The 57,671-nt window shown below is 59.0% G+C and carries 50 protein-coding genes and 2 tRNA genes (1 of these 52 only partly in view); 16 read left to right on the top strand and 36 right to left on the bottom strand.

Features of this window, described 5'->3' with window-relative positions:
* Positions 1-431: the end of an AGE family epimerase/isomerase gene (locus tag EQV90_RS01800; protein WP_240877673.1), read on the top strand. 700 nt of this gene lie to the left of the window's left edge; the window shows 431 of its 1,131 coding nt (coding positions 701-1,131); the start codon falls outside the window, past its left edge; it ends in the stop codon at positions 429-431.
* 65 nt (positions 432-496) lie between these two features.
* On the opposite strand, the gene EQV90_RS01795 is transcribed toward EQV90_RS01800, so the two are convergent.
* The 9 genes from EQV90_RS01795 to EQV90_RS01755 all read right to left on the bottom strand — a co-directional run bounded on the left by EQV90_RS01795 (position 497) and on the right by EQV90_RS01755 (position 11,392).
* Positions 497-1,402 (bottom strand): cation diffusion facilitator family transporter, encoded by a 906-nt coding sequence (locus EQV90_RS01795; RefSeq protein ID WP_003439083.1) that lies wholly within the window; start codon positions 1,400-1,402, stop codon positions 497-499.
* A gap of 70 nt (positions 1,403-1,472) precedes the next feature.
* On the bottom strand, positions 1,473-2,240 hold the full coding sequence (locus EQV90_RS01790) for an SDR family oxidoreductase (RefSeq protein ID WP_003439076.1): 768 nt from the start codon (positions 2,238-2,240) through the stop codon (positions 1,473-1,475).
* Positions 2,241-3,014: 774 nt separating this feature from the next.
* The gene (locus tag EQV90_RS01785; protein WP_003439073.1) at positions 3,015-3,731 is read right to left on the bottom strand and encodes an ABC transporter ATP-binding protein; all 717 of its coding nucleotides are present in this window, start codon (positions 3,729-3,731) and stop codon (positions 3,015-3,017) included.
* Positions 3,728-4,618, bottom strand: coding sequence for an ATP-binding cassette domain-containing protein (locus EQV90_RS01780; protein WP_003439071.1), 891 nt, complete (start codon positions 4,616-4,618; stop codon positions 3,728-3,730). The genes EQV90_RS01785 and EQV90_RS01780 overlap by 4 nt, the downstream gene beginning before the upstream one ends.
* Positions 4,615-5,898 (bottom strand): high-affinity branched-chain amino acid ABC transporter permease LivM, encoded by a 1,284-nt coding sequence (livM, locus tag EQV90_RS01775; RefSeq protein WP_010656249.1) that lies wholly within the window; start codon positions 5,896-5,898, stop codon positions 4,615-4,617. Before livM ends, EQV90_RS01780 begins: the two co-directional genes overlap by 4 nt.
* 2 nt (positions 5,899-5,900) lie before the next feature.
* Positions 5,901-6,815 (bottom strand): branched-chain amino acid ABC transporter permease, encoded by a 915-nt coding sequence (locus tag EQV90_RS01770; RefSeq protein WP_003439067.1) that lies wholly within the window; start codon positions 6,813-6,815, stop codon positions 5,901-5,903.
* A 189-nt stretch (positions 6,816-7,004) separates the two neighbouring features.
* Positions 7,005-8,141 carry a branched-chain amino acid ABC transporter substrate-binding protein gene (locus EQV90_RS01765; RefSeq protein ID WP_003439065.1) on the bottom strand — a complete coding sequence of 379 codons (1,137 nt, stop codon included), beginning with the start codon at positions 8,139-8,141 and terminating at the stop codon, positions 7,005-7,007.
* A 363-nt stretch (positions 8,142-8,504) separates the two neighbouring features.
* Positions 8,505-9,788 (bottom strand): FAD-binding oxidoreductase, encoded by a 1,284-nt coding sequence (locus tag EQV90_RS01760; protein WP_240877672.1) that lies wholly within the window; start codon positions 9,786-9,788, stop codon positions 8,505-8,507.
* A gap of 113 nt (positions 9,789-9,901) precedes the next feature.
* The gene (locus tag EQV90_RS01755; protein ID WP_010656251.1) at positions 9,902-11,392 is read right to left on the bottom strand and encodes an aldehyde dehydrogenase family protein; all 1,491 of its coding nucleotides are present in this window, start codon (positions 11,390-11,392) and stop codon (positions 9,902-9,904) included.
* A 165-nt stretch (positions 11,393-11,557) separates the two neighbouring features.
* Between EQV90_RS01755 and EQV90_RS01750 the strand changes: the two genes are divergently transcribed.
* The 4 genes from EQV90_RS01750 to EQV90_RS01735 all read left to right on the top strand — a co-directional run bounded on the left by EQV90_RS01750 (position 11,558) and on the right by EQV90_RS01735 (position 15,860).
* On the top strand, positions 11,558-12,454 hold the full coding sequence (locus tag EQV90_RS01750; protein WP_240877671.1) for a LysR substrate-binding domain-containing protein: 897 nt from the start codon (positions 11,558-11,560) through the stop codon (positions 12,452-12,454).
* Between the two features lie 175 nt (positions 12,455-12,629).
* Positions 12,630-13,844, top strand: coding sequence for a nicotinate phosphoribosyltransferase (gene pncB, locus EQV90_RS01745; RefSeq protein WP_003439057.1), 1,215 nt, complete (start codon positions 12,630-12,632; stop codon positions 13,842-13,844).
* Between the two features lie 3 nt (positions 13,845-13,847).
* Positions 13,848-14,675: an ammonia-dependent NAD(+) synthetase gene (nadE, locus tag EQV90_RS01740; protein ID WP_003439055.1), complete on the top strand. Its 828-nt coding sequence runs from the start codon at positions 13,848-13,850 to the stop codon at positions 14,673-14,675.
* A 162-nt stretch (positions 14,676-14,837) separates the two neighbouring features.
* The gene (locus EQV90_RS01735) at positions 14,838-15,860 is read left to right on the top strand and encodes a DUF1338 domain-containing protein (protein WP_240877670.1); all 1,023 of its coding nucleotides are present in this window, start codon (positions 14,838-14,840) and stop codon (positions 15,858-15,860) included.
* Positions 15,861-15,918: 58 nt separating this feature from the next.
* Here EQV90_RS01735 and azu read toward each other — a convergent pair whose 3' ends face one another.
* A complete protein-coding gene (azu, locus tag EQV90_RS01730; RefSeq protein WP_003439051.1) occupies positions 15,919-16,365 on the bottom strand; it encodes an azurin in 447 nt (148 codons plus the stop codon).
* A gap of 367 nt (positions 16,366-16,732) precedes the next feature.
* On the opposite strand from azu, the gene EQV90_RS01725 reads away from it, so the two are divergent.
* Positions 16,733-16,939 carry a hypothetical protein gene (locus EQV90_RS01725; protein ID WP_003439050.1) on the top strand — a complete coding sequence of 69 codons (207 nt, stop codon included), beginning with the start codon at positions 16,733-16,735 and terminating at the stop codon, positions 16,937-16,939.
* A 268-nt stretch (positions 16,940-17,207) separates the two neighbouring features.
* Here the strand turns inward: EQV90_RS01725 and EQV90_RS01720 are convergent, their stop codons facing one another.
* From EQV90_RS01720 to rnr, 8 genes are all read right to left on the bottom strand, one after another.
* On the bottom strand, positions 17,208-19,514 hold the full coding sequence (locus EQV90_RS01720) for a YgiQ family radical SAM protein (RefSeq protein ID WP_003439049.1): 2,307 nt from the start codon (positions 19,512-19,514) through the stop codon (positions 17,208-17,210).
* Between the two features lie 200 nt (positions 19,515-19,714).
* A complete protein-coding gene (gene dnaB, locus EQV90_RS01715) occupies positions 19,715-21,109 on the bottom strand; it encodes a replicative DNA helicase (protein ID WP_003439048.1) in 1,395 nt (464 codons plus the stop codon).
* Positions 21,110-21,244: 135 nt separating this feature from the next.
* Entirely contained in the window at positions 21,245-21,691 is a 447-nt protein-coding gene (rplI, locus tag EQV90_RS01710) for a 50S ribosomal protein L9 (RefSeq protein ID WP_003439047.1), read from the bottom strand.
* A 19-nt stretch (positions 21,692-21,710) separates the two neighbouring features.
* Positions 21,711-22,607 (bottom strand): hypothetical protein, encoded by an 897-nt coding sequence (locus tag EQV90_RS01705; RefSeq protein WP_003439046.1) that lies wholly within the window; start codon positions 22,605-22,607, stop codon positions 21,711-21,713.
* Positions 22,608-22,643: 36 nt separating this feature from the next.
* Entirely contained in the window at positions 22,644-22,874 is a 231-nt protein-coding gene (gene rpsR / locus EQV90_RS01700) for a 30S ribosomal protein S18 (protein ID WP_003171373.1), read from the bottom strand.
* A gap of 28 nt (positions 22,875-22,902) precedes the next feature.
* Positions 22,903-23,328, bottom strand: coding sequence for a 30S ribosomal protein S6 (rpsF, locus tag EQV90_RS01695; RefSeq protein WP_003439045.1), 426 nt, complete (start codon positions 23,326-23,328; stop codon positions 22,903-22,905).
* Positions 23,329-23,634: 306 nt separating this feature from the next.
* On the bottom strand, positions 23,635-24,402 hold the full coding sequence (gene rlmB, locus EQV90_RS01690) for a 23S rRNA (guanosine(2251)-2'-O)-methyltransferase RlmB (RefSeq protein WP_003439044.1): 768 nt from the start codon (positions 24,400-24,402) through the stop codon (positions 23,635-23,637).
* Positions 24,399-27,056, bottom strand: a complete 2,658-nt coding sequence (gene rnr / locus EQV90_RS01685) for a ribonuclease R (RefSeq protein WP_003439043.1) — start codon at positions 27,054-27,056, stop codon at positions 24,399-24,401. The genes rlmB and rnr overlap by 4 nt, the downstream gene beginning before the upstream one ends.
* Before the next feature lie 227 nt (positions 27,057-27,283).
* Here rnr and EQV90_RS01680 point away from each other — a divergent pair.
* From EQV90_RS01680 to EQV90_RS01665, 4 genes are all read left to right on the top strand, one after another.
* Positions 27,284-27,370 (top strand) — tRNA-Leu (locus tag EQV90_RS01680).
* A 169-nt stretch (positions 27,371-27,539) separates the two neighbouring features.
* Positions 27,540-27,626 (top strand) — tRNA-Leu (locus EQV90_RS01675).
* A gap of 212 nt (positions 27,627-27,838) precedes the next feature.
* Complete coding sequence (locus EQV90_RS01670; RefSeq protein WP_240877669.1) at positions 27,839-28,864, top strand: iron ABC transporter substrate-binding protein; 1,026 nt, start codon at positions 27,839-27,841, stop codon at positions 28,862-28,864.
* Entirely contained in the window at positions 28,864-30,417 is a 1,554-nt protein-coding gene (locus EQV90_RS01665) for an iron ABC transporter permease (protein ID WP_161719804.1), read from the top strand. Before EQV90_RS01670 ends, EQV90_RS01665 begins: the two co-directional genes overlap by 1 nt.
* 40 nt (positions 30,418-30,457) lie before the next feature.
* Here EQV90_RS01665 and EQV90_RS01660 read toward each other — a convergent pair whose 3' ends face one another.
* From EQV90_RS01660 to EQV90_RS01605, 12 genes are all read right to left on the bottom strand, one after another.
* The gene (locus tag EQV90_RS01660) at positions 30,458-32,392 is read right to left on the bottom strand and encodes a methyl-accepting chemotaxis protein (RefSeq protein ID WP_003439040.1); all 1,935 of its coding nucleotides are present in this window, start codon (positions 32,390-32,392) and stop codon (positions 30,458-30,460) included.
* A gap of 133 nt (positions 32,393-32,525) precedes the next feature.
* Positions 32,526-33,821 (bottom strand): adenylosuccinate synthase, encoded by a 1,296-nt coding sequence (locus EQV90_RS01655; protein ID WP_003439037.1) that lies wholly within the window; start codon positions 33,819-33,821, stop codon positions 32,526-32,528.
* A 53-nt stretch (positions 33,822-33,874) separates the two neighbouring features.
* Complete coding sequence (locus tag EQV90_RS01650; RefSeq protein ID WP_003439034.1) at positions 33,875-35,062, bottom strand: ATP phosphoribosyltransferase regulatory subunit; 1,188 nt, start codon at positions 35,060-35,062, stop codon at positions 33,875-33,877.
* A 331-nt stretch (positions 35,063-35,393) separates the two neighbouring features.
* Positions 35,394-36,272: a protease modulator HflC gene (gene hflC / locus EQV90_RS01645; RefSeq protein ID WP_003439032.1), complete on the bottom strand. Its 879-nt coding sequence runs from the start codon at positions 36,270-36,272 to the stop codon at positions 35,394-35,396.
* Entirely contained in the window at positions 36,272-37,447 is a 1,176-nt protein-coding gene (gene hflK / locus EQV90_RS01640) for an FtsH protease activity modulator HflK (protein WP_003439030.1), read from the bottom strand. The genes hflC and hflK overlap by 1 nt, the downstream gene beginning before the upstream one ends.
* 96 nt (positions 37,448-37,543) lie before the next feature.
* Positions 37,544-38,845, bottom strand: coding sequence for a ribosome rescue GTPase HflX (gene hflX / locus EQV90_RS01635; RefSeq protein WP_003439028.1), 1,302 nt, complete (start codon positions 38,843-38,845; stop codon positions 37,544-37,546).
* A 12-nt stretch (positions 38,846-38,857) separates the two neighbouring features.
* Complete coding sequence (gene hfq, locus EQV90_RS01630) at positions 38,858-39,118, bottom strand: RNA chaperone Hfq (protein WP_003439025.1); 261 nt, start codon at positions 39,116-39,118, stop codon at positions 38,858-38,860.
* A gap of 90 nt (positions 39,119-39,208) precedes the next feature.
* The gene (miaA, locus tag EQV90_RS01625; RefSeq protein ID WP_127195737.1) at positions 39,209-40,189 is read right to left on the bottom strand and encodes a tRNA (adenosine(37)-N6)-dimethylallyltransferase MiaA; all 981 of its coding nucleotides are present in this window, start codon (positions 40,187-40,189) and stop codon (positions 39,209-39,211) included.
* Positions 40,189-42,087 (bottom strand): DNA mismatch repair endonuclease MutL, encoded by a 1,899-nt coding sequence (gene mutL / locus EQV90_RS01620; protein WP_010656253.1) that lies wholly within the window; start codon positions 42,085-42,087, stop codon positions 40,189-40,191. The genes miaA and mutL overlap by 1 nt, the downstream gene beginning before the upstream one ends.
* An 11-nt stretch (positions 42,088-42,098) precedes the next feature.
* Positions 42,099-43,523, bottom strand: a complete 1,425-nt coding sequence (locus tag EQV90_RS01615) for an N-acetylmuramoyl-L-alanine amidase (protein WP_198285235.1) — start codon at positions 43,521-43,523, stop codon at positions 42,099-42,101.
* A 2-nt stretch (positions 43,524-43,525) separates the two neighbouring features.
* Complete coding sequence (tsaE, locus tag EQV90_RS01610; RefSeq protein ID WP_240877668.1) at positions 43,526-43,996, bottom strand: tRNA (adenosine(37)-N6)-threonylcarbamoyltransferase complex ATPase subunit type 1 TsaE; 471 nt, start codon at positions 43,994-43,996, stop codon at positions 43,526-43,528.
* Positions 43,984-44,844, bottom strand: coding sequence for an NAD(P)H-hydrate dehydratase (locus tag EQV90_RS01605; RefSeq protein WP_240877667.1), 861 nt, complete (start codon positions 44,842-44,844; stop codon positions 43,984-43,986). Before EQV90_RS01605 ends, tsaE begins: the two co-directional genes overlap by 13 nt.
* A 62-nt stretch (positions 44,845-44,906) precedes the next feature.
* Between EQV90_RS01605 and queG the strand changes: the two genes are divergently transcribed.
* Positions 44,907-45,974: a tRNA epoxyqueuosine(34) reductase QueG gene (queG, locus tag EQV90_RS01600; RefSeq protein ID WP_003439019.1), complete on the top strand. Its 1,068-nt coding sequence runs from the start codon at positions 44,907-44,909 to the stop codon at positions 45,972-45,974.
* Positions 45,975-45,997: 23 nt separating this feature from the next.
* On the opposite strand, the gene EQV90_RS01595 is transcribed toward queG, so the two are convergent.
* Positions 45,998-46,609, bottom strand: coding sequence for a trimeric intracellular cation channel family protein (locus EQV90_RS01595; RefSeq protein ID WP_003439018.1), 612 nt, complete (start codon positions 46,607-46,609; stop codon positions 45,998-46,000).
* Between the two features lie 88 nt (positions 46,610-46,697).
* Positions 46,698-47,240 (bottom strand): oligoribonuclease, encoded by a 543-nt coding sequence (gene orn, locus EQV90_RS01590; protein ID WP_003439017.1) that lies wholly within the window; start codon positions 47,238-47,240, stop codon positions 46,698-46,700.
* 106 nt (positions 47,241-47,346) lie between these two features.
* Between orn and rsgA the strand changes: the two genes are divergently transcribed.
* Entirely contained in the window at positions 47,347-48,378 is a 1,032-nt protein-coding gene (gene rsgA, locus EQV90_RS01585) for a small ribosomal subunit biogenesis GTPase RsgA (RefSeq protein ID WP_003439013.1), read from the top strand.
* A gap of 45 nt (positions 48,379-48,423) precedes the next feature.
* Here the strand turns inward: rsgA and motB are convergent, their stop codons facing one another.
* On the bottom strand, positions 48,424-49,419 hold the full coding sequence (motB, locus tag EQV90_RS01580) for a flagellar motor protein MotB (RefSeq protein WP_003439010.1): 996 nt from the start codon (positions 49,417-49,419) through the stop codon (positions 48,424-48,426).
* 3 nt (positions 49,420-49,422) lie between these two features.
* Positions 49,423-50,274 (bottom strand): flagellar motor stator protein MotA, encoded by an 852-nt coding sequence (gene motA, locus EQV90_RS01575; protein ID WP_003438996.1) that lies wholly within the window; start codon positions 50,272-50,274, stop codon positions 49,423-49,425.
* 164 nt (positions 50,275-50,438) lie between these two features.
* On the opposite strand from motA, the gene EQV90_RS01570 reads away from it, so the two are divergent.
* Genes EQV90_RS01570 through asd form a run of 3 tightly spaced genes read left to right on the top strand, consistent with a single transcriptional unit; the run spans position 50,439 to position 53,722 of the window.
* Positions 50,439-51,974 (top strand): HDOD domain-containing protein, encoded by a 1,536-nt coding sequence (locus tag EQV90_RS01570; protein WP_240877666.1) that lies wholly within the window; start codon positions 50,439-50,441, stop codon positions 51,972-51,974.
* 44 nt (positions 51,975-52,018) lie between these two features.
* Positions 52,019-52,846: a rhodanese-like domain-containing protein gene (locus EQV90_RS01565; RefSeq protein ID WP_010656256.1), complete on the top strand. Its 828-nt coding sequence runs from the start codon at positions 52,019-52,021 to the stop codon at positions 52,844-52,846.
* 9 nt (positions 52,847-52,855) lie between these two features.
* Positions 52,856-53,722, top strand: coding sequence for an archaetidylserine decarboxylase (asd, locus tag EQV90_RS01560; protein WP_003438984.1), 867 nt, complete (start codon positions 52,856-52,858; stop codon positions 53,720-53,722).
* 66 nt (positions 53,723-53,788) lie between these two features.
* On the opposite strand, the gene serB is transcribed toward asd, so the two are convergent.
* Positions 53,789-55,003, bottom strand: coding sequence for a phosphoserine phosphatase SerB (gene serB, locus EQV90_RS01555; RefSeq protein WP_003438982.1), 1,215 nt, complete (start codon positions 55,001-55,003; stop codon positions 53,789-53,791).
* Positions 55,004-55,135: 132 nt separating this feature from the next.
* Between serB and EQV90_RS01550 the strand changes: the two genes are divergently transcribed.
* The gene (locus tag EQV90_RS01550) at positions 55,136-56,674 is read left to right on the top strand and encodes an AhpA/YtjB family protein (protein WP_003438981.1); all 1,539 of its coding nucleotides are present in this window, start codon (positions 55,136-55,138) and stop codon (positions 56,672-56,674) included.
* 133 nt (positions 56,675-56,807) lie between these two features.
* On the opposite strand, the gene EQV90_RS01545 is transcribed toward EQV90_RS01550, so the two are convergent.
* A complete protein-coding gene (locus EQV90_RS01545) occupies positions 56,808-57,512 on the bottom strand; it encodes an ABC-type transport auxiliary lipoprotein family protein (RefSeq protein WP_003438979.1) in 705 nt (234 codons plus the stop codon).
* Between the last annotated feature and the right edge of the window lie 159 nt (positions 57,513-57,671).

The raw sequence follows: 57,671 nt of genomic DNA, 5'->3' as shown, positions 1-57,671 counted from the left end.
CGCTGGGGGCTGTGGATAACTGGTTTGAACCCGGGCATCAGTTTGAGTGGTTCTACTTGCTGGAGTCCTCGCCACTGCTGCGTCATACAGCCCTGCACGACTCGCTTGCGCTCGCCTTCGACTTTGCCGAACAGGTTGGGGTCGACCCGCAGACCGGGGCGGTCTGCGGCATGCTGGCCCCGGATGGCACCTTGCGCGATGGCACCCAGCGCATCTGGGCCCAGGCCGAGTACCTGCGCGCCCTGACCTTGCGTCCGGCGCCCCTGCCCCGCCTGCAACGCCAGTTGCTGGCGTTGCAGCAGAACTTTTTACATGCCGGTGGCTGGTATGAATGCCGGGATGCGGCAGGCAACGTCAGCCGCCTGGACATGCCGTCGACCACGCCGTATCACCTGGCCACCTGCTACAGCGGCCTGGCGCAACTCCTGTAGGAGCGAGCTTGCCTCGCGAATATGTAAAGAGCTCGCGAGGCGAGCTCGCTCCTACAGGGGTAAGGTCAGGCAATCCACTTGCGATCGCCGGTAAAGCTGATGGTCAGCCAGCGCGCACTGTCGGCCGCGCCCAACATGCCTGATATCTCTTCACGAAACCCGTCCAGGGTCTTGATGCTGGTCAGCGGATATCCCGCCGGCAACACGATATGGATCTCGATAAAACGCGCCCTTCCGTGCTTTTGCACATAGGTTTTGTAGCCCTCAAAGCCATGGCGCGCCGACATTTCCTCGAGCACATCCCGCACCTTGTCATCGAGCTTGTCCGGGGCAATACCCAGGACGTCGCGCAAAGCCGGGCGCAGGATTTTGAACGCCGGAGCCAGCATGCTGAAAGCCAGCAAAATCAGGATCGCCGGGTCTACATAGGCGGCCCAATGGGCATAACCCTGTTGTTTCAGAATCAGCGCCGTGACAAAACTTATCAACAGCCCCACCGACAGCATGGCGTCCACCAGCCAGCTGATGTTGTCGAACTGGATCAGGCTGGACTTGAGCTTGCGGTTTTTACGCCGGACCCAGAAGTAGTAGGCAAACTCGATTACGGTAAACACCGCCGCGTAGATGATCACCAGGCCCAGCTCAATTTCGCGCCCGCCATTGATAATGCCGAACACGCCATTGAGAAAGGCATAGATCGCAATCAAAAACAGGAAACTGCCTTCGATCAGCAGCACCATGGGCTCAAGGTGCCAGAAGCCGAACTGGAAACGTTCGTTGCTTTCCTTGGCGATCAACTGTGCCGTGATCAGCATCAGTACTTTGATAAAGGTCGCGATCAAAGAGAAGAACCCATCGAACAAGATGGATTGCGAACCCGAAATAACACCCGTCACGATGCCGGCGATGGCCACCGCGAACATCAGAACGGTCGATTGTTTGAGCAGTTTCTGCTCACCACTGTTACTCACAAAAACTCCTTTTCAGCCCTGTTGAATGCGACCCCCTCAGGAGGTCGCGGGCAGGCTGCCAGGCGTGAGTTTACTCTGTGGCGTGGCGTTCGATGGCAAAACCGCTCCAGGACTGCGTGACGGGCATCAGTTCAAGGCGATTGATGTTGATGTGGGCCGGCGTATTGAGCACCCAGAAAATCGTCTCGGCGATGTCTTGCGGCTGAATCGGCTCAGCACCCTGGTAGGTGGCGTCATAGCGGGCCTTGTCGCCGCCGAAGCGCACCATCGAGAATTCGCTTTCACACAGACCCGGTTCAACGTTGCTGACCCGCACGCCCGTGCCCTGCAAGTCGCAGCGCAGGTTCAGGGAGAACTGCTTGACGAAGGCTTTGGTGCCGCCATAGACATGGCTGCCGGGGTACGGGTAGCTGCCGGCGATAGAGCCCAGGTTAACGATACCGGCACCGCGGCCGTAGGCAATCAGCCGGGGCAGCAGCAGGCGCGTGGTGTAGAGCAGCCCCTTGATGTTGGTATCGACCATGGTTTCCCAATCGTCGAGGTCGCACTTGGGCGCCGGATCGGTGCCCAGCGCCAGCCCGGCATTGTTGATAAGTCCGCGCAGCTTGCTGAACGACGGTGGCAGATTGGCAATTGCCTCTTCCATCGCCTTGCGATCACGTACATCTACTACCAGGCCATGGACTTCGGTCTGGCTGGACAGTTCTTCGCACAGGGCATCCAGACGCTCTTTACGGCGGCCGGTCAGTACCAGTTTCCAGCCTGCTTGCGCAAACTTGCGAGCGCAGGCCTCACCAAATCCGGAAGTGGCGCCCGTAATAAACAGGGTGGAAGTCATAGCGTTCTCCTTGGCTGGCGGGCATCGGCCGCCGTTGAATAAGACGGGAAGCAGCATGCCCCGGCTGCGATTTGGCGGCAACCCGGCACATGATCCCGGACAAAACCTGTACGAAAAACAACCAACTCCCTGCAGGCCTTGCCAGACAAGGGCTGGAGCCATATGCACTCACGTTATCCACAGGCCCGTCCACAGTCTTTGGGGGCAACTCCAAAATGGCCAAAGCCTCTGGCCACAAGGGGTTGAGCGCTGATTGAAGAGTTTTTAGCTTGACCTGGACGCAGGCAACATGCAGACGCCCCAAAAAGGTGCAACCCGGTAAAACCTCTGAGATAGCCAGAGGCCAGTAATTCCGCCGCTCAGGGCATTCCTTCCAGAGTTTAACCACAGACTTATCCACAGGTTGGTTATCGACTAATGACTATGTTTATAACTGAACAAATCTGTTGACAAATCCTGCAGGAAGCCAGGTAAAAACCGCTGATCAAAAAACAACCACACCCGTGCAAGCCACGTAAACAAAGGCCTGCAGCCAACTACTCCCACGTTACCCACAGCCACCTCCACAGCAAACGGGGACAAGTCAAAATGATGTTAAAACAGGTATTTAGAGCGGCTTTATGTCGCGCTTTCGCGGGTCTGGAATATTGTTTTCCACAATTTCAAAAGTGCGCTGTTGAAAAACAAAAAGCCCCTGGAAAGGGGCTGCGAAAATTGCAGGAGCGAACTGGCTCGCGAGATTTGCAAAGCGCTCGCTCCTGCAGGGTGAACCCTTTAGTGCCCGCCTAAATACGCGTTGCGTACTTCTTCGTTGCTCAACAGTTCCTTGCCGGTTCCGGTCAGGCGGATTTCACCGTTGACCATCACGTAGGCCCGGTCCGACAGGCGCAGGGCGTGGTTGGCGTTTTGCTCGACCAGAAAGATGGTCATGCCGGTGGTAGCCAGTTCACGCAAGGTCGCAAAAATCTGCTTCACCACGATCGGCGCCAGCCCCAGGCTGGGTTCGTCCAGCAACAGCAACTTGGGACGGCTCATCAGGGCGCGGGCGATGGCGAGCATTTGCTGCTCACCGCCCGACATGGTCATTGCCCGCTGATTACGCCGCTCCTTGAGCCTGGGGAAGAGTTCGAACATGCGCTGCATGTCTTCGTCGACATGCTTGTCGCCGATGGGGATGGTGCCCATCAACAGGTTTTCTTCCACCGTCATGTCCGGAAATACGCGACGGCCTTCCGGCGACTGGGCGATGCCATGGGAGGCAATGTAGTGCGAGGACTTCTGAGTGATGTCCACGCCCTGGTAGAAGATCTGCCCGCCACTGGCTCTGGGCTGGCCGAAGATCGACATCAGCAACGTGGACTTGCCCGCACCGTTGGAGCCGATCAGGCTCACGGTTTCGCCTTCCTCGATGTGCATCGAGACTTTTTTCAGGGCCTGGATCGGCCCGTAGTGAACGTCCAGTTCCTTGAGTTCGAGGATAGTGCCCGTCATATCAGCTCCTCTTCGTCGGCGCCAAGGTAGGCCGCGATCACTTTCGGGTCGTTGCGAATGGCTTCCGGCCCGCCCTGTGCGATCACGTTGCCGTGGTCGAGCACCACTATGTGATCGGAAATACTCATGACCATCCCCATGTCGTGTTCGATCAATACCACGGTCAAGTCGTGGTCGTCCCGCAGCAGGCGAATCATCGCACTGAGCGCTTCGGTTTCCTGCGGGTTAAGCCCGGCCGCCGGTTCGTCCAGACAGATGATTTGCGGCCGCGTGCACATGGCCCGGGCAATTTCCAGGCGCCGCTGCTGGCCGTAAGACAACTCCCCGGCCAGGCGGTTGGCACAGTTCACCAGGTCGACGACTTCCAGCCAGTAAAACGCATGGTCCAGCGCATCGCTTTCGGCCTTGCGGTAGCCCTTGGTGTTGAGGATGCCCGCCAGCATGTTGCGGTTGACCCACATGTGCTGCGCCACCAGCAGGTTTTCCAGCACCGACATTTCCTTGAACAGACGAATGTTCTGAAACGTGCGCGCCAGCCCTGCACGGTTAACCAGATGGGTGCCGCCGAACATTTTGTAGTACAGGCGGCTGGCAAAGGCTTTGGGCGAGACAAAGTCCGTCAGCCTGAATGGCTCCCCCAGCAGCTTGATGACATTGGTCCGCGCACCACGGGCATTGAGTTCGATTCTGCCGCCACTGGCTTTGTAAAACCCGGTCAGGCAGTTGAACACGGTGGTTTTCCCCGCCCCGTTAGGCCCGATCAGGGCAAAGATTGAATTGCGTTTGACCTTGAGACTGACATCGCTCAGAGCCTTGATCCCGCCAAAGTGCATCATCAGCTTGTCGACCGAGAGCACTACTTCGTCGTTGCTGGAGAGGTCTTTCATGGCGCGACTCCCTTACGTGGCGTGACCCCGACACGGCTGACCCGGATCAGGCCCCGTGGGCGCCAGATCATCATCAGCACCATCAATACGCCAAACAGCAGCACCCGGTACTCGGCAAAACTGCGCAACAGTTCCGGCGCCACGGTCAGGACAAATGCAGCAATCACTACCCCCACGGTCGAGCCCATACCACCGAGCACCACAATGGCGAGGATCAGCGCCGACTCGAAGAAGGTGAACGACGACGGGTTGACAAACCCTTGGTAGCTGGCAAAAAACACACCGGCCAGACCTGCCGTAGAAGCGCCGAGGGTGAAGGCTGAAAGTTTGACCAGAACGTGATTCAGGCCCATGGCGCGGCAGGCGATTTCGTCTTCACGCAACGCTTCCCAGGCCCGGCCAATCGGCATGCGAGTCAGGCGGTGCTTGATATACAGCACCAGCAGCACCACCAGAAACAGCACGATGTAGATAAACAGGAATTTGATATTGGGGTTGTAGTCCAGACCGAAGAACTGATGGAACGGTACCCCGCCGTCCTTGGCCACGCGACCGAACTCCAGGCCGAAAAACGTCGGCGATGGTACCGGCATGCCGTTGGGGCCGCCGGTAAATGACAGCCAGTTGTTGAGCACCAGGCGAATGATTTCACCAAAGCCCAGGGTCACGATGGCCAGATAGTCACCGTGCATTCGCAACACCGGGAACCCGAGAATGCATCCAGCCATCGCTGCCGCAATCGCCGCCAGCGGCAGCACCGACCAGAAACCCAGCCCCAGATACTGATAACCCAGTGCCAGCCCATAAGCGCCGATGGCATAGAAGGCCACGTAGCCCAGGTCGAGCAGCCCCGCCAGGCCCACCACTATGTTCAGCCCCAGACCGAGCAACACGTAGATCAGGCCGAGAATGACCACCGTCAGAATGTATTTGTTGGCGAAAAACGGAAAAACGATGGCAATCACGATCAGCAACGGCACGATCCAGCGCAGCCGCGATTTGTAATCCGGGGGCAGTACGTGCACGCCGGAGCCGGTGGACTCGAACCCCTGAAGGATTTTCAGGCCCCTGGCCGTTTGCAGGAACAGGCTCAGAACAAAGCGCCCCACCATCACAATCGCAACCAGCCAGCCGACGCGCGCCGGTTGCAGGTTAAAGCTGTAGCCGTCGAGCACCACCCCCACGATAGGTCCGAACACAATCAATGAAATCAACCCGGCAAGGATCGAATCAACGACGCTTTTTTTGATATCAATCGGTTTGTTAATGGCTGCAGACATACTTACACCTTCGCCACGAGAGGACGACCCAGCAGGCCCTGGGGACGGAAAATCAGGATCAGCACCAGCAATGAGAAACTGAACACGTCCTTGTAATCCGAGTTAACCAGGCCGGCAAATAGTGATTCGGAAATGCCCAGGATGATTCCGCCGAGCATGGCCCCGGGCAGGGATCCGATCCCGCCGAGTACCGCAGCCGTGAACGCCTTGATCCCGATAATGAAGCCGGCGTAAAAGTCGAACGTGCCGTAGTTCATGGTAATCAGCACCCCAGCCAACGCGGCCATGGCGGCACCTATTACAAACACGTAGGAGATCACCCGGTCGGTGTTGATGCCCAGGATCGACGCCATCTTGCGGTCTTGCTGGGTAGCACGGCACATGCGCCCCAGCTTGGTGTACTTGATGATGTAGGTCAGCAGGCCCATGCCTGCAAAGGCCGCGATCAGAATGAAGACTTTGGTGTAGGTCAGTTGTACAAAACCGGTGCCGATATCGACGCGCCAGGAACCACTGAGCAGTGTCGGGACGCCTTGTTGCCGCGAGCCCTGGGCAATTTGCACATAGTTTTGCAGGATCAGGGAAATACCAATGGCGCTGATCAGTGGCGCCAGCCGTGTGGAATTTCGCAGAGGTTTGTAAGCCACACGTTCAATCACCCAGCCATACACGCCAGTGACGATGACGGTGAATACCAGGGTGCCCAACATCAGCAGCGGGAAGGATTCAACGCCGAAGTATGCCAACAGAGCCAGACTGATAGCCGCGAGGTAAGCGGAGATCATGTACACCTCGCCGTGGGCGAAGTTGATCATGCCGATGATGCCGTAGACCATTGTGTAGCCGATGGCAATCAGGCCGTAAACAGACCCGAGGGTCAGGCCGTTCAGCAGTTGCTGTAGGAATATACCGTCCATAACGCAATCTCACGCACTTGAGCCATTGCGCAAACCCGCCCGCAGGGCAAGGTTTGCGCCGCTCATGGAAAAGAAGACAGGTGATGCAGACATGCCTGATGCCCTTTCTCCGTAGGACCGAGCTTGCTCGCGATCTTTAACAGCTCGCGAGCAAGCTCGCTCCTACAGGAGAAGGCAGAGCGGCTTATCTCACTTCTGTTTTTCCAGCTGGTGATATTTGCCGTCCTTGTCCCACTGGTAAACCACGTAGTCAGAGACTTTGAGATCGCCTTTGGCGTCCCATTCCTTCTTGCCCATTACGGTTTCAACCGGGTTGGCCTTGAGCCACTTGGCAGCGTCTTCGCCCTTGTTGGACTTGGCGCCATTGAAAGCGTCAGCCAGGGCCTGAACCGAGGCGTAGGCATACAGGGTGTAGCCTTCCGGTTCGGTGCCGGCTTTACGGAACTGCTCAACCACCGCTTTGCTGTCCGGCAGCAGGCGCGGGTCGGCGCCGAAAGTCATGTACACGCCATCGACGTACTGCGGGCCGCCAGCAGTGGCGACCAGTTCGTCGGTTACAACACCATCATCGGACATGAACTTCACATCCTTGAGGCCAGCCTCACGCAGTTGACGCACCAGCGGGCCCGCCTCTGGGTGCAAGCCGCCGAAGTACACCACATCGGCGCCCAGCGAGCGGATTTTGGTGACCAGGGCACTGAAGTCCTTTTCACCACGGGTAAGGCCTTCTTCCAGGACCGGTTTGACTCCGCGCTTGGTCAGTTGCGCACTGGTGGCATCGGCAAGACCTTTACCGTAGGTGTCCTTGTCGTTGATAACCGCGACTTTCTTGCCTTTGAGCACGTCGACAATGTAGTCACCCGCCACGATGCCCTGCTGGTCATCACGCCCGCACATACGGAACACCGCGTCCAGCTTGCGCTCGGTAACCTGCGGATTGGTCGAGCCCGGCGTAATCATGATCACACCCGCATCGGCATACACATCCGACGCCGGAATGGTGTTCGAAGAGCAGAAGTGACCTACAACCCCGATTACTTTGTCCTGATCCACCAGGCGGTTGGCAACGGCTACAGCCTGCTTCGGCTCACAGGCATCGTCGCCCGCCACCAGTTTGATCTGCTCACCGTTAATTCCGCCCGCCTTGTTGATTGCATCCGCAGCCGCCTGCGCGCCCTTCATGTACTGCTCGCCAAATGCCGCGTTGGCACCGGTCATCGGGCCCGCCACACCGATTTTCACATCAGCCTGAACAAACGAAGAAACACCCAACGCTGTTGCTACCGCGAGGGCCAGAAAACCTTTCTTGTAGAACGTCTGCGACATGAGGTGGTGCTCCTGAGGTTTTGTTAGATGGCACTTCGACTTCAGGTGAAGCTCAGAGCAAGCCGCGTGCCATTGGTTTTTTATTCTTAAAAAAGCCGCTGTCTTGTTGTTATATCGGCTGTTTCGAGTCCATTTTCATTGGACGTGCAACCGTCTAGACCAAGGAAGGTAAAACTGTTTTTGATGGGTTGGTGTTACCTCAAACGACAAGGGTTGCAACCGGGTTGCCCGGCTCCGGGCAACCACTCTGTAACCACTTACGTCACCTAACTGCACACTCCCGGTGCGCGACTGCTACAGGCCGCACCATTTGAGGCTAGTCGATGCCGGGGCAGATGCGTTCGGGAGCCTGCAAAAGCTTTGTCAGATGACAATCCGCAAGCATTGACCGGCGTGGTACAGCGAAAAACCGGCTTCGTACAGACAGCTGCGCAGCCCCGTGCCAGACAGTGGCCGCATCGGCGCAAAGGGTATCGGCAGGGCTTTGGCATCGCCGTTACACAGGTAATCGGCGAATGCTTTGCCCACCACAGTGCCCGTGGTCACGCCCCGGCCGTTGTAACCGGTGACTGCCACCAAACCGGGCGCGGGCTCGAACAGACGCATCAAATGATCGGGGGTGAAGGCGATGCAGCCGGTCCAGGTGCATTCCCATTCCACCCCTTTGAGGTACGGGAAGTAGTGCTGCTGCACGCGATCGGCCCAGGCTTTGAGAAACCAGGCCGGTTTTTGATTGCCGTTGCCCAGGCTGCCCAACAGCAAACGGCCTTCGGCATCACGGCGAATACTGCTCAACACCTGGCGGGTGTCCCATGAGCCCTGCCCGCCGGGCAAGATGCGGCTGGCGCTGTCATCGGTCAGCGGCTTTGAGGCAACCTGGTAGTAATAACCGGGGAAAAAGTTACGTCGCAAGTCAGTCCATTCGCCTTCGGTGTAGGCATTGGACGCCAGCACCACTTGCTCTGCACTCACCGCGCCCTGAGCGGTTTGCACCGACCAGCGCTGGCCTTGACGATCCAGGCCGGTCACTGCGCTGTGATCAAACAAACGCCCGCCCAAGTCACTGGCGGCTTTGGCCAGGCCCGAGGTATAGGCCATTGGATTGAGGGTTCCGGCACGCCTGTCGAGCAGGGCGGCGGCAATTTTCGGGGTTCCGGTCGCTTCGGTGCAGGCAGCGCCGGTGAGCAGTTCCACAGGGGCGCCCCGACGCTTCCATTGTTGCTCGCGACTGCGCAGGTCAGCTTCGCCCCGGGCATTGTGAGCCATGTGCAAGGTGCCTTCGCGGCGCAGCTGGCAGTCGATGCGGTACTTGTCGACAAGGCTGAACACCAGTGCCGGGGCAGCACCCAGCATGCGATTGAGCTGGCTGCCCACTGCTTCGCCGAAACCGGCTTCGATCTCGTCCGGGGCAATCCACATCCCGGCATTGACCAGCCCCACATTGCGCCCCGAACCGCCGTGCCCGGTGCGATGGGCTTCGAGCACACAGACGCTTTTACCCTGTTCCAGCAAGTGAATGGCGGCAGACAAACCGGTGATGCCAGCACCAATCACACACACATCAACGCTCAGTTCGCCCTGTAAGGCAGACGATTGCGGACGTTGAGGCGTCAGGTTTTCCCACAAACATTGTTCGAGTAAAGGCATTGCCAAGCTCCAGAGATGAAACCCAACGGTGATGCGTTTTTATCCACAAACAGTGGGAGCCGGGTTGACCCGGCTTCCACAGTGGCCCTTCACATGAGCTCCGGGGGGGTGCCTCAATCGAACGTAATACCCTGCGCCAGCGGCAGTTCCAGCGAGTAGTTGACGGTATTGGTCTGGCGCCGCATATAGCCGCGCCAGGCATCGGAGCCGGACTCACGGCCGCCACCGGTTTCTTTTTCACCGCCAAAGGCGCCGCCAATTTCTGCACCGCTGGGCCCGATGTTGACGTTGGCGATACCGCAGTCACTGCCGGTGGCCGACATGAACTGCTCGGCCTCACGTACATCAGTGGTGAAGATGCACGACGACAGGCCCTGGGGTACGGCATTGTTCAGGCGCAGGGCCTCGCTGAAGTCGCTGTAACCCACCACGTACAGGATCGGGGCGAAGGTTTCGCTGCACACCACATCGCTCTGCTCGGGCATTTCAACGATGGCCGGGGCCACGTAGTACGCATTCGGGTACTGCCCGGCCAGCTGGCGTTCACCGCCAAACACCCGGCCGCCTTCGCTCAGGGCTTGCTCAAGGGCGTCCTGCATGTTTTCAAAACTGTGTTTGTCGATCAGCGGGCCAACCAGATTGCCTTCCAGCGGGTGACCGATGCGCACCCGGGAATAGGCCGCCTTGAGCCGGGTGACGATTTCTTCCTTGACCGAGTCATGGGCGATCAGGCGACGCAGGCTGGTGCAGCGCTGGCCTGCGGTACCGACGGCGCTGAACAGGATGGCGCGCACGGCCATATCCAGATCGGCGCTCGGAGCAAGGATCATCGCGTTGTTGCCACCCAGCTCCAGAATGCTGCGGGCAAAGCGCGCGGCAATCTTTGGTGCCACTTCGCGCCCCATGCGGGTGCTGCCGGTGGCGCTGATCAGGGCGACGCGCGGGTCATCGACCAGGGCTTCGCCGGCGTCCCGGCCACCGATAATCACTTGGGCCAGGTACTTGGGGGCATCGCTGAACGTGCTCAGCACCCGATCGAACAGTGCCTGACAGGCCAGTGCCGTGAGCGGGGTTTTCTCCGAGGGCTTCCAGATCACCGCGTTGCCGCAGACCAGTGCCAGGGTGGTGTTCCAGGCCCAGACGGCCACCGGAAAGTTGAACGCGCTGATCACCCCCACCACGCCCAGCGGGTGCCAGGTTTCACGCATGTGGTGGCCCGGGCGCTCGGAAGCAATGGTCAGGCCGTAAAGCTGACGCGACAGGCCGACGGCGAAGTCGCAGATGTCGATCATTTCCTGGACTTCGCCCAGGCCTTCCTGGGTGATCTTGCCCGCTTCCCAGGACACCAGTTCGCCCAGATCCGCCTTGTACTCACGCAGCAGGTCGCCAAACTGACGCACCAGTTCGCCGCGGCGCGGCGCCGGAACCTTGCGCCAGGCTTCGAATGCATGTTCGGCGCGGGTCACGTGCTGCTCGACCTCGGCAGCCCCTTCCCAATGCACGGCACCGATCCGGCTGCCATCAATGGGCGTATGTACCGGTTGCCGGCCCTGCTGGTACAGCGCGGGGTCAACACCAAGACGATCCAGTAATGCAGCAAGCATGGGACACTCCTTCAGCTCAAAAAACGGGTTTTCAGGCCATTAGTTGTAGCTGGCCCGCATCGCGGCAACAAACGACCTTTAAGCGAGATATCATTCCGAAAATTCATGCTGCGCTGGTAACGTTGCCTGACAACAAGAATGAGGGGCTTTTTATGCTCAGCGCTGATGCTAAATAAACGCCATCTGCCATCGATCACTGCACTCCAGTGTTTTGAGGCTGTGACCCGCCACTTGAGCTTCACCCGCGCCGCCGAAGAGCTGAACCTGACCCAAAGCGCGGTCAGCAAGCAGGTCGCGCAGCTGGAGGAACTGTTACAGCACTTGCTGTTTCGCCGCGTGCGTCGGCGCCTGCAATTGACCCCGGCGGGTGATTTGTACCTGGTAGAAGTCCGAAAAATCCTGACCCAGGTCGAGATGTCGACCCACACCCTGCGCTCCTACGGCGGCGAAACAGAAGTGTTACGCGTATCTACGCCGTCGACCTTCGGTGCCCGCTGGCTGGTGCCGCGCCTCAAGGGCTGGCGCCTGCAGCACCCGCATATCCATCTGGACCTGTGCAATGAACAGCAGGCCGATGACTTGCTGCAAGGCCGCAGCGATCTGGCGTTCTATTTCGGCCAGGGCTCACGCCCCGGTACCGAATGCCTGAAGCTGTTTGGCGAAGAGTTGGTGGCGGTGTGTGCGCCAGCGAGCTTGCCTGACAAGCCCTATACCGATCCTACGCAACTGACCGATTTGGTCCTGCTGCAAAACGCCTCCCGTCCACAAGCCTGGCATGACTGGTTTGAAAGCCAGGGGCATCGCACCGATCACAGTTATCACGGCCCGCGCTTCGATACGTTTTATATGTGCATCCGGGCGGCACAAGTGGGCTGTGGCGTGGCGCTGCTGCCCAGGTTTCTGGTGGCAGAAGAATTGGCTGACGGCAAACTGGTCGTTGCCTGGCCGCACTCCATGCCCAGTCCCGACGCCTATTACCTGGCCTACCCTGAACATTCGGCGGGGGTGCCCAAGGTGCAGGCATTTGTGACGTGGATAATGGAACACATTGAGGACCTGTAGGCGCGAGCTTGCTCGCGATCTTTTGATCTTTAAAAAGGTCCCCAGGCTTGCTCGCCCCTGCAGACAAGAGAAAAACCGCTGGCAAAACCGCCCGCGGATATGCGCCACTAGCGCCATTCATTGAAAGAGCTGAACGTCGTGATTATCTGGCACGGCCAGCATGGAGATTGCCGCTATGAGCGAGAGTGTGTTTGCCGATCGCATCGTGCAGAACTTGCTCGACACCGACTTCTACAAATTGACCATGATGCAGGCGGTGCTGCACAACTATCCCAACGTTGAAGTCGAGTGGGAGTTCCGCTGCCGTAACAGCGAGGACTTGCGCCCGTACCTGAATGAAATTCGCCACCAGATCGAGCGTCTGGGCGAGCTGAGCATGACTCAGGATCAACTTGGGTTTCTGGAACGAATCACCTTTATGAAGCCTGATTTCATACGCTTCCTGGGGCTGTTTCGCTTCAACTTGCGCTATGTGCACACCGGCATCGAAAACGGCGAGCTGTTTATCCGCCTGCGCGGGCCGTGGCTGCACGTCATTCTGTTTGAAGTACCGTTACTGGCGATCGTCAGTGAAGTACGCAACCGCTCGCGCTATGCCGACACGGTGCTGTCCCAGGCCCGCGAGCAGCTATACCGCAAGTTTGACTGGCTGCAGGCCAACGCCAGCGCCGATGAACTGGCCGACTTGCAGGTGGCCGATTTCGGTACACGCCGACGCTTTTCGTACCGGGTACAGGAAGAAGTGGTCAGTGTGCTCAAGCACGACTTCCCGGGGCGCTTCGTCGGTACCAGTAACGTCAACCTGTCCCGCGAACTGGACATGAAACCTCTGGGCACCATGGCCCATGAATGGATCATGGCCCATCAGCAACTGGGCCCGCGATTGATCGACAGCCAGAGTGCCGCGCTCGATTGCTGGGTGCGCGAATACCGCGGGCTGCTGGGGATTGCCCTGACTGACTGCATCACCACCGATGCGTTTCTGGCCGATTTCGATCTGTACTTTGCCAAGCTGTTCGACGGTTTGCGCCACGATTCGGGGGATCCGGTGGTATGGGCCGAAAAATGCATCGCGCACTACCACAAGCTGGGCATTGACCCGATGAGCAAGACCCTGGTGTTCTCCGACAGCCTGACCCTGCCCCGCTCCCTGGAGATTTTCCGGGCACTGCGCGGGCGGATCAACGTCAGCTTCGGCATCGGCACCAACCTGACCTGCGACATTCCGGGTGTCGAGCCAATGAGCATCGTGCTTAAAATGACCGCCTGTAATGGCTCACCCGTGGCCAAGATTTCGGATGAGCCGGGCAAGACCCATTGCTCGGACCCGAACTTTGCCGCCTACTTGCGCCATGTTTTCCATGTTCCTGAACTACCTCCAAAGGAGTGAATCATGCAGGCCGTACAGCGTCAGATTGCTGAAGAGCTCAAGGTCCAACCGCCGTTTAGCGACACTGCAGCCCTTGAGGCCGAAGTGGCACGACGCATTACCTTTATCCAGTGCTGCCTGCACAACTCCGGGCTCAAGACCCTGGTGCTGGGCATCAGCGGCGGGGTCGATTCGCTGACTGCTGGCTTGATGGCCCAGCGCGCAGTCAAGCAACTGCGCGAGCAGAGCGGCGATCAGGCCTACCGTTTTATTGCCGTGCGCCTGCCATACGGCGTGCAGCACGACGAAGTCGACGCCACTGCCGCCGTCGACTTTATTGACCCGGACCAACGTCAAACCGTGAATATAGGCCCGGCGGTCAAAGCGCTGGCCGCTGAGGTGTCGGCTTTTGAAGGCAAGCCCCACGCCACGGTGGATTTTGTCCTCGGCAATACCAAGGCGCGGATGCGCATGGTGGCGCAATACACCATCGCCGGAGCCACCGGTGGCCTGGTGATCGGCACTGACCACGCTGCCGAAGCGGTGATGGGCTTTTTCACCAAGTTCGGTGACGGTTCCTGCGACCTGGCCCCCCTCAGCGGCCTGGTGAAGAATCAGGTGCGGGCGATTGCACGACACTTTGGTGCGCCAGAATCCCTGGTGGAGAAAGTCCCGACTGCCGACCTTGAAGATCTGGAGCCCGGCAAACCTGATGAAGCCTCCCATGGCGTGACCTACGCCGAGATTGATGCATTTTTGCATGGCGAGCCGGTGAGTCAGGAAGCGTTCGGGATCATCTGCCGAACCTATGAAAAGACCCAGCACAAGCGTGAAATGCCGCTGGCACCTTGAAGCAAGCCCGGCACCTGGGGGAGCTGGCTGCCAGCTCCCCCAGGCCTGGCAAAGACTGGGCATGTACGAAAAAACGGAATGAACCCCACGTTTTTTTTCGCTTGCCGCCTCTGCATTCAAAGGCTTTGATAGGCGTCTATTTGGTCGCCAGAGCCCTGCCCCATGTCTTCTTTCGATGGTTTGTTCTCTCTTGTCGAGTCTGTGCTCGGTCAATCTGCAGCCCATTGGCTGCGCGAGCATGTCGAGGTGCCCCGGGGGCTGCTGGCTTTCAGCTGGAATCAACAGGCCGTGCACCGGGCCTGGCTGGCCGAAGGGTTGAACCTGTGCCTGCTGCACAAGCTGGTAGACGCCGTGCCGGATGGCCGACGCTACGTTGAGGAGCAGGCGCAGCAAGGGCGCAAAGTGGTGTTTGACCACGGCGCGATCCGCACCGTCGACTGGCCCGCCAACGGCGAACTGCCCCGCGGCCGCCAGGCCTTTGCGCGGCTGCTGGAGCCACTGGGCTTTACCGATGTACGAACCTATCCGCTGACCAAGCTGAACATGACCGGCTGGGGCTATCGGCAGATGGACCTGCCTGAAGACATTGCGCAGTTTTTTGTCTCGGAATTACATCCGGGGCGTTTTAGCCAGACGTTTCAGCAGGCGGTTACCCGGGTTGTCAGCTCCAGTCTCGATCCGCTGCAAGCCGAACACACCAGCATTCTCGAGCGCCTGAGCCTCACCCGTCATTGCAGCCTCGGCGAGGCGCGCACCCTGCTGCCGGCGCTGTACCGGGCATTCGGCCGTCAACACGGCGTGGTGCTCGAGGCCGATTACCAATCTCTGCTCGATGAAAGTGCAGAGATGGCCTGGATTGCCACCGAGGGCAACAGCTTCAACCATCTGACCGATCGCGTGCAGGATCTCAACGCCTGCGTGGCCCAACAGCGAGACTTGCAGCGGCCGATGAAGGACAGCATCGAGGTCTCTGCCTCAGGCCGGGTGATGCAGACTGCCTATCGTGCCTGCACGGTGACCCGGGGACTGATCGATGCCACCGGTCATTATCGCGAGCATCAGGTGCCGGGCTCGTTTGTCGAATTTATTCAGCGCAAGGTCGACCCGGAAAACGGGCGGATCGATCTGAATTTCGACAGCAGCAATGCCCAGGGCATTTTCAAGATGACCGATTCAAAAGCCTGAATGCAAACAGCCCTGAGCGCACAAGGCGCGTCAGGGCTGTTGATTGGCAGGCCGGGGCTTATTTGAGGACCACGGCGCCTTTCATCATCGAGTTGTGGCCAGGGAATGTGCAGAAGAACTCGTACGATTCAGCCGGATTCAATTTCGACACGTCGAAGGTCACCGAGTCTTTCTCACCGGCACCAATGATCTTGGTGTGGGCAATGATGCGGGTGTCACCGTCTTTCAGGTAGTTTTTATCCAGCCCGGCGGCCATGCCGTCAGTCGCTACACCTGCCATGTCTGCAGTTTTGCTCAACACCCAGTTATGACCCATGACGTTTTTCGGCAAGCTGCCGGAGTGCGTCAGGTTAACGGTGAAGGTCTTGCAGGACTTGTCGATGACGATCTCTTTGGTGTTGTAAGACATTTGGTCAGTCGAATCGACAGTCACAGCGCATTCAGCCGCCAGCAAATGGCCGCTGGCCAGGGTCAAAAGGGATACCGCAAGAACTTTGGCAAACATGGTGTATCTCCAAGGCAGGGTATGAAAAAAATCTGTATACAGATTGCCCGAAAATTGTCTCGATTCCAATGATCTGAATCATGGTCCTGGCATTGTTCGAAACAATTCGCCCATCAGAGGAACGCCGGGCTTATCACCTTAGGTCATCAACAGGGTATTCGGAGGAATAAGTGACGGGACTTTCTGCGCTGATCAGCCGCTGCTATCAGCTTCGTTCAGAGATTTAATCCACAACCGGCTTTTTCGGCAGTGTAGAGTCGTGTTTTCAGCGCAAAATAGCGACTTGCTAAAACCCAGCTAACGGCTAAGCACTAATACAGGGCAGAATACGCGCCGCTCAACCCCTTCGACCCCCAGAGGATCGCCCATGGCCAAACCAAATTACAACTTCGCTAAGCGTCAAAGAGACTTGGCTAAAGAGCAGAAGAAAGAAGAAAAGCTTGCCCGCAAGAAAGCGGCTGCTGAGGAAGGTACTGTAGAGCTGGACCCGAATGCCGACGTTGACGTCGATGCAGAAGCTGAGGTTGTTGCTGAAAACACCGACGCCGTAGAACAAAAAGCACCCGACGCGTAATACCCTCGGCCCGGTTATCCACAACCCGGCCCACAGGATCTGTGATCAGGATCAGCAGCCCGGCTGTTGATCCTCGCAGTCCACCTGATTGCCTGTGCTGCATCCTCAGACGCTCCAGACCACCCTCCCTCGCATCCCTTGCACCAATCAGTCGATTCACGCCTGACGGGCTTGTGCGCGCGCAGAATGCACAACGCCAGCCCGAAGGCTGGCGTTGTGTTTGGCCAAAGCGCTTTTGCAGGAGCCGGCTAACCGGCCCCGGCAGACGTTAGCGCGGTACCACCGGCTTACGGGTCGGCTTCTGGCTCTTGCCGCCCTTGGCCGCTTCATGGCGCTCTTTGGCAGCCTGCTTATTACGGGCAAATGCAGCGGCCTTGGCCTGCTCGCGCTTGTCCCACGGGTTACCACCATCGCTGGCACGCGGCGGCAGGCCGGTGTGCTGGGTCAGGATCTTGGTGGTTTTTTCGCCGGCGACCTTGTGGCTGCCTGCAGGCGTCGAGTTTTTGCGACGGGCACTCTGGTAGCTGTCAGTGGCTGGCTGATGCAATGGAATCAGCTGGTCTTTACCCGAACCAATCAGGTCGGCACGGCCCATGCGGGTCAGGGCCTCACGCAGCATTGGCCAGCCCTTGGGGTCGTGGTAGCGCAAGAACGCCTTGTGCAGCCGCCGCTGTTCTTCGCTCTTGACGATAACCACCGAGTCGCTTTTGTATGTGACCTTGCGCAGCGGGTTCTTGCCCGAGTGGTACATCGCGGTGGCAGTGGCCATCGGCGACGGGTAGAACGCCTGCACCTGGTCAGCACGGAAGCCATTGCCCTTGAGCCACAGCGCAAGGTTCATCATGTCTTCATCTTTGGTGCCGGGGTGAGCGGCGATGAAGTACGGGATCAGGTACTGCTCTTTGCCTGCTTCCTTGGTGTACTTCTCGAACATGCGCTTGAACTTGTCATAGCTGCCAATGCCCGGCTTCATCATCTGGTTGAGCGGACCTTCCTCGGTGTGTTCCGGGGCGATCTTCAGGTAACCACCTACGTGGTGCGTCACCAGCTCTTTAACGTATTCCGGCGACTCGACCGCGAGGTCGTAGCGCAGACCGGAAGCAATCAGGATTTTCTTCACCCCCGGCAAGGCACGGGCGCTGCGATACAGCTGAATCAACGACGAGTGGTCGGTGTTCAGGTTCGGGCAAATACCCGGGAACACGCAGGATGGCTTGCGGCACGCGGATTCGATTTCCGGCGTTTTGCAGGCGATGCGGTACATGTTCGCGGTCGGGCCACCGAGGTCGGAAATGACGCCGGTAAAGCCTGGCACCTTGTCACGGATCTCTTCGATTTCGCGAATGATCGACTCTTCGGAACGGTTCTGGATGATCCGGCCTTCGTGCTCGGTAATGGAGCAGAAGGTGCAGCCGCCAAAGCAGCCACGCATGATGTTCACCGAGAAGCGGATCATGTCGTAGGCCGGGATTTTTTCCTTGCCGTACGCAGGATGCGGAACACGTGCGTAAGGCATGCCAAACACGTAGTCCATTTCTTCGGTGGTCATAGGGATCGGCGGCGGGTTGAACCACACATCCACTTCGCCATGCTTCTGCACCAGCGCACGGGCGTTACCCGGGTTGGTTTCAAGGTGCAGCACGCGGTTGGCGTGGGCGTACAGAATCGAGTCGCCACGCACTTTCTCTACCGATGGCAGACGGATTACCGTCTTGTCACGGGTCATGCGCGGGCTGGCCAGAAGTTGCACGACCTTGGCTTCGTTCGGGTCTTCAACCGGACCTTTTTCCTGCTCGATGGCGCAGGCCTGGGTGTCCTGGGTGTTCACGTACGGGTTGATGATCTTGTCGATCTTGCCCGGACGGTCGATACGCGTGGAGTCGACTTCGTACCAGTCTTTGGGCGTATCGCGACGAATGAACGCGGTGCCGCGAACATCGGTAATGTCTTCGATCTTGTGGCCATACGACAAACGCTGGGCAACTTCGACAATGGCACGTTCGGCGTTGCCGTACAGCAGGATGTCGGCGCAGGCGTCGATCAGGATCGAGTTGCGCACGCGGTCCTGCCAGTAGTCGTAATGGGCGATACGGCGCAGAGATGCCTCGATGCCACCGAGTACGATCGGTACATTTTTATAGGCTTCCTTGCAGCGCTGGCTATACACCAGGCTCGCGCGATCCGGACGTTTGCCAGCCATGCCACCGGGGGTGTAGGCGTCATCGGAACGGATTTTTTTGTCGGCGGTGTAGCGGTTGATCATCGAGTCCATGTTGCCGGCCGCGACGCCAAAGAACAGGTTCGGCTCGCCCAGCTTCATGAAGTCGTCTTTGGACTGCCAGTTCGGCTGCGCAATGATGCCCACACGGAAGCCCTGGGACTCCAGCAAGCGACCGATGATGGCCATGCCGAACGACGGGTGGTCGACATAGGCATCACCGGTGACGATGATGATGTCGCATGAATCCCAGCCAAGCTGATCCATCTCCTCCCTGCTCATTGGCAGGAATGGCGCTGGACCGAAACATTCGGCCCAGTACTTGGGATAGTCAAATAGAGGCTTGGCTGATTGCATGTCGATGACCGGTGTTGAGTACAGAAAATTGGGCGCGTCATTTACGAAGAAATTCGCGGGCGCGGAATATAGCACAAAAAATGATCAATTCCGACGGTAATGGTCGGAATTGATTGGAGCCTGTGATTGCGATCCCTCACATGCCCGCCTTGCCGGCAATAACCTAAGCGTGACCGCCAGGGCAACCACGCAGCGGGCCGTTAATCGTCGTCGAAGTTGTAGCTGCCCGGCGCCAGGTTTTCGAAGCGCGTGTATTTGCCGATAAACGCCAGGCGCGTGGTACCGATAGGGCCGTTACGCTGCTTGCCGATGATGATTTCGGCAATGCCCTTGTGCTCGGTTTCGGGGTGATAAACCTCGTCCCGGTACACGAACATGATGACGTCGGCATCCTGCTCGATGGCTCCGGATTCACGCAAGTCAGAGTTGATCGGGCGCTTGTTGGGCCGCTGCTCAAGAGAACGGTTGAGCTGTGACAGCGCCACCACCGGGCAATTGAATTCTTTGGCCAGGGCTTTCAGGGAGCGGGAAATCTCGGAGATTTCGTTGGTGCGGTTGTCACCGCCCGAACCGGGGATCTGCATCAGTTGCAGGTAGTCGATCATGATCAGACCGATCTCACCGTGTTCACGTACCAGACGCCGGGTACGGGCGCGCATTTCCGACGGGCTTATACCGGCCGTATCATCGATGAACAGCTTGCGGTCGTTGAGCAGGTTGACCGCCGAGGTCAGGCGCGGCCAGTCATCGTCTTCCAGTCGACCGGCACGGACCTTGGTCTGGTCGATGCGCCCCAGAGACGACAGCATACGCATGATCAGCGATTCGCCTGGCATCTCGAGGGAGTACACCAGTACCGCTTTTTCGCTGCGCAATACCGCGTTTTCCACCAGGTTCATCGCAAAGGTGGTTTTACCCATCGATGGACGACCGGCCACGATGATCAGGTCAGACGGCTGCAAGCCACTGGTCATGCCATCGAGGTCGGTGTAGCCGGTGGACAGGCCGGTAATGGCGTTGTCGGTGTTGAACAGCGTATCGATCCGGTCGATGGCTTTGGTCAACAGATCATTGACGCTGACCGGGCCGCCGGTTTTTGGCCGGGCCTCGGCAATTGCAAAGATCTGCCGCTCGGCTTCGTCAAGAATCTCGGCGGCATTGCGCCCTTCAGGATTGAACGCGCTATCGGCGATTTCGGTGCTGATACCGATCAGCTGGCGCAGCGTGGCGCGCTCGCGAACGATCTGCGCATAGGCCTTGATGTTGGCGACCGACGGCGTGTTTTTTGCCAGTTCGCCCAGGTAGCCCAGGCCACCGACTTGCGACGTCTGACCTTCCTTGTCCAGCTGCTCGGCAAGGGTCACGACGTCAATCGGGGAGTTCTGGTCCGCCAGCTTGGCAATTGCGCGGAAGATCAGGCGATGGTCATGTCGATAGAAGTCGCCGTCCGAGACTTGATCCAGCACGCGTTCCCAGGCGTTGTTGTCCAGCATCAAACCACCGAGCACGGCCTGTTCGGCCTCGATGGAATGCGGCGGCACCTTCAGGGATGCGGTTTGCAGGTCGTATTGCTCAGGAGCGGAGATATCGTTCATGGCCACTTGGTTAATTTGTAAAAGCTGGGGGTTTTAAAATCAGGAACAGCAGAAAGACAAAGGGCACGACCTGTAAACAGGATCGTGCCCGATGTTAACCGCCTGACACACAAGGTGCCAGTCAGTTAAGACTGCTTAAGCAGCTACCACAACAACGCGTACGGTTGCTTCAACTTCGGCGTGCAAGTGCACAGCCACGTCGAATTCGCCAACGTTGCGGATAGTGCCGTTCGGCAGACGAACTTCGCTTTTAGCAACTTCAACGCCAGAGGCGGTCAGTGCATCAGCGATGTCGTGGGTGCCGATCGAACCGAACAGCTTGCCTTCGTCGCCAGCGGTGGCAGTGATAGTCACTTCCAGCTCAGCCAGTTGGGCAGCGCGTGTTTCAGCCGAAGCTTTCTTGTCTGCTGCTGCTTGTTCCAGCTCAGCACGACGCTCTTCAAACGCAGCCAGGTTGGCAGCGGTTGCAGCGGTAGCTTTGCCGTACGGCAGCAGGTAGTTACGACCGTAACCGGCCTTAACATTTACTTTGTCGCCCAGGTTGCCCAGGTTCGCGACTTTTTCCAGAAGGATCAGTTGCATGTGAAAATCCTCTTAACTTTTAACCTTCACCGTCCGCAGAGTCTTTATCAGCGTCTTTCGGCGCCAGACGTCCACGGAAATCAATCAGGCTGTCGACAATGGCCAAGACCACGAGCAACGGATAGATCAGCTGCATAAACAGCAACAGCGTGACGTACAACCCCACCAGCCAAAACTTGGCCAGTCGCTTTTGCGCCACCAGCCCATGGATCAGGGCCAGCCCGGCGAAGAACAACGCTACGCTGCACAACGGCGTAAGCATGGCCATTTGAGGGCCGAAGTTCGGTCCTACAAGCATGCACGCCAGCAACAGTAACGCTGGACCCAGCGGTAGGCGGATGCTGCGAAATTCGCTGGCAAAACCGCCCGGGTTGTACAACAACGCCTGCCAGTAACGCCCGATAATCAGGCTAAGCAAGCTGACGACCTGCATCAAAGCTGCAATCAAACCGGTAAGAACAGGGGCAATCAATGCTCCTAGGCGCGCTCGCTCTACGTCAGATAACTTGTCGTAGAGACCATTGAGGACCTGCGGCAGAAGTTTTTCCAACTCCTGCGCCATCGCACCAATGGGTTCGCGGAAAACCGTACCCAGGATCACGCCATACACTACACCCAACGCCACGCTGACCAGCAGCACGCGATGCCAGGGCTGACCGGCGCGTAACATCATCGCCAATCCCAGAGATCCCAGCAGCACCATCAAGGTGCGAGGTTCTCCGATAAACCACCAGACCAAGGCCGGCAGTAGAGCCCATGAGAGAATGCTCAAGGCATCTCTCGGACCGCGCCGCAGGAGCACAAGGCAACCCGCAGCAGCACTCAACCAGAACAAAAACGGCAATGCCGCACATCCGGCCACGATTAACGCGGCCTGCACACGGCCTCGCATGATGAACTCAGCTAAGGCGCGCATGCTTTCAATCCTTTACTACTTGTCGACTGCCCGGTCTCAGCGGCCGTGGCTGTCGGTGTAGGCCAGCAGGGCCAGGAAGCGGGCGCGCTTGATAGCGGTGGCCAGCTGACGCTGATAACGAGCTTTAGTACCGGTGATACGGCTTGGAACAATTTTGCCGGTTTCGGATACGTAAGCTTTCAGAGTGTTGAGATCCTTGTAATCGATCTCTTTCACTTCTTCTGCGGTGAAGCGGCAGAATTTACGACGACGGAAGAAACGTGCCATGTAATTGGCTCCTCAAAAGGTCCGTGGATTACTCGTCAGCGTTATCGCTGGCGTCGCTGTTATCGCTGTCATCGCCATCGGCGCTGTCAGAATGCTCAGGACGGTCACGACGCTCACGGCGCTCACTGCGGTTCTCTTCAGCCTTGAGCATCTCGGACTGGCCAGTTACGGCTTCGTCGCGACGGATGACCAGGTTACGGATCACAGCATCGTTGTAACGGAAGTTGTCTTCCAGCTCAGCCAGGGCTTTGCCAGTGCATTCAACGTTCAGCATCACGTAGTGAGCCTTGTGAACATTGTTGATTGCGTAGGCCAGTTGACGACGGCCCCAATCTTCCAGACGGTGGATTTTGCCGCCGTCTTCTTCGATCAGCTTGGTGTAACGCTCTACCATGCCGCCGACTTGTTCGCTTTGATCCGGGTGGACCAAAAAGATGATTTCGTAATGACGCATGAATGCTCCTTACGGGTTGTAGCCTGCCGCTAACTAAAAAGCGGTCAGACAAGGAGTGAATGACACTTGTGTGTCTTGCCTAGAGAGGCACATATGCGCCCGCCATGACGGCAAGGGGCGCAATTGTAGAGAAGGGACAAGAGAGGTGCAAGGCAATTGGTGATTATTTGAACAATCCAGACCTTCACCCACCACAAGCGACTGTGGGAGCCTGCTTGCTGGCGATGATTACAACGCGATGGGTCTGACAGACCGCGCTGATGCCATCGCCGGCAAGCCGGCTCCCACAGTGATGTAGCGTGCTGCTTACTTCTTCTTCGAAGAAGTCTTGGCCTTGACGCTGCGCTGGCGCAGGGCTTCGAACAGGCAAACCCCCGTCGCTACCGATACGTTCAGGCTGCTGACGCTACCGGCCATCGGCAGGCGCACCAGGTAATCGCAGTGCTCGCGAGTCAGGCGGCGCATGCCTTTGCCTTCCGCACCCATGATCAGGATGGTCGGGCCAGTCATGTCCTGGTCGTACAGTTCCTGCTCGGCTTCGCCGGCAGTACCCACGATCCACAGTCCGCGCTGTTGAAGCTTTTTCAGCGTGGCCGCAAGGTTGGTAACCGCAACCAACGGAATCACTTCCGCCGCGCCGCAGGCTACTTTTCGTACAGTCGGGGTCAAGGTTGCAGACTTGTCTTTAGGTACGATGACGGCCAGAGCACCCGCCGCATCCGCCGTGCGCAAACAGGCACCCAGGTTGTGCGGATCAGTCACGCCGTCCAGCACCAGAATCAGCGGAGCACCTTCGGTACGATCCAGTAATTCGTTGAGCATGGCCTCGCCCCACACCTGGCTCGGGCTCACATCAGCCACAACACCCTGGTGCACGCCTTCAACCCAAACGTCCATCTCGCGACGTTCAGCGTTACCGACATCGATCCGGTTTTCAGCGGCCAGCGCGATCAGGGTCTGAACCCGCGGATCGTTGCGGCTTTCAGCCAGCCACACTTGCTTGACGCGTTTCGGGTGGTGACGAAGCAACGCTTCTACAGCGTGAATACCGTAGATTTTTTCCAACTGGCTCATGACTTGACCTTAGGTTTACGCGCCCCACCACTTTTGGCGGCAGGAGCGGTGCCCGATTTTGGCGGGCCTTTACGATGTTTGCTCGGTTTGGAAGGCTTGCCTGCGTCTTTAGCAGGTGCCCCCCTACCCGACTTTCCCGACTCAGCTGCACGACCGCCGTTTTTCGCGTCGGCCAGCAGCGCCTGTTTCAATTCACGACTTTTGCGCAGCTCGGCATTTTTGGCCGCAGCATCGCCAGGACGATAGGTCTCGTCGGATTTCTTGGCAGTTTTGGGCGCGCTACGACGAGCGGCCGGAGCCGGCTCGACGGGCTTCTCTGTGGCTTTGGTGCCGGATTTCCCAGCATTTTTGCCAGCAGGTGCGTCAGTACCACGATTTTTACGACCAATCGGCGCGCTGAGGGTTTTCTCAGCCATTTCGAAGTCGATTTTGCGTTCGTCGAGATCGACGCGCATTACTCGCACTTCAACGGTGTCGCCCAGACGGAAGCTGCGACCGGTGCGCTCGCCCGCCAGGCGGTGATGCACAGGATCGAAGTGGTAGTAGTCGCCCGGCAAGGCGGTCACGTGGACCAGACCTTCTACATAAATGTCGGTCAGTTCGACAAACAGGCCAAAGCCCGTTACTGCCGTCACTACCCCCGGGAACGACTCGCCAACACGATCCTTCATGAACTCGCACTTGAGCCAGTTGGTCACGTCACGCGTGGCTTCGTCGGCACGGCGCTCGCTCATCGAACATTGTTCGCCGAGCTGTTCGAGGATCGCTTCGTCGTACGGATAGATACGCGCTTTCGGAATCGTCATCGCGCCGGCACGACGAACGTGCGGGGTATCCATTTTGGAATGGATAACGCTGCGAATCGCCCGGTGCGTGAGCAAGTCCGGGTAGCGACGAATCGGCGAAGTGAAGTGGGTATAGGCTTCATAATTCAGGCCGAAGTGGCCCTGGTTATCAGCGCTGTACACCGCCTGGCTCAACGAACGCAGCATCACGGTCTGGATCAGGTGGAAATCCGGACGATCCTTGATGCTGGCCAGCAACGCCTGGTAATCCTTCGGCGACGGGCCGTCCTTGCCTTTGTGCAGGCTCAGACCCAGCTCACCGAGGAATGCACGGAGTTTTTCCAGACGCTCAGGTGGCGGACCATCGTGAACGCGATACAGAGCTGGAATTTCGTGCTTTTTGAGGAACTCGGCGGTGGCCACGTTGGCCGCCAGCATGCATTCTTCGATCAGCTTGTGCGCGTCATTACGGGTGGTCGGGCGAATCTCGGCAATTTTGCGCTCGGAGCCGAAGATAATCCGGGTTTCCTGGGTTTCAAAATCAATCGCACCACGCACATGACGAGCGGCCAGCAGCACTTTATACAGCGAGTAAAGCTGCTTGAGGTGCGGCACTACATCAGCGTATTCGCTGCGCAGTTGCTTGGCTTCGCTGGTTTTCGGCTGCTCCAGAATGGTGCTGACCTTGTTGTAGGTCAGGCGCGCCTGGGAGTGAATCACCGCCTCGTAGAACTTGTAGTCGGTCATTTCGCCGGATTTGGAGATGGTCATCTCGCAAACCATCGCCAAACGGTCAACTTTCGGGTTCAGGGAGCACAGACCGTTGGACAGCTGCTCAGGCAGCATCGGAATCACGCGCTCAGGGAAGTACACCGAGTTGCCACGAACCTGAGACTCGGCATCCAGTGCCGAACCGATTTTCACGTAGCTGGATACGTCGGCAATGGCCACGTACAAGGTCCAGCCGCCCGAGAACAGGCGCAGCTTGCCAGGCCTGGCTTCGCAGTAAACAGCGTCATCGAAGTCGCGGGCATCTTCGCCGTCAATGGTGACGAACGGCAGATGGCGCAGATCGATGCGCTTCTCTTTGTCTTTCTCTTCGACTTCAGGCTTGAGCTTGGCGGCTTCTTTAAGCACCGCTTCCGGCCAGACGTGAGGAATGTCGTAGGTGCGCAGGGCAATGTCGATTTCCATGCCGGGCGCCATGTAGTTGCCCACCACTTCAAGCACATCACCTTGCGGCTGGAAGCGCGGCGTCGGCCAGTGGGTAATCTTCACTTCGACAAACTGACCCACCTTGGCGCCTGCATTGCGACCCGGGGTAACCAGCACTTCTTGCTGGATCTTCGGATTGTCGGCAACTACAAAGCCAATGCCGCCTTCTTCGAAGTAACGACCCACGATGGTTTCGTGAGCACGCGAAACCACTTCGACGATTACGCCTTCACGACGACCACGGCGATCCAGCCCCGAAACACGGGCCAGCGCACGGTCACCATCGAACACCAGGCGCATTTGCGACGGGCTCATGAACAGGTCGTCACTGCCATCATCAGGGATCAGAAAGCCGAAGCCATCGCGATGGCCACTGATGCGGCCGAGAATCAGGTCGAGCTTGTCCACCGGCGCATAAGTGCCACGGCGGGTATAAATGAGCTGGGCATCACGCTCCATCGCACGCAGGCGACGACGCAAGGCCTCGATTTGGTCTTCTGTAGTCAGACCGAACTCTTCTACCAACTGCTCGCGAGCAGCCGGCGAACCACGCTCGGCCAGATGCTGAAGGATCAGCTCGCGGCTAGGGATAGGGTTTTCGTATTTTTCCGCTTCACGTGCGGCCTCGGGATCGAGGGTCTGCCAATCGGCCATTAGATAGTTTTCACCTTGTCTATATGCGGGTTAGTTTGGCATACGCGTATTGAAACGGGAAATTTCGGACTCATACAGAGCCGTAATAGCCCGTTCTGGCACACATTCATGTCGCGGACTAACCGTTCGCGAATTTTTTTCACTATTTTTATGCACAACGCTTTACAGGTCAAAGGGTCGTCCGTATAGTGCGCGCCATCGACAACGGCAACAGCGTTGAAGATGATGCCCAGATGGTGAAATTGGTAGACACGCCAGCTTCAGGTGCTGGTGACCGCAAGGTCGTGGAAGTTCGAGTCTTCTTCTGGGCACCAATTCAGAGATGCAGATTAGTACAATCTGCAGACTCACACAAAAACCCGCGAAAGCGGGTTTTTGCATTCTAAGCCGCTGATTTATTAAAACTAAATAAAACAGGGCTTTACAGAATTAAAAGTGCTCCGTATAGTGCGCCACATCAACAGCGGCAACGTTGCTGATAATGCCCAGATGGTGAAATTGGTAGACACGCCAGCTTCAGGTGCTGGTGACCGCAAGGTCGTGGAAGTTCGAGTCTTCTTCTGGGCACCAATTCAAGCTTCAAGTGTTTTCACTGAAAATATTCGAAGCCTCACAAAAACCCGCGAAAGCGGGTTTTTGCGTTTCTGTGGCTGGCAATCGCCTCCCACCCTGCACCTGCCCCCTCTCCTACGACCATCGCCCTATCCTTGTGGCGCACTTGAGAAGCAATATCGTTTATTATTGTTACAAGTTTTGTAGTACCCAAGCGAGGAACCCAGCGAATGATGCTCCGAAATACCCAGCTTGCAACATTTCTACTGCGTAGTTTGTCCATCGCAACTCTTGGTCTGACTCTGATCACTCCCGCCGCTCACGCTGCCGATCCTGTAACCCTGACCCTGTATAACGGCCAGCACAAAGAAGTCGGCGACAACCTCGCCGCTGCCTTTGAAGCCAAGACCGGCATTCACGTCAATGTGCGCAAAGGTAGCAGCAACCAGCTGGCCAGCCAGATCGTCGAAGAAGGCGATCGCTCGCCTGCCGACGTGTTCTACGCCGAGGAGTCGCCGCCACTGAACAGTCTTGGCGAACAGGGCTTCCTGGCCAAGGTCGACGACAGCACCTTGCAAGTACTGCCCAAGGAATACGTGGCCGCCAACGATACCTGGATCGGCGTGACTGCACGCACCCGCGTCGTGGCGTTCAACCCGGACAAGGTCAAGGAAGAAGAACTGCCCAAGTCAGTTCTGGATTTCGCCGGCCCCGAATGGCAGGGCAAGATCGGTTTTGTACCCACCAGCGGCGCATTCCAGGAACAGGCTGTGGCCATCATCAAACTGCATGGCCGCGAAGCCGCAGAAGAATGGCTGACCGGTCTGCGCGCCTTCGGCAAGACCTACACCAACAACATGGTTGCCCTCAAAGCGGTCGAGAATGGTGAAGTGGCCGCCGTACTGGTCAACAATTACTACTGGTTCGCCTTGCAGCGCGAGAAAGGCAAGCTGAATTCCAAACTGCACTACTTCACCGATGGCGATGCGGGCGGCCTGATCACCGTATCCAGCGCCGGCGTTTTGAAGGCCAGCAAACACCCCAAAGAAGCCCAGCAACTCCTGGCTTACATGGCCAGCGAAGAAGGTCAGCGGGTGATCACCAACACCACCGCTGAATACCCGATGCGCAAAGGCATGGTGTCGGAACGCGGCCTCAAGCCGTTCAATGAACTGCAACCGCCAAAAATCACCCCGGCCGACCTTGGCAACGCTGATGAAGCGCTGGAGCTTGAACAAGATGTAGGCCTGCTCTGATGCTGTCTGCCGCCCAACCTGCACGCTTTAACGTGAAACGCAAAAAGCCCTCTGTCTGGCTGTTATTACCGGTGCTGTTACTGGTGGGCCTGAGCCTGTTGCCGCTGCTGTATGTCGGCACCAAGGCCTGGCAGGCCGGATGGGCACAAGCGGTGCACTTGTTGTGGCGGCCCTTCGTATTTGACCTGATGCGCAACACGCTGCTGTTGATGGTTGGTGTAACGGTAACCTGCGCCCTGATCGGTTTGTCGCTGGCCTGGTTACTGGAGCGCAGCAGCTTGCCGGGGCGACGCCTCTGGGGCGTGATCCTGTGCCTGCCGTTTGCCGTACCTGCATTCGTCAGCAGCTTCACCTGGGTATCGCTCAGCTCCAGCTTCGAGGGCCTGGGCGGCGCCATCCTGGTGATGAGCCTGTCCAAATATCCGCTGATCTTCCTGCCGGTCGCGGCCACGCTGCGCAATCTCGATCCGGCACTTGAAGAGTCGGCCCGCACCCTGGGCCAGAATCGCTGGGGGGTGTTTTTCAAAATCACCCTGCCGCTGCTCTGGCCTTCGTTGCTGGCAGGCTCGCTGCTGATTGCCCTGCACATGCTGGTGGAATTCGGCGCGCTGTCGATCATCGGCCTGCAGACCTTCACCACCGCCATCTACCAACAATTCGAGCTGTCGTTCAGCAACGCCAATGCGGCCATGCTTTCGGCGGTACTGCTGGTGATGTGCTTGAGCCTGCTGTGGCTGGAACTGAAAGTGCGCGGCAAAGGCCGGCACATTCGGATCGGCCAGGGTGCGGCACGGCGCGCCGAGCAGGTGCAACTGGGCAAGTGGTCATTTTTTGGCCAGCTGTATTGCCTGACACTGGCCATCATTGGCAGCGGGATTCCGCTGGGCATGCTTGTGTACTGGCTGGTCAAAGGCAGCTCGGCGGCATTCCCGATGGCAGCCATTGGCGAGGCGCTGTTCGCCTCCCTGTCACTGGCGCTGGGCGGTGCTGCACTGTGCCTGGTACTGGCAGTACCTGTCGGCCTGCTGGTGGTGCGCTACAAAGGCCAACTGGCGATCTGGGCCGAGCGCCTGCCGTATCTGCTGCATGCACTGCCCGGCCTGGTGATCGCCCTGGCGCTGGTGTACTTCTCGCTGCATTACGTGCCTGCGCTGTACCAGACCTCGGCCCTGCTGCTGATCGCCTATGCCTTGCTGTTTTTGCCTCTGGCGCAGGCGCCGATTCGCACGGCGCTGAACAAGGCAGCTCCGCAGCTCGAAGAAGCAGCCCGCACCTTGGGCGCATCGTCGTTTTCGGCGTTTTGCCGGGTGACATTGCCAATCATTTTCCCGGCACTGGGGGCGGCATTTGCCCTGGTGTTCCTGGACGCCATGAAAGAACTGACCGCCACGCTACTGCTGAGCCCCACCGGACTCAATACATTGGCAACACAGGTCTGGGCTCACACCTCGAACATCGAGTTCGCGGCGGCGGCACCCTATGCGGCTCTGTTGATAGTGGTCTCGGGACTGCCGGTGTACCTGCTGACCACCAAGATGTACCTGAGCCGCTAACAACCCGCCGGGTAACTCGCTCCTGCAGGTTGCTCGCGGCCTATGCCCTGAACTGCCCCAGGCTCGCTTTCAGCTGCGCCGCCAGGCCATCCAGCACCTGCCCGCTGGCGGTCGTTTCGTTGACCGCCTGCGCCGCACGCTCGGCCTGGGCATGGATCACCTCAACCCGCCCACGTACCGCATGCGCGCCCCGGGCCTGATGCTCAGCAGCTTTGGTGGCGTCACCAATCGCGGCGTGCACCTGCTCAACAGAAGCCTGCACGGTTTTTTGCAACTGCACGCTGCCACGCAGTACTGCCAACCCCTCATTGGCTTGACGCCCTGCCAGCCCGATCGCCGCCACCGCCTCCTTGGCACCCTGCTGCAAGGCCACGATATGGGCCTGGATATCACCGGTGGAGCTTTGCGTCTTGCTGGCCAGCGCCCGCACTTCATCCGCCACCACGGCAAAGCCGCGGCCCGTCTCCCCTGCCCGCGCAGCCTCAATAGCCGCATTGAGGGCCAGAAGATTGGTCTGCTCGGCAATGCCGTGAATGACCGTCAGCACCACTTCGATTTGCTCACTTTGCTGTGCCAGGCGCTCGATGACCCTGGCTCCAGCGCCGACCTGCCCGGCCAGCGCCTCGATCAGGCCGCCCACTTGCGCCGAGGTGCGGGTATTTTCATCGGTCGCCTGACGAATATCCTGCACCTGCTTGAGCGCCGCCTGCATCGCCTGACTTTCAGACTGCGCCGCATCGGCCATGGTCGACAGTGCCTCCAGGCTCTGCGCCACCTCATCGCGCTGCAACTGGGCCGCAGCATTGGCCCCGGCATTGCGCTCCGTCATGGCCCCAATCTCGACCCCGGTACGCTGCGCCACATCCCCCGCCTCCCGCACAATGGGCTGCAACTTGTCGATAAAGCGGTTCACCGCCGCCGCCATATCGCCAATCTCATCCTTGCTGTCCAGGCCCACGCGCTTGGTCAGATCACCCTCGCCTGCGGCCAGATCATTCAACGCGGCAATCATTAGCAGCAGCTTGTTGACCACCCGCCGCCCCAGCACCACCGCCAGCAACAGCAAGACACCCAGACCGACAATCGCCAATCCCATACCAATGCGCCAGCGCAAGGTGTCAGCCGCATCACGGACAGTCTGTGCGGTATTGGCCTGCATCTGTGCCGCCGCTGCCTGAGCCGACTCCAGACGCGCCCCCAAGGCTGCCGAGCTGTCGTTGGCGGCGCCCTGCAGGCTTTCATCCACCAGATGCTCACTGTTGACTATCAGTTGCGCAAAACGCTTATCGAGAGCCGCCAGGTCCTTCTCGACCGAGGCCGTGGAAACCCCCATCAACACCTTGCCAATCTCCACGCCATTGGGGCTGATGGGGGCTTCGAGGTAATACACCGCCGGATCGTGCCGCGCTGCGTCCAGCACTTTATCCAGCGCCCGCTCTCCCTTGCCCTTCTCCAAAAGGGCTTTGTTGATCGGGTTTTCACGATTGAGGTAGCGCGTCAGATGTTGCCCGGCAACGTCGTCATAGACCACAAACAGCACATTGGGATTGCGCTGGGCGCGCCGGGCGAACTCGGACAGCGTGGGCACGTCATTATCCCAGATGGCCCGCGGCGCCACAGCCGCTAACAGTTGCGCCATATCATTGGCCGAATCCATCAGATTCTTTTCCAGTGCATTGCGCAATTGCATCTGCTCTTCTTTCAAACGCGGCGCCAGCCCGGCCGTCAGACGCTCACGGGTGCTGGCAGACAGCCCTTCAAGGCTGCTCTTGACCTCTCGTCCGGCCTGCTCCAGCTCAGCCGAAAGCTTTTGACTGTCCGCCCCCAGCCCCGCATCCAGATCAGACTCCAGTGCCGTCACTGTGCTCCGGGTCAGTGCAACAGCCACCAGCACCTGCACCAAAAGTGCGATACCAAGGGTAACGAATACAGGTCGCAGCAGACGACTTCGTAACAGTGAGAGAACGGCAGACACAGGAAACCCCTCCACAGCGGTGCCATTATATTGATGGCACCTTAATGGCAACTCTCACAGCAAGGGTCGTGCCGCATGGCAGGCAGAAACAACAAAGGGCCCCGAAGGGCCCTTTGCTTTACATCAAAACGTCTTAAGCGAACGGGTGACGCAGAACGATAGTCTCGTTGCGATCCGGGCCAGTCGAAATGATGTCGATCGGAGCGCCGATCAGCTCTTCTACGCGCTTGATGTAAGCACGCGCAGCAGCAGGCAGCTCTTCCAGGGTTTTGGCACCCACGGTCGACTCGGTCCAGCCCGGTACAGCTTCGTAAACCGGCTGCAGACCTTCGTAGCTGTCAGCATCGGTCGGCGCATCAACCAGCACATTGCCGTTTGCATCTTTGTAGCCGACGCAAATGTTGATGGTTTCCAGACCGTCGAGTACGTCCAGCTTGGTCAGGCAGATGCCCGAGATGCTGTTCACATCGATAGCGCGACGCAGGATAACGGCGTCGAACCAGCCACAACGACGGGCACGGCCGGTGGTTGCACCGAACTCGTGACCCTGCTTGGCCAGGTGAGCGCCCACTTCGTCGAACAGCTCGGTCGGGAATGGACCCGAACCAACGCGAGTGGTGTAAGCCTTGGTGATGCCCAGGATGTAATCCAGGAACATCGGGCCAACGCCCGAACCGGTGGCAACACCGCCAGCGGTAGTGTTGGAGCTGGTCACGTACGGGTAGGTACCGTGGTCGATGTCCAGCAACGAGCCCTGAGCGCCTTCGAACATGATGTCTTTGCCAGCGCGGCGCAGGCCGTGCAGCTCGGCAGTCACGTCCAGCATCAGCGGCTTGAGCAGCTCGGCGTATTCCTTGCACTCGGCCAGGGTCTTGTCGAAGTCGATGGCGGCTTCTTTGTAGTAACCCACCAGCATGAAGTTGTGGTATTCCACCAATTCACGCAGCTTGGCTTCAAAGCGCGGCATGTTGAGCAGATCGCCCACACGCAGGCCACGACGAGCAACCTTGTCTTCGTATGCCGGGCCAATGCCGCGACCGGTAGTACCGATCTTCAGCTCGCCACGGGCCTTTTCACGAGCCTGGTCCAGCGCTACGTGGAACGACAGGATCAGCGGGCAGGACGGGCTGATACGCAGGCGCTCGCGCACCGGTACGCCTTTCTCTTCCAGCTTGATGATTTCACGCAACAGGGCGTCGGGAGCAACCACCACACCGTTGCCGATCAGGCACTGCACGCCTTCGCGCAATACGCCCGACGGGATCAGGTGCAGAACGGTTTTTTCACCGTCGATTACCAAGGTGTGGCCAGCATTGTGGCCACCCTGGTAGCGCACTACAGCGGCAGCATGTTCGGTCAGCAGATCAACGATCTTGCCTTTGCCCTCATCACCCCATTGGGTGCCCAGGACTACGACATTCTTACCCATAACACTTGTCCTCTTCGCGCAAACTTGGTGCCGGCAGCCGCCGGCAGGAAAACTCAAGAAGCCAGCGGCACTACTTGCCACAAGCCGTTCTGCTGAATCAATTGGCGGTCGCAGTCCGCCTCACTGGCGGCAGCCTGTGACTGCCCAGGCAACGCCTGAACCACACGCTGACCTTCACTGCGAAGCTGGCAAACCTGCTGCCAGAGTGCCGCATCCGTACTGTCAGGCATCCAGATACCGCCAGACGGTAGCTCGACTTCAGCACGCCCCAGGGTGACCAGGGTTTTCAAATCAGTCGAAAAACCGGTCGCCGGACGGGCACGCCCGAAAACAGCACCGATATCGTCATAACGACCGCCCTGGGCGATGGAATCCCCAACGCCCGGAACAAATACCGCAAAGACCACACCTGTGTGGTAGTGATACCCACGCAACTCACCCAGGTCAAAATACAGCGGCAGCTGCGGGAAACGCACAGACAACCGCTCGGCAATCGCCAGCAAATCGTCCAGAGCAGCCAGAACCGGGGCCGGAGCCCGGGCCAGACGCTCGCGCGCAGCAACCAGCACCTCACGGCCGCCGCACAAACCAACCAATGCCTGCAGCATGCCTGCCAAATCAGCCGGCAAACCTTCGGTCAAGGCCGTTACTTCGTCGATCGCCTTGCGTTGCAGAGCGTCGAACAATTGTTGTTCCACTTCAACCGACAGGTTGGCCGCGCGGGCCAGACCGCGGTAAATGCCAACGTGACCCAGGTCCATATGGACATCCGGCACATCGGCCAATTGCAACATGGCCAGCATCAAGCTGATGACTTCCACGTCGCTGCTCGGGCTGGCATCGCCATACAACTCGGCACCCAGCTGGATCGGGCTGCGCGAGGATGACAACCCGCGCGGCTGAGCATGCAGCACGCTGCCGGCGTAGCACAGACGGCTCGGGCCTTCACGACGCAAGGTATGCGCATCGATGCGCGCCACTTGCGGAGTGATGTCGGCACGAAAACCCATCTGGCGACCCGTCTGCGGGTCAATAACCTTAAAGGTCCGCAAATCGAGATCCTGGCCAGCCCCTGTCAGCAAGGACTCCAGGTATTCGATATGCGGGGTGACGACGAACTCATAGCCCCAGCCCTGGAACAGATCCAACACCTGACGGCGCGCCACTTCAATGCGGGCTGCCTCAGGTGGAAGTACTTCTTCGATGCCATCTGGCAGAAGCCAGCGGTCTACCGTTGCCATTACGCCATTCCCCTATGATCCGGGCGGCCAGCCAGCAGGCAAGCCTTGAGTAAAGCAGAACGTGGCTGCGTCTTGAACGCGCACAGCAAAAAAGCCCAAAGTGACAGGCTTGCACATCCCTCGAAAAATCTGCCGACGTTGTAACAGTCGGTCAATCAAACATGCAGACGCAAAAAAGCCGGGAATTTCCCGGCTGCCGCATCATACACACGTTTTCTAAAAGGATCACCCCGCCAGGCAATTTGCCCGCCAGGCGGAGTGAATGCATGCGCCAGTTACTCATGTGCAGGAGCGCGTTTCCCCGCTCCTGCAGTGACCGGCGACGCTCCCTTTACTGCTGTGCCGGCTTGGATTTTTCCAGGTAGCGGAAGAAATCGCTGCTCGGGTCCAGAACCAGTACATCGCTCTTGTTCGCAAAGCTTTCGCGGTAAGCGCGCAGGCTGCGATAGAACTTGTAGAACTCCTGATCCTGGCCGTAAGCCTTGGAGTAGATTGCGGAAGCCTGGGCATCACCGTCACCACGAGCCTCTTCAGACTGGCGATACGCTTCAGCCAACAGCACGCGGGCTTGACGATCGGCGTCAGCACGAATGCCTTCTGCCAGCTCGTTACCCTTGGCGCGGTGCTCACGGGCTTCACGCTCACGCTCACTGCTCATACGTTCGAAAACGCTGCGGTTGACTTCTTTCGGCAGGTCGATGGCCTTGACCCGGACATCAACCACTTCGATGCCCAGCTCTTTTTCAGCCATTTTGTTCAGCGACGCCGTCAGGTCAGCCATCAGCGCATCGCGCTCACCGGACACAACCTCGTGCAGCGTGCGCTTGCCGAACTGGTCACGCAGACCCGATTCGAGACGACGCGACAAGCGCTCGTCAGCAACTTGCTTAAGACCCGAAGTCGCTGCGTAGAAGCGACCGGCATCTTTCACACGCCACTTGGCGAAGGCATCAACCATTACCGCTTTCTTTTCCAGCGTCAGAAAACGCTGAGTCGGAGCATCCAGCGTCATCAGGCGGCCGTCGAACTTGCGCACCTGGTTGACGTAAGGAATCTTCACATGCAGACCCGGCGGAACATCGTCCTGCACCACACGACCGAAGCGCAGCATCACGGCACGTTCGGTTTGCGAAACGATGTAGAAGCTGTTCCAGGCAACAATCGCCACGACAACGGCAACAATAAGGGCGATCAGCGATTTATTGCTCATCAGCGACTCTCCCTGGTACGCGGTGGTGTCGGCATATCCGATTTGGCATGGGATGCCGAATCGTTATTGCCCGCCGCAGCTGCCGAGCCCGTTGCCGGGTTGCTGCCATTACGGCCTTCGATCATTTTGTCCAATGGCAAGTACAGCAGGTTGCTCTGGCCGTTTTTGTTGCCGGTCACGAGTACTTTGCTGGTGTTGCTGAAGACTTCCTGCATGGTGTCCAGGTACAGACGGTCACGCGTAACATCCGGAGCCTTGCGATATTCGCTCACCAGTTTGGTAAAGCGGTCTGCCTCACCCTTGGCGCGGGAAATCACTTCATCACGATAGCCATTGGCGTTTTCGATGATGCGCTGGGCCTGACCGCGCGCTTCCGGCACCACGCCATTGGCGTAGCTTTCTGCCTGGTTGCGGGCACGCTGCTCGTCTTCACGGGCGCGGATCACGTCATCAAAGGCTTCCTGCACTTCACGCGGTGCCGCTGCGTTCTGTACGTTGACCTGGGTCACAGTGATACCGGTCTTGTAGGTATCGAGGAAACGCTGCAAGCGTTCCTTGATGTCTACAGCCATCTGTTCACGGCCTTCGGTCAGCACCTGATCCATCGCAGTGGAGCCCACTACGTGACGCAAGGCACTGTCAGTGGCCTGTTGCAGGCTGACTTCCGGCTGATCGACGTTCAACACGAAGTCGCGCAGGTTGCTGATCTTGTACTGCACGGTCAGCGGCACTTCGACGATGTTTTCGTCTTCAGTGAGCATCTGGCCCTGCTTGGTGTACGCACGCTCACGCGTCACGTTCTCCAGGTACTTTTTATCGAACGGCGGGAAGTAGATGTTCAGACCCGGCCCTACGGTGTCGTAGTACTTGCCCAGGCGCAGCACTACGGCTTGCTCCTGCTCGTCGACCACGTAAACCGCGCTATACAGCCAGGCTGCAGCCAGCACCACCAGACCGATACCCAGCAGGCCATAACCAGCACCTTTGCCGCCGTTCGATCCGCCGTCGCCGCTACCACGTTTTTTCCCACCACCGAACAACCCATTCAGGCTTTCCTGCAGCTTTCGGAAGGCCTCGTCGAGATCTGGTGGTCCCTTGCGGCCGCCGTTATTCGGGCGTTTGCCACCCCAAGGATCTTGATTATTCGAGTTGCCACCCGGCTCATTCCAAGCCATAGCGCTCTCCATCTGATAAAGCAAAGACGCGCCCACGGCGCGCCGACCAATGCTACAGAATGCCTACCATAGCGGCACAGCCGCTTTGCGAGGCTTTTATTGCAAAGTGTGTTGTTCGATAAATTCCAGCGGCTGCATCCCTTCGCGGCTGACCAAGCGGTTTAACTCGGATCGCGGTAGGCGCACATCCAGCAGACAGGCACCTTCTTCATCATGTTGTTCTTTTTGCACCACGCCCAATTCAAAGAACTGGGCACGCAGTCGAGCAAAACGCTGAGGCAAGCGCAAGGTGCCAACGAACAAATCATTACCCAGCAACTCGGCGATGGCCTGTTCAAGCAACTCCAGCCCGACCCCTTCACGCGCCGACAACCAGACCCGCTGCGGTTTGCCGTCGGCATCACGCTGGATCTGCGGCTCGACACCTTCAAGCAAATCGATTTTGTTGTAGACCTCGAGGATCGGCAAGTCCTGGGCACCAATTTCGCCCAGCACCACCATCACCTGCTCAATCTGCGCCATGCGCTCAGGTTCGTGCGCATCGATAACGTGCAGCAGCAAATCGGAATTGCTCGACTCTTCGAGCGTAGACCGGAAAGCCTCAACAAGCTTGTGCGGAAGGTGACGAATAAAGCCCACGGTGTCAGCCAGCACGATCGGCCCCAGATCGGCCAGATCAAGACGGCGCAAGGTAGGGTCAAGTGTGGCGAACAACTGGTCAGCGGCGAACACGTCAGAGCCGGTGACCGCATTGAACAGCGTGGATTTGCCGGCGTTGGTATAGCCCACCAGCGACACCGTAGGAATGTCGGCGCGTTGGCGCCCTCTACGGGACTGCTCGCGTTGACTGCGGACTTTTTTCAGACGGGCCTTGATCTGGCTGATGCGTACGCGCAACAGACGACGGTCGGTTTCGAGCTGGGTTTCACCCGGCCCGCGCATACCAATGCCACCGCCCTGACGCTCAAGGTGAGTCCAGCCGCGCACAAGACGCGTACTCATGTGATCAAGCTGGGCCAGTTCGACCTGCAACTTGCCTTCATGGGTACGGGCACGCTGAGCGAAGATATCGAGAATCAGCCCGGTACGGTCAAGCACGCGACACTCGAATACACGCTCGAGGTTACGCTCCTGACTGGGGGTGAGGACGTGATTGAAAATCACGATGTCGACCTTCTCGGCCTTGACCAGGTCGCGTAACTCCTCGACCTTGCCACTGCCAATCAGGTACTTGGCCGATGGCCGATGACGCGGCACGTTAAAAAACGCGACCGTCTCGGCGCCGGCCGATACAGCTAACTCCTGGAACTCCTGCGGATCTTCGCGCGCCTCAGGGTCCTGTCCTTCCAAGTGAACGAGGATCGCTCGCTCACCACCACCGTGGCGCTCAAAGAACAAAGCAGACTCCTATCAGGCGTTACCTGGTTCAGCGTCTGCCAGTTCCGATTCAGCTGCGCTTGGCAGACGAATAGGACGTACTGGTACGACTGTCGAGATAGCGTGTTTGTAAACCATTTGGCTCACGGTGTTTTTCAGCAGAATCACAAACTGGTCGAAAGACTCGATAGTCCCCTGCAGCTTGATCCCGTTGACCAGGTAGATGGAAACGCCAACCTTCTCTTTACGCAAAGTATTCAAGTAAGGGTCTTGTAGCGAATGCCCTTTTGACATATGCCGCACTCCTGTAAGGATAAAAAATAGAAACAAAAATTAGATGGCTGATGACGCCATACCCATAGGATAGACGGCATTTCCTGAGACTCAGCTCAATATGGAGACCGATTCCAGGTATTTCAAGGCTCGTGGCAGATTGTCGCAGTCCAGGCTGTCCAGCCAATGCAGATCATTCCAGCTGCGCAACCAGGTGAACTGACGCTTGGCCAACTGGCGCGTGGCAATAACGCCGCGCTCCTGCATCTCGGCTGCTGTCAGCTTGCCGTCCAGGTAATCCCAGACTTGGCGATAGCCCACTGCACGTATAGACGGCAACCCTGCATGCAGGTCACTTCTATTACGCAGGGCTAGGACCTCATCAATGAATCCCTGTTCCAGCATTTGCCCGAATCTTTGTGCAATTCGTTCATGCAGCACCTGACGATTCGCCGGAGCAATGCCCAGGTTCGCGACAGTATAGGGCAATTGACTGCAGCCAGAAGCCGCTGCTTGACTAGATTGTTCAGATTGTTTTTGCCGGTGGGCGGTCATGCTCAGGCCGCTGACCCGATAAACCTCTAATGCACGGGTCAGACGCTGCGGATCGTTGGGGTGAATACGTGCCGCCGACTCCGGGTCGATGGCTGCCAACTGATCGTGCAACGCTTGCCAGCCAAGGCGCTGAGCTTCGTCTTCGAGCTGCGCACGCACTTGCGGATCTGCCGCCGGCATGTCGGCCAGGCCTTCGCTCAGCGCTTTGTAATAGAGCATGGTGCCGCCCACCAGCAGCGGAATATTGCCCCGTGCGGTGATCTCTGCCATGGCCTTGAGCGCATCACGACGGAAATCGGCAGCCGAGTAGCTTTCAGCCGGGTCGAGAATATCGATCAACTGGTGCGGGTGTGCGGCCAGAATCTCTTTCGAGGGTTTGGCCGTGCCGATATCCATGCCGCGATAGACCAGCGCCGAGTCGACACTGACCAGCTCGCACGGCAGTACCTTGCTCAGCTCGATGGCCAGATCGGTTTTGCCTGCAGCGGTCGGCCCCATCAAAAAGATGGCCGGTGGTAAAGCGTTGGAACCTGTCATCAGCGACCGCGCAAAAAGAGTTTGTCCAAGTCGTCCAGGCCCATTTGGGTCCAGGTCGGACGACCATGATTGCACTGACCGCTGCGCTCGGTATTTTCCATGTCGCGCAGCAGGCCGTTCATTTCCGGCAGGGCCAGGCGCCGGTTGGCGCGGATCGCGCCGTGACAGGCCATGGTGCCTAGCAATTCATTGAGGTGTGCCTGAATCCGGTCACTGGTGCCGTACTCCATCAAGTCGGCCAGTACATCGTGCACCAGGCGCTGCGCCTCGGCCTGCTTGAGCAGGGCCGGGATCTGGCGGATGGCCAGAGTTTCCGGCCCCAGACGTTGCAGCTCGAAGCCCAGACGCTGAAACCACTCGCCATGTTCTTCGGCACAATCGGCTTCACGCTGGCTGACGGCAATCGACTCCGGCACCAGCAGCGGCTGACCGCTCAGCCCTTCACTGGCCATGGCGATTTTCAGGCGCTCATACATGATCCGCTCGTGGGCCGCATGCATGTCCACCAGCACCAGGCCGTGAGCGTTTTCCGCGAGGATATAGATACCCTTGAGCTGAGCCAGCGCATAACCCAGAGGAGGAATATCGCCCTGCCCTTCAGGCATCGGCGCGGCCCCCGCTTCAGGCAATGGCGCGAAAAACTCCCGGTAGGCATTGCGGGCCTCGGCTGCCGGAACAGACGGCGTGGCAGAGGGTGGTCGATAGAACGACTGATAGCCCGCCCCGGCGCCGGAGCCCGGCACATGCGGTGCAGGCGCAGCCTGAGGCTGCTCAAGCAAATGCGCCGCCAGACGCATTTCGCCTTGCGGACCAAACTCACCGGCGTCGATCCCGGTAGGTCGCTCGGCGCCAGGCACCGGTGCAGGAGCCGCCAGTTGATCCTCGGGGCGCACATCGCCCAGGGCGCGGTGCAAGGTGCCATACAAGAAGTCATGCACCATGCGCCCGTCCCGGAAACGGACTTCGTGTTTGGTCGGGTGCACGTTAACGTCAACCACGGACGGGTCGACCTCAAAAAACAGCACGAAGGTCGGGTGCCGGCCGTTGAACAGTACGTCGCGATAAGCCTGACGCACCGCGTGCGCCACCAGTTTGTCGCGCACCGCACGGCCGTTGACATAGAAGTACTGCAAGTCGGCCTGGCTGCGCGAAAAGGTCGGCAAGCCAACCCAGCCCCACAAATGCAGGCCATTGCGCTCGATCTCGATCGGTAGTGCCTGCTCCAGAAATGCAGCGCCGCACACTGCCGCCACACGCCGGGCGCGAGCGGTGTCGTCGTGGGCTTCATGCAAATTAAGGATGGTTTTACCGTTGTGCCGCAGATTGAACGCCACATCAAAACGCGCCAGCGCCAAACGCTTGATCACTTCTTGCAGGTGATCAAATTCGGTTTTTTCGGTCTTGAGAAACTTGCGCCGCGCAGGGGTGTTGAAAAACAGGTCCCGCACTTCAACCGAAGTACCGACCGGATGCGCGGCCGGCTGGACCCGGGGCGCCATGTCGCGGCCTTCGGTTTCTACCTGCCAGGCCTGATCGGCGCCACGGGTACGCGATGTCAGGGTCAGGCGGGCCACCGAACTGATGGATGCCAGCGCCTCACCGCGGAACCCCAGGCTCATCACCCGCTCAAGGTCTTCCAGGTCGCGGATTTTACTGGTGGCGTGCCGCGCCAGGGCCAGCGGCAAGTCGTCACTGGAGATCCCGCTGCCATCGTCACGCACCCGCAACAGCTTGATGCCGGCCTGCTCCACGTCCACATCGATACGCTTGGCGCCCGAGTCGAGACTGTTTTCCAGCAACTCCTTGATCACCGACGCCGGGCGCTCAACAACCTCGCCTGCGGCAATCTGGTTAGCCAGACGCGGACTGAGCAGCTCGATACGCGCACTGCTGTTCAATACCCCGTCACTCATTGCTTGGATACCAGTTCGGTGGCGGGGATATTCAGGCTCTGGCCTATTTTTAACTCGTCGGTTTTCAAGTTGTTGCTGGAACGCAATGTCGCAACACCCACTTGATAACGCACGGCAATCATCGCCAGGGTTTCGCCAGGGCGAACCGTGTGTTCACGGGCTCCCTGGGCGATCTTCCCGGTATCCCGCAGCCAGGCAATGTAAGAACCCGGTGGCGGGTTTTGCTGGAAGAACTGACGCACACCGCTGCTGATAGAGCGCGCCAGCGCTTGCTGATGGCTGGCCGAAGACAGTTTATTGGCTTCATTGGCGTTGGAAATAAACCCGGTTTCTACGAGGATCGATGGAATATCCGGCGATTTGAGCACCATAAATCCGGCCTGCTCTACACGCTGCTTGTGCAGCGGCGTCACCCGGCCGATGTTGCTCAAGACTTTTTGCCCCACGTTCAGGCTGGAAGTCAGTGATGCCGTCATCGACAAATCAAGCAACACCCCCGCCAGCATCCGGTCCTTGTCATCGAGACTCACGCTGCCTGCACCGCCAATCAAGTCAGAACGGTTTTCACTGTCTGCCAGCCAACGCGCGGTTTCGGACGTTGCGCCGCGTTCAGACAACGCAAACACCGATGCACCAAAGGCCGCCCTGGAAGGCGCCGCGTCGGCGTGGATCGAGACAAACAGGTCGGCGCCCTTCTTGCGGGCAATTTCGGTGCGTCCCCGTAGCGGGATGAAATAGTCGCCGCTGCGGGTGAGCTCGGCCCTGAAGCCCTTCATGCCGTTGATCTGGCGCTGCAACTCTTTGGCGATCGCCAGCACCACGTGTTTTTCGCGCTGTCCGCCGGCACCCGAAGCACCCGGATCCTCGCCACCGTGGCCGGGGTCGATCATCACGATCACGTCACGTTTGCCAGTGGGCACAGGCGCCAGCTTGATCTCGGGCTGGGTCGGCGTCACCGGTACCACTGGCAGCTTGGCCACATTGGTCGGCGGCAAGCTCGGGGCAATATCAGCGCCCTGATCATAAAGATCGACCACCAGACGGTTGCCGTATTGCGCGTTCGGCGCCAGTACGAAGCTCTTCGGGGTGACGGCTTTTTTCAGATCGATCACCACCCGCAAATCGGTGGGCGTGCGTTGCGCCGAGCGCATGCTGGTGATCGGCGTATTGGCAGTGGCCACGTTCAAACTTCCGCCGAGGGTCGCGCCATTGATATCGATCACCAGGCGATCTGGCGCTGTCAGCGTAAATACGCTGTGTTGCACCGGGCCCGTGAGGTCAAACACCAGCCGTGTGTTGTCCGGAGCACGCCATAAACGAACGCTTTTTACCTGAGTCGCAGCCACGGCATTCACCGCCATGACACTGAGCAACAGACCAACGACACTCACTAACGCGCGAAAGCGCATACCAGACCCCATCATTATTTGTTTTCCGGTGCCAAGGCGGCACACCAAGACTCGCCACGTGAACCTTGGGGCGTCAGCTTCAGCAAACGCCCGGTGTTATGCGGACTAATGGTAATGGTCAGGTCAGGCTTTGGCAAAAAGCCTGCACCTTTATCGGGCCACTCGATCAAGCATAGGGCGTCTTCGTCGAAGTAATCGCGAATCCCCATATATTCCAGCTCTTCAGGGTCGACCAGGCGATACAGGTCAAAGTGAAAGGCGCGTATATCGCCAATCTCGTAAGGCTCCACCAGAGTAAAGGTCGGACTTTTAACCGAACCGGTGTGCCCAAGGCCACGAATCAGGCCGCGGGACAGAGTGGTTTTGCCCATCCCCAGGTCGCCGTCGAGAAAGATCAGGCCGTGGCCCACGGTGACGCTCGCCAGGCGTGCGCCAAACGCGGTCATGGCCTCTTCATCGGCCAATTGCAGTGTTATTTCGTGCACGGTGCGTGTTCCTCCAACAACTGACGAATGGCTGGAATCAAATCACTGGCCGCCAGCCCACGGCCCAATATTCCTTGTTGTTCACCGGCGCGGGCATGCAGCCACACCGCCAGACACGCCGCCTCATATGCAGTCATGCCTTGAGCCAGCAAAGCACCGATCACGCCTGCCAGCACATCACCCAGGCCTGCTGTCGCCATGGCCGGGTGGCCGTGATCGCACACGGCCAGTTCATCATTCAGGCCTGCGATCAAGGTGCCTGCACCTTTGAGAACGCACACTACTGAGTATTTTTTAACCAGCGCCCGGACTGCAGCAGGCCGGTCGGCCTGCACCTGCGCAGTACTGAGCCCCAGCAAACGCGCTGCCTCGCCGGGGTGCGGAGTAATAACCGAGCCTGACGCCAGTTTAAAGTCTGCGTTGGACAACAGATTCAGCGCATCGGCATCCCACACTTGAGGCATTTTTGCCTGGGCCGCCGCCGATAACAGACTGCGCCCCCATGGTGCCAGCCCCAACCCCGGCCCCACCACCAAAACCGAGGCCCGGGCCAGCACCCCCATCAACTGATTGACCGATGACACGCCCAGGGTCATGACCTCGGGCAAGCGCACCAGAGCGGCGGCCACATGCTCGGGCCGGGTAGCCAGCGACACCAGCCCCGCGCCGCAGCGCAACGCAGCCTGTGCGCCAAGCGTAATGGAGCCGCCAAAACCGCGGTCTCCGCCAATCAGCAGTACATGCCCGAACAGGCCTTTATGGGCGTCCATAGCCCGTGCAGGCAGGCGCGACAGGCTATCGGCAACAAGGGCTTGCGGTCTGGCAATCAGGCGTTTGGTCTGTGGCATGGGTATCGGACTCCGATGTCTGGCAGAATTATACGCATCTCAGCCCCGGTTTCTCTTGCCTCATGCCTGCTATTACTGTCGACCTCCCCGCTCTCGCTCAATCCATCAAGGAATGGGGCCGCGAGCTGGGCTTTCAACAAGTCGCCATTGCCGGCCTCGACCTGGGAGAACACGAGCAACATCTGGAACGCTGGCTGGCCGCCGGGTATCACGGCGACATGGAATACATGGGCGCCCACGGCAGCAAACGCTCTCATCCTGAAGAACTGGTGCCCGGCACCTTGCGCGTGGTGTCGCTGCGCATGGACTACCTGCCCGGCGATACCCACATGGCGCAATTGCTGGCCCAGCCCGAAAAAGCCTACATCTCGCGCTACGCACTGGGCCGCGACTACCACAAACTGATCCGCAAACGCGTGCAGCAACTGGCTGACCGGATCCAGGCGGACATTGGCCCGTTCGGCTTCCGCGCCTTTGTCGACAGCGCCCCGGTGCTGGAAAAAGCCATCGCGCAAAAGGCCGGCCTGGGCTGGATCGGCAAAAACACCCTGGTGCTCAACCGCAAGGCTGGCAGCTACTTCTTCTTGAGCGAGCTGTTTGTCGACCTGCCCCTGCCCGTGGATGCGCCCCACGAGACCGAGCACTGCGGACGCTGCACCGCATGCCTGGACATCTGCCCGACCAACGCCTTCATCGGACCTTATGTGCTGGATGCCCGGCGCTGTATTTCCTACCTGACCATCGAACTGAAAACCGCGATCCCCGAAGACTTGCGCCCGCTGATCGGTAACCGGGTGTTCGGATGTGACGACTGCCAGATCGTCTGCCCTTGGAACCGCTTTGCCCGCACCACGGCTGAAGGCGACTTCAAACCCCGGCACAACCTCGACAATGCCGAGCTGGCCGAACTGTTCATGTGGGACGAAGACAAGTTCCTCAGCAGCACCGAAGGCTCGCCGTTACGCCGGGCCGGCTACGAGCGCTGGCTGCGCAACCTGGCGGTTGGACTGGGTAATGCACCATCGAGCATTCCGGTGCTGGAAGCGCTCAAGGCCAGGCTTGAGTACCCGTCCGAACTGGTACAGGAGCATGTGACGTGGGCGCTGGCCCAGCACGCACAGCGCGCCTGACCAGAGCCTGCAGCAACACTGACTCAGTGCTCGTCGTTGTACACGAACTTGGGCATTTCCCAGTTGAAGCGAATCGCCAGCAAGCGCAGCAACAGCCCACCGAACAAGGTGACGAAAATCGCCTGATCGTTGGGCATCTGCAGATAGGTACAGAGCAAGAAACACCATGCCGCCGCAAACGACACGCTGGCATACAGCTCACGGCGGAAGATCAACGGAATATCGTTACAGAAAATATCCCGCAGGATCCCGCCGAACACCCCGGTAATCACACCGCTCACCGAAGCGACCAGCATGCCCTGGCCCATTTCCAGCGCAGTCATGCAGCCAATCAGGGTGAACGCCACCAGCCCCAGCGCGTCGAGCACCAAAAACAATGAGCGCAAATGACGCATCAACGGCGCGATAAAAATCGTCACCAGCGCAGCAAAGGTGGTGAGCACCAGGTATTCCGGATGCTTGACCCAGGTTAACGGGTAATGTCCCAGTAGCACGTCGCGTACCGACCCGCCGCCCAGGGCGGTGACGCAGGCAATCAGCACCACCCCGAACCAGTCCATGCCGCGGCGGCCGGCAGACAGCGCGCCGGTCATGGCCTCGGCAGTAATGGCAACTAAATAGAGCATCAGCAACATGGCAGCGATCCTTGCAATAAGGCGCGCAGTCTACTCATTTGCTTCAAGCACCAATAGAGGGCAGCAAACACCCCCTGCAGTAGCGGGCTTAGAACTTGATGAAGTGCTTGCGGTAGTGCTGCAGCTCGGCAATCGACTCGCGAATGTCGTCCAGTGCCAGGTGCGTGCCTTTTTTCACCAGGCTGTCGCGCACTTCCGGAGCCCAGCGGGCAACCAGCTCTTTAAGGGTCGAGACGTCGAGATTGCGGTAGTGGAAGTAGCTTTCGAGGGTTTTCATATGGGTGTACAAAAAGCGCCGGTCCTGACAGATGCTGTTGCCACAGATCGGTGATTTGCCTTTAGGCACCCACTGTTCCAGAAAGGCGATGGTCTGCGCTTCGGCCTGGGCCATGGTGGTGGTACTGTCCTTGACCCGCTGGGTCAGGCCGCTGCCACCGTGGGTGCGAGTGTTCCATTCGTCCATGCGCGCCAGCACTGCATCGCTGTGATGGATCGCGATAACCGGACCTTCAGCCAGGGTGTTGAGATTGCTGTCGGTAACAATGGTGGCCATTTCAATAATGACGTCGTTATCAGGATCCAGACCGGTCATTTCCAGGTCGATCCAGATCAGGTTCTGCGCGTTGTTCATAAATGGCTCCTGGGCTTAGTCGCGCAGTTTAGCTTAGGCATGCAGCCCACGTGCTAAACTCGCCAGCGTTTTACCCTCCTTATCGTTTTATCAACACGGAACACCCATGGCCAAACGCCAGCTCAATCGTCGCCAAAACTGGCGCATCGAAAAGATCCAGGGCGAGCGCGCTGCACGCGCCGCAAAACGTGAATCCAGTGCCGTCGAAGCGCTTGAAGGCGGCGACCTTGGCGCCGAACAACTCGGCCTGGTGATCGCGCACTTTGGTGTGCAGGTCGAAGTCGAAGCCCAGGAAGGCGAGCTGAAAGGCCAGATGTTCCGTTGCCACTTGCGCGCCAACCTGCCCGCACTGGTCACCGGTGACACAGTCGTATGGCGTGCAGGCAACCAGGGCATCGGCGTTATCGTCGCCCAACTGCCGCGCAAAACCGAACTGTGCCGCCCTGACAGCCGTGGCCAGCTCAAGCCGGTGGCTGCCAACGTCGACATGATCGTCATCGTGTTCGCCCCGATGCCCGAGCCACACGCCAACCTGATCGACCGCTACCTGGTAGCCGCCGAGCACGCCGGCATTCGTCCGCTGTTGCTGCTCAACAAAGCCGACCTGATCGACGATCAAAATGCTCCGGCACTGAATGCCTTGCTGGCGGTGTATCGCCAGCTGGGCTACCCGGTACTGGAAGTATCGGCCCATCACGGCGACGGCATGCAGCAGTTGCAAGCGCAACTGGACGGCCATATCAGCGTGTTTGTGGGTCAGTCGGGCGTGGGCAAGTCGTCCTTGGTCAACAGCCTGCTGCCTGAGGTCAACCTGCGGGTCGGGCCATTGTCCGAAGTGTCGGGCCAGGGTACGCACACCACCACCACCGCGCGCCTGTTCCACTTTCCCGGCGGCGGCGATCTGATCGACTCCCCGGGCATTCGCGAATTCGGTCTGGGCCACGTGAGCCGGGCTGATGTTGAAGCGGGCTTTATCGAGTTCAACGACCTGATCGGCCGCTGCCGCTTCCGCGACTGCAAGCACGACCGCGAGCCGGGCTGTGCATTGCTGATGGCACTGGAAGATGGCCGCGTACAGCAGCAACGCATGAACAGCTATCGCTCGATCATTGCCAGCCTGCCCGAGTCAAGCTACTAACCCCGCCAACCCTGCAGGCGCGAGCTGCAAGCACGCTCCTGCAGGTCAGGGTCTGGCTGGATCCGGCACTTTATCGTCGAAGAGGTTGAGCTTCTGGCGCGGCTCATGGGCCGGCATCGGCTGCTGATCCGCTGGCAAGGCCGTCGGATCTATCGGCGCCTTGGGCAGCTCTTGTGCCTTGACCGGCTCAATGCCCTGCTCACCCTCAATCGCTTGTTGCGCCTTCCTGGTCAGGACCACGATGTCGATACGGCGGTTGACCGGATTGGTCGGGTTGGCCTTGTCAAACAGCACCGATGAGGCATAGCCCACTACCCGCGCCACCTGGTTCTGCGGGTAGCTACCGACCACAAGTGCGCGCCGGGCCGCATTGGCACGGTTGGACGACAACTCCCAATTGCCGAAATCACCACTGCCGGCATAAGGCGTGGCGTCCGTATGACCGCTGATACTGATCTTGTTGGGCACTGCTTTGATGGTGTCAGCCAGGGCCAGCAAGATATCTTCGAAGTACGGCTTGAGCCGCGCACTGCCGACATCGAACATCGGCCTGTTTTCGGCATCCATGATCTGGATCCGCAGACCGTCCGGGGTGATTTCAAACAGCAGCTGGTCCTTGAACTTGCGCAATTGCGGGTTTTCTTCGACCTTGTTCTGCAACTCCTGAAGCAGCAGCTCAAGACGCTCTTTCTCTATTTGCTCCGCCACGCTTTCAGCCTGATCGGAATCGACCTCAACCTTGTCGGGCTGGGGCTGCATCTGTTCTTCGGGGTTGAGTGTTTTGTCCGGCGCCAGCGCTGGGGTGCCGCCCAGGTCGATGGTGTAGGGCGTGCCGCTGTCACTGAACCCGATCGGGTCCTTGAAGTAGCCGCCGATGGCGATTTTTTGTTCCGGCGTGGCGGCTGTCATCAGCCACATCACCAGAAAGAACGCCATCATTGCCGTAGCGAAGTCCGCGAAGGCAATTTTCCAGGCGCCGCCGTGATGACCCGAAGCGTAGCGCTTGACGCGCTTGATGATGATCGGCTGATTGTTTTCCATAAATCAGCGACCGCGAACCACTTGTTCCAGCTCGGCAAAGCTCGGCCGGTGTTTGGGATACAACACTTTGCGCCCGAACTCGACCGCCAGCGACGGCGGCATGCCGGAGGCCGATGCCACCAGTGAGGCCTTGATCGACTCGTAAATGTTGAGCTCCTCTTTGGCATCGTGCGCCAGCGCTGTGGCCAGCGGGCCAAAGAAACCATAGGCCGCCAGAATACCGAAGAATGTGCCCACCAACGCCGCACCTACGTGCTGGCCAATGGCGGCCTGATCACCCTCCCCCAAGGAAGCCATGGTCACCACGATCCCCAGAACCGCCGCCACGATACCGAAACCCGGCATACCGTCGGCAATCCCGTTGACGGCGTGGGAGGGATGCTCCAGCTCTTCCTTGAGGTTGAACAACTCCATGTCGAACAGCCCTTCAAGCTCGTGGGGCGCCATGTTGCCCGACGACATGATGCGCAGGTAATCACAGACAAAGGCTGTCATGCGCTCGTCTTTGAGCACGGTGGGGTACTTGGCGAAGATAGGACTGGCCGCCGCATCCTCAATATCGGCCTCAATGGCCATCATGCCTTCGCGACGGCTTTTATTGAGAATCTCGTAAATCAGGCCCAGCACTTCCAGATAAAAAGTGTGGGTAAAACGCGAGCCGAACATACCCAGTGATTTTTTGATCACGTGCATGGTCATGTAACCGGGATTGGCCTGCAGGAATGCACCGAACGCCGCCCCGCCAATAATCAGGACCTCGAACGGCTGAATCAGCGCCCCGATCTTGCCGTGGGAAAGCACGTACCCGCCGAGTACGCTCGCGAATACAACGATGATGCCGATAATTTTAGCCATAGATATAAAAGTACTTATTGAGTCGGGTTCAAGGTCATATTCAAGCGCGGTGAAACTCTACTTCTCCTTATCGGCAAATCTGCGCCAGACTATAGCCGGTAAAGGCGAAAAGCCGTTCAGCCCTTTTGGCGCGAGTAACAAATTGATGATGACCAGCTCCCATCATGACCAGTGAAACCACCAGCCCGACCTCAACACCTGCAACCCTGGATGCCTGGGTCGAGCGGCTCAACGCCGCCCGCTTGCCAATCCCGCAGCATAGCCATGGGCTGGTGTGCAAAGCCCTCAACGACAATCGCCGCTCATTGCGCGAGATTGCCGAGCTGATACAAGACAGCCCGGCACTGGCCCTGACCCTGATTCGCGAAGCCAACCAGCACCTGCAAAGCAGCCTGAGCGAACCGGCCGAGAGCCTGGAAGTGGCCATCAACCGACTGGGCCTGCAACGTACCCAGAGATTGCTTGAGCACATGAACACTCTGAGCCAGGAAGAAATCCCCCCGGGGTTCCGGCAAATCCAGCTCATCAGCCAGCACGCGGCGCAACAGGCCGTCGGCCTGTTCGGCAATCGTCTGGCGCGGCTGTGGCCAGAAATCTACTGGGGCAGCCTGCTGTTTCTCTCACCCTTGTGGGCTTTGGCGCTGACCCATCCAGAACTGCTCGAAGAATGGGAACAGCGGGTCATCCACAAAGGCGAGCGCGCCAGTGACGTCGAGCAAGAGCTGTTCGGTGTACGGCTGTTCGATATCTGCCGGGCGCTGGCGCAATTGTGGCGCCTGCCGGCATGGGTGCTACAGGGTTATACGATCATCATTGAAGAGCAGCGCACCCTGGTCAGCGTGCTGCACATCGCACGCAACAACCATGACGGGTTACGCCAGCAACAACGACTGGACGCCGATCCGGCACTGCGGCGCTGGCTCAATCACCCCGCCAATAGCGTGCTGCTGGCCAATGCTCTGGCGCTGTCGGCGCAATCGGGCTGGGATACCCCGCACAATGTGCGCTGGCAGTTGCTCACCGCGCTGTACCTGCAGACAACCCTGGATGAAGTGCAGCAGCTGGTTCACCAAAACGCCGCAAGCAGCGCCCGCTATCACTCGGTGCCCGACCTCTGGCACCCGGCCCAAGCGCTGCTATGGCCGTGGGACAGCCGCCGCAGCAGTCCCGGCCAGCCTGCCGCGCCACCCTCTGCCGAGGCGCTGGCCACATGGCGCAAGCTGTGCGGGCAATTGCTGGCAGAGCCGAGCACCTTCGCCAACGCAATGCACCTGACCACCTGCGCTCGCGATGCCCTGCTGGCATGCGGCATGCGCCGGGTGATGCTGCTGATGGCCGACAAGAGCGCAACCACACTGCGAGTTTTCCAGATATCCGGACTGCCGAAAGCAGCCTTCGACATGAGCTTTACCGTCAGTGAAAGCACCGCCTTGCAACGTTTGATGACGCAACCGGCGCAAGTTCGCCTGACGCCGGAAAACAACGCGACAATTTCTGCGGTCATGCCCGCCAACCTGCGCCAGCTGTTCCCCGGCGAGCATCTGCTGCTACGCTCGCTGGGCAACAGTGGCCGCGTCGTGATGCTGATACTGGCGGACCAGGGTGGCGGCCCGTTTTCCGAGACCAGCGTGCAAGCATTTGGCAAAACCGCGCAATGCATCGAGAAGGCCCTGAATAGCTTTAGCACGCGCGGGCGCTAGCCCTTGCGCTACAATCCCTCCTTTTTTCGCTCTGGAGACCTCACATGCCTGACTTCTCTGGTTTGCCGTTGGTCATTGAGCCCGGCGACCTGCTCGCACGGCTCGATAACCCCGAACTGATTGTGGTCGACCTGACCAGCGTCGCACGCTACGAGTCCGGGCATATTCCGGGCGCCCGTTTCGTCGACCCCAAACGCACCCAACTGGGCCAGCCCCCGGCACCCGGTCTACTGCCGGGCCAGGCTTCTCTGGAGGCGCTGTTCGGCGAACTGGGGCACAACCCCGACGCGGTCTACGTGGTGTATGACGACGAAGGCGGCGGTTGGGCCGGCCGTTTTATCTGGTTGCTCGACGTGATCGGACACAAGGCTTACCACTATCTGGATGGCGGCATTCACGCCTGGGTCGCGGAAGGTTGCCCGGTGTCGAGCGCTGTGCCGCCTGCAGTCGGCGGCCCGTTGCCGCTGACGTTGCACGACGCCCCCACTGCCACCCGCGAGTACCTGCAAAGCCGCCTGGGCGCGGCTGACCTGGCAATTTGGGATGCGCGCAGCCCCGCCGAATACGCCGGTGAAAAAGTGCTGGCGGCCAAAGGCGGGCACATCCCGGGCGCGAAAAACTTCGAATGGACCGCCGGCATGGATAAAAGCCGCAGCCTGCGCATTCGTACCGACATGGCGCAGATCCTCAAGGACCTGGGCATCACCCCGGACAAAGAAGTGATTACCCACTGCCAGACCCACCACCGCTCTGGCTTTACCTATCTCGTCGCCAAATCGCTCGGTTATCCGCGCGTCAAAGGCTACGCCGGCTCCTGGGGCGAATGGGGCAACCACCCCGACACCCCCGTCGAGCTGCCTGTCAAAAACTAAGGACCTGCAATGAAAAAGCGTCTGTTTCTCCTGAGCCAGTACCTGTTGCCGCATCACCTGCTGTCGCGCCTGGCCGGCTGCATTGCCGAGTGCCGCGTGCGCTGGTTCAAGAATGCGTTCACCACCTGGTTCGCCAAGCGTTATCAAGTGGACATGTCCCAGGCCCTGGTTGAAGACGTTACTGCTTACGAGCACTTCAACGCCTTCTTCACCCGCGCCCTGAAAGACGGTGCCCGCCCGCTGGATCAAACGCCGGGCGCAGTGCTGAGCCCGGCCGATGGTGCAGTCAGCCAGCTCGGCCCCATCGAGCACGGCCGGGTGTTCCAGGCCAAAGGTCATAGCTACAGCGTGCTGGAACTGGTCGGCGGTGATGCTGCGGTTGCGGCTCAATTCATGGGCGGCGAGTTTGCCACCATTTACCTGTCGCCCAAGGACTACCACCGTGTGCACATGCCACTGGCCGGTACTCTGCGCGAAATGATCTACGTTCCGGGCCGCCTGTTTTCGGTTAACCAGACCACGGCCGAAAACGTGCCGGAGCTGTTTGCCCGCAACGAGCGCGCGGTGTGTATTTTTGATACCGAGCGCGGCCCGATGGCCGTGGTATTGGTGGGTGCCATGATCGTGGCATCGATTGAAACCGTGTTTGCCGGTCTGGTGACGCCGCCTAAACGCGAGCTGAAAACTTTCCGCTACGACGAAGCTGCCCGTGCGCCGATCCATCTGGAGAAAGGTGCCGAACTGGGGCGCTTCAAGCTGGGTTCTACTGCGATCGTGCTGTTCGGGCCAGAACAGATCAAATGGGCTGAAAGCCTGACGGCGGGTTCGCCGGTGATGATGGGGCAGGCCATTGGTGGCCCGGCCAACGCCGAATAACACTGAGCCCCGACCTTGCTCGCGATCTTGAAAGCTCGCGAGCAAGGGCGCTGCTGCAGGGTCTGGCTAGCCCTGGCTGTTACGGTCGCGCTGACCCAGCAGGTACAGCACGGCATCCAGACCCAGGGTCGAAATGGCATGTCTGGCTGACTGTTTAACCAGCGGCTTGGCACGGAATGCGACACCCAGCCCGGCAATTGCCAGCATTGGCAAGTCGTTGGCGCCATCACCGACCGCAATGGTCTGCTCCAGTACCAACCCTTCCTTTATTGTCAGCTCTCGCAGCAAATCGGCTTTGCGCTGTGCATCGACAATCGGCTCAACCGCCACCCCGGTGACTTTTCCATCCACTACTTGCAGCTCGTTGGCGAACACGTAGTCGATACCCAGCTTTTCCTGCAATTGCTTGGCGAAGTAGGTAAAGCCGCCGGACAGAATGGCGGTTTTGTAGCCCAGGCGCTTGAGCTCTGCGAACAGCACTTCGGTGCCCTCGGTCAACCGCAGCGAGGCGCCGATGGAGTCCAGCACGCTGACGTCCAAACCTTTAAGCAGCGCCATGCGCTCCTTGAAACTGGCCTTGAAATCCAGCTCACCGGCCATGGCCCGCTCGGTAATGGCCGATACCTGCTCGCCCACACCCGCAGCCTTTGCCAGCTCGTCGATGACTTCGGCCTGGATCAGGGTCGAGTCCATATCAAATACGGCAAGGCGGCGATGGCGACGGAACAGGGTGTCCTCCTGCAAGGCAATGTCGACATTGAGTTCTTGCGCCAGGTTAAAGAATGCTTCACGCAACGCCTGGAGGTCGGTCGGCTCACCGCAGACGCGCAACTCGATGCAGCTCTTGCTCAACTGCGTCGGCGCATCCAGCGGCACACGACCGGACAGACGATCCGTCTGCTCGATGTTCAGCCCGTGCTGGCTGATTACCGATGTCACCTGTTGCAGTTCATGGGCCGTGACCTGGCGGCTCATCAATGTCACCACATGACGCTGGCGGCTCTGCTCGTTGACCCAGCGCTGGTAGTGCTCCTCGGAGATCGGGTCGAAGCGCAGTTGCAGGCCTTCTTTGGCGATCAGGGGCTGCAGGTCTTTAAGTACCGCCGACACCTGCTCCGCTTGCGGAATTTCAACCAGAAAACCCAACGACAAAACGCCATGAATGACGGCCTGACCGATGTCGAGAATGTTCACCCCATTGCTGGCCAGTACGCCGGTAATGGCCGCAGTGAGACCCGGACGGTCCTCACCCGTGATGTTTATCAGGACGATTTCGCGCAAGGCACACCCCCATTCACTAAAAAAACCGCATTCTACCTACTTTCAGTGACCATCGGGCATCGCCAAGGCTTTGCCGCCTCGAGGCCGCTCGTTATACTGCGCTCCAACTTAACGGACTAAGAGCCGCGCTCAGTGAACCGGCCATTGCCTGTCAAAAACGATAATTTCTTCCTGCTGATCTTCCGGGCCTTGCGCGATCGTCGCGTTCCGATTGCTCTGCGTATCGCCACCCACAACGTGATTCTGGTCGCGCTGGCGCTGGTCATATATGCCGTGGTGATGGGCCTGCAATTCAAACAGGCCATGCACGAACAAGCCGATGCACTGGGTCAGAGCCTGACCACCCAAACAGCCACCTCGGCCACCGAGTTGCTGGTGTCCAACGACATTCTCAGCCTCAACGTGCTGCTCAATAACCTGACCAAAAACCCCCTGGTTGCGCACGCCGCTATTTATAGCGTCGATAACCGCATCCTCGCCGAAGCCGGGCAACGTCCAAAAAACAGCCTGCTGGGCGAAACCGAGGGCGTGTACCAGACCAAAATCACCTTTCAGGATGTAACGGCCGGGCATCTGCGCATTAGCCTGGACATGAACCAGTTCGAGCAGCCGATGACCATCAGCCTGCAGAGCATGGGCATCTTGAGTGCAATTCTGCTCGCACTGGCGCTGGCTTTGAGCCTGCGTCTGGGCCGCCATATCACCACCCCCCTGTTGCAGCTGCGGGTCTGGCTGCGCGAACCGGACCCTTACACCCCGGCAACTACCCGCCAGGATGAAATCGGTGATCTGGCGCGCCAGCTTCACAGCCGACTGGCCCCCCCGGCTCCAGAGCCGGAACCAGAGCCTGAACCGGAAGACGACTACGACGACAGCGATTACGAAGCCGCCGAAGACAACGAGCCGACCTTCGAAGTACGCAACCTGAGCGATCCGGCTTTCGATGAAGCACCGGCTGCGCCTGCCCCTAAAGCGGCACCCCGGCAAGTGATCAGCACCGAAGAAGACGAGGGTGAAGAAGACCCGTTCGCGGACCTGCGCGATACCGGCACAACCGCGGTTGCTCCCAAAGCCGTGGCCAAAGCCGTGCCGACCTCACCGCAACCGAGCGCGGTACTGGCAGTCCAGCTGGGGGCGCAAGAACAACTGCGGCGCCTGCCCCGTGCCCGCCTGATGGAATTGCTTGAACGCTATCGCGACTGCCTGAACCAGGCGGCGTCGCTGTACCAGAGCGAGCTGCACACGTTGAACGATGGCAGCACCCTGATGCTGTTCCATAGCGAAGACAGCGGCGACGACTACCTGACCAACGCCATCTGCTGTGGCGAATTGCTGCGGGCCCTGGGCCACGCTCTGCAGATCGAAGTTGCCGACAGCGGCATCACCCTGCAATTGCAGCTGGGTCTGGTGCTGGGCGAAGGGCTGAACGGCCTGAGCCAGATTGATCTGCTGCTGACCGAAACCGCCCAGGACGCCCTGGCATTGTCGCAACACAGCCGCAACCTGCTGCTAGTGGAGCGCAAAATCAGCGATGACCCGCTGATTCGTCAACGCGCCCGCATCCGCCCTATCGCCAGCCCCGAAGGCGCCTGCTGCGTTGAGCGGCTGATGGAGCCCTACCCGTCCATGCTCGAACGCCAGCTGGCCCGGATGCATGAGAACCGCGGCTAAAGGCCATACCCTGCAGGAGCGAGCCGGGCGCTGAAACAGCTCGCTAGCAAGCCGGCTCCTGCAAAGGCCGGGCAATAAAAAACGCCGCTTTCCCAGTGCTGGGCAAGCGGCGTTTTTTATTGTGTGAACTGACTCAGAAGCGGAACACTTCCATGTCCGTGCGTATCGGTGAAGCCATCGGAATTCTCGGCTTCTCCGTTTGCTTGGGGGCCGGCCTGGCTTCGGGCTTGCGCAACTCAACCAGCGGCGGCTGGTTGGCCAGCGGTTCCAGGGCCGCCGCCAATTGTTTGCTCAACTGTTGCAACAACTCGCCCTGAGCCTTGACCTGAGCGGCCGTGCTGCCGTCGTGCTGCTGTTCCAGATGAACCATGCGGTTGTCCCGTACCTGGCCGCGCCGGTCGATCAAGCGCCATTGCGCGTCGAGAATTGCCGGCTGGCTCTCTCCGGAATCCAGGCGGGTGATCGACAGCAGCACTTGCACGTCCGGACTGAAGCCCGAAGGGGCCGGTGCCAGCACTACTCGCTGACTGTCCAGACGCCAGGCCACCTGACGCAGCAGCAACTGATCGATGTCTGACGATAGGCTGCCGGCCCAACGACCATCGGTGGCCGCACTCAGGCTGCCATCCGGCTGACGTTGCAGCAACGTTTCGCGTTGCAGGTAATCGGCCACAGTCACCGGGCCAAGTACCACAGCCATGCCCGCACTTTGCTTGGGCTGGCCGGGGGTGCCACTGTCCAGTTGGTACAAAGCCGCTGGCTGGTGCGTGCTGCACCCCGCCAGGCCGAGCACACCGGTCAGTAGCGCAATTAAAGGAAGACGTAGAACGTTCATCATTCCATCCAGGTGGCCGCCGTTTGGCGCGCCGCAGTGTGATTCTGAAGATTTCCAGGAAAAATCATACGCGCTATGTCGTAAGAGGCGCATATCATCCGCGAATATACGGCGTGACTCCAGCGCCGTTGCGCCGATCTACGCGATAAATCGCAGATCGGA

Source organism: Pseudomonas sp. TMW22089 (assembly GCF_022496645.1).
GTDB lineage: Bacteria > Pseudomonadota > Gammaproteobacteria > Pseudomonadales > Pseudomonadaceae > Aquipseudomonas > Aquipseudomonas paraversuta.
This window is presented reverse-complemented; position numbering and strand designations above follow the sequence as displayed.

What these genes read in the sequence shown, in the direction of transcription:
- EQV90_RS01735 (WP_240877670.1), top strand. Translation starts at nt 14,838, where the DNA reads ATGTCTTCTTTCGATGGTTTGTTCTCTCTTGTCGAGTCTGTGCTCGGT.
- EQV90_RS01780 (WP_003439071.1), bottom strand. Translation starts at nt 4,618, where the DNA reads ATGAAAGACCTCTCCAGCAACGACGAAGTAGTGCTCTCGGTCGACAAG.
- EQV90_RS01565 (WP_010656256.1), top strand. Translation starts at nt 52,019, where the DNA reads ATGCCTGACTTCTCTGGTTTGCCGTTGGTCATTGAGCCCGGCGACCTG.
- asd (WP_003438984.1), top strand. Translation starts at nt 52,856, where the DNA reads ATGAAAAAGCGTCTGTTTCTCCTGAGCCAGTACCTGTTGCCGCATCAC.
- EQV90_RS01570 (WP_240877666.1), top strand. Translation starts at nt 50,439, where the DNA reads ATGACCAGTGAAACCACCAGCCCGACCTCAACACCTGCAACCCTGGAT.
- nadE (WP_003439055.1), top strand. Translation starts at nt 13,848, where the DNA reads ATGCAGGCCGTACAGCGTCAGATTGCTGAAGAGCTCAAGGTCCAACCG.
- EQV90_RS01785 (WP_003439073.1), bottom strand. Translation starts at nt 3,731, where the DNA reads ATGACGGGCACTATCCTCGAACTCAAGGAACTGGACGTTCACTACGGG.
- hflK (WP_003439030.1), bottom strand. Translation starts at nt 37,447, where the DNA reads ATGGCTTGGAATGAGCCGGGTGGCAACTCGAATAATCAAGATCCTTGG.
- miaA (WP_127195737.1), bottom strand. Translation starts at nt 40,189, where the DNA reads ATGACAGGTTCCAACGCTTTACCACCGGCCATCTTTTTGATGGGGCCG.
- rsgA (WP_003439013.1), top strand. Translation starts at nt 47,347, where the DNA reads ATGGCCAAACGCCAGCTCAATCGTCGCCAAAACTGGCGCATCGAAAAG.
- EQV90_RS01720 (WP_003439049.1), bottom strand. Translation starts at nt 19,514, where the DNA reads ATGCAATCAGCCAAGCCTCTATTTGACTATCCCAAGTACTGGGCCGAA.
- EQV90_RS01665 (WP_161719804.1), top strand. Translation starts at nt 28,864, where the DNA reads ATGCTGTCTGCCGCCCAACCTGCACGCTTTAACGTGAAACGCAAAAAG.
- EQV90_RS01545 (WP_003438979.1), bottom strand. Translation starts at nt 57,512, where the DNA reads ATGATGAACGTTCTACGTCTTCCTTTAATTGCGCTACTGACCGGTGTG.
- EQV90_RS01765 (WP_003439065.1), bottom strand. Translation starts at nt 8,141, where the DNA reads ATGTCGCAGACGTTCTACAAGAAAGGTTTTCTGGCCCTCGCGGTAGCA.
- EQV90_RS01595 (WP_003439018.1), bottom strand. Translation starts at nt 46,609, where the DNA reads ATGTTGCTGATGCTCTATTTAGTTGCCATTACTGCCGAGGCCATGACC.
- hfq (WP_003439025.1), bottom strand. Translation starts at nt 39,118, where the DNA reads ATGTCAAAAGGGCATTCGCTACAAGACCCTTACTTGAATACTTTGCGT.
- EQV90_RS01760 (WP_240877672.1), bottom strand. Translation starts at nt 9,788, where the DNA reads ATGCCTTTACTCGAACAATGTTTGTGGGAAAACCTGACGCCTCAACGT.
- EQV90_RS01725 (WP_003439050.1), top strand. Translation starts at nt 16,733, where the DNA reads ATGGCCAAACCAAATTACAACTTCGCTAAGCGTCAAAGAGACTTGGCT.
- EQV90_RS01605 (WP_240877667.1), bottom strand. Translation starts at nt 44,844, where the DNA reads ATGCCACAGACCAAACGCCTGATTGCCAGACCGCAAGCCCTTGTTGCC.
- EQV90_RS01655 (WP_003439037.1), bottom strand. Translation starts at nt 33,821, where the DNA reads ATGGGTAAGAATGTCGTAGTCCTGGGCACCCAATGGGGTGATGAGGGC.
- rlmB (WP_003439044.1), bottom strand. Translation starts at nt 24,402, where the DNA reads ATGAGCCAGTTGGAAAAAATCTACGGTATTCACGCTGTAGAAGCGTTG.
- rnr (WP_003439043.1), bottom strand. Translation starts at nt 27,056, where the DNA reads ATGGCCGATTGGCAGACCCTCGATCCCGAGGCCGCACGTGAAGCGGAA.
- EQV90_RS01650 (WP_003439034.1), bottom strand. Translation starts at nt 35,062, where the DNA reads ATGGCAACGGTAGACCGCTGGCTTCTGCCAGATGGCATCGAAGAAGTA.
- queG (WP_003439019.1), top strand. Translation starts at nt 44,907, where the DNA reads ATGCCTGCTATTACTGTCGACCTCCCCGCTCTCGCTCAATCCATCAAG.
- pncB (WP_003439057.1), top strand. Translation starts at nt 12,630, where the DNA reads ATGAGCGAGAGTGTGTTTGCCGATCGCATCGTGCAGAACTTGCTCGAC.
- motA (WP_003438996.1), bottom strand. Translation starts at nt 50,274, where the DNA reads ATGGCTAAAATTATCGGCATCATCGTTGTATTCGCGAGCGTACTCGGC.
- EQV90_RS01770 (WP_003439067.1), bottom strand. Translation starts at nt 6,815, where the DNA reads ATGGACGGTATATTCCTACAGCAACTGCTGAACGGCCTGACCCTCGGG.
- EQV90_RS01705 (WP_003439046.1), bottom strand. Translation starts at nt 22,607, where the DNA reads ATGCGCGCCTTAGCTGAGTTCATCATGCGAGGCCGTGTGCAGGCCGCG.
- rplI (WP_003439047.1), bottom strand. Translation starts at nt 21,691, where the DNA reads ATGCAACTGATCCTTCTGGAAAAAGTCGCGAACCTGGGCAACCTGGGC.
- hflC (WP_003439032.1), bottom strand. Translation starts at nt 36,272, where the DNA reads ATGAGCAATAAATCGCTGATCGCCCTTATTGTTGCCGTTGTCGTGGCG.
- EQV90_RS01790 (WP_003439076.1), bottom strand. Translation starts at nt 2,240, where the DNA reads ATGACTTCCACCCTGTTTATTACGGGCGCCACTTCCGGATTTGGTGAG.
- livM (WP_010656249.1), bottom strand. Translation starts at nt 5,898, where the DNA reads ATGTCTGCAGCCATTAACAAACCGATTGATATCAAAAAAAGCGTCGTT.
- azu (WP_003439051.1), bottom strand. Translation starts at nt 16,365, where the DNA reads ATGTTTGCCAAAGTTCTTGCGGTATCCCTTTTGACCCTGGCCAGCGGC.
- motB (WP_003439010.1), bottom strand. Translation starts at nt 49,419, where the DNA reads ATGGAAAACAATCAGCCGATCATCATCAAGCGCGTCAAGCGCTACGCT.
- orn (WP_003439017.1), bottom strand. Translation starts at nt 47,240, where the DNA reads ATGAACAACGCGCAGAACCTGATCTGGATCGACCTGGAAATGACCGGT.
- EQV90_RS01670 (WP_240877669.1), top strand. Translation starts at nt 27,839, where the DNA reads ATGATGCTCCGAAATACCCAGCTTGCAACATTTCTACTGCGTAGTTTG.
- rpsF (WP_003439045.1), bottom strand. Translation starts at nt 23,328, where the DNA reads ATGCGTCATTACGAAATCATCTTTTTGGTCCACCCGGATCAAAGCGAA.
- EQV90_RS01755 (WP_010656251.1), bottom strand. Translation starts at nt 11,392, where the DNA reads ATGCTTGCTGCATTACTGGATCGTCTTGGTGTTGACCCCGCGCTGTAC.
- EQV90_RS01750 (WP_240877671.1), top strand. Translation starts at nt 11,558, where the DNA reads ATGCTAAATAAACGCCATCTGCCATCGATCACTGCACTCCAGTGTTTT.
- dnaB (WP_003439048.1), bottom strand. Translation starts at nt 21,109, where the DNA reads ATGAACGATATCTCCGCTCCTGAGCAATACGACCTGCAAACCGCATCC.
- rpsR (WP_003171373.1), bottom strand. Translation starts at nt 22,874, where the DNA reads ATGGCACGTTTCTTCCGTCGTCGTAAATTCTGCCGCTTCACCGCAGAA.
- EQV90_RS01615 (WP_198285235.1), bottom strand. Translation starts at nt 43,523, where the DNA reads ATGGGGTCTGGTATGCGCTTTCGCGCGTTAGTGAGTGTCGTTGGTCTG.